Source organism: Pseudomonas sp. Pseusp3, assembly GCF_047304225.1.
GTDB lineage: Bacteria > Pseudomonadota > Gammaproteobacteria > Pseudomonadales > Pseudomonadaceae > Aquipseudomonas > Aquipseudomonas fluorescens_CD.
Genome location: NZ_JBGLYV010000002.1, coordinates 115,344 through 156,913, shown reverse-complemented (window position 1 = coordinate 156,913; position 41,570 = coordinate 115,344). Strand labels below are relative to the sequence as shown.

Sequence of the window (41,570 nt, the reverse complement as noted above, 5' to 3'; positions counted from 1 at the left end):
GGAGTTTTCCGTTTCGACTGCGCCGGAAGTGGGGCGAATTATAGGCCTCCAGAATCTGCCGTCAAGCACTGATTCCGCTTTTCTATCAATAACTTGCAGAAAGCACCAGAACGCCCAAAGGAAGCCTGTATAGAGGAGCCAAAATGCTCCTTCTATATAGAAGGACTTCCTCATAGGCAGCCACTACCCCTGACATAGCCAAAAAAACAAGGCCAACGCGCGCAGACGATTGGCTGGCCGCCAAAAAACAAAAAAGCACCCAAGGTGCTTTTTTGTTGCTGCCATCAGCTATATAAAGCCGCCACCCTGGCCCGCGCCATATGCAGCTTCTTGTAGCTGTCGACCAGCCGAAGGTGCCTGTCGAGCCCTTCCAGTTTCATGCTCGTCGGTGTCAGGCCGTAGAAACGTACGCTGCCATCCACGGACCCTATCGCCGCGTCCATCCGCTCGTTGCCGAACATCCGGCGGAAGTTGGCTTCGTAATCGCTCAGCTCCAGATCATCGTCCAGTTGCATTTCCAGCACGACGTTCACGGCTTGATAAAACAAGCCGCGTTCGACGGTGTTGTCGTTGTATTGCAAAAAGGCTTCCACCAGATCTTTCGCCTGATCAAACTTCTGCAAGGCGAGATAAATCAGCAGCCTCAGCTCCAGGATCGTCAATTTGCCCCAAGGCGTGTTGTCGTCAAACTCGATGCCGATCAGAGTGGTGATGTCGGTGTAATCATCCAGCTCGCTGTTTTCCAGACCCTTGGCCAGCGTTCTCAGACCGACTTTGCTCAGGCTGTGCAGATTGAGGATGTCGGCGCGGAACTGCAGCGCTTTGTTGGTGTTATCCCAGATCAAATCTTCTACCGGGTAAATCTCCGAATAATCCGGCACCAGAATGCGACAGGCCTTGGCACCGATGTGCTCATAGACCGCCATGTACACTTCCTTGCCCATGTCTTCGAGAATGCCGAACAACGTTGCGGCTTCTTCAGCATTGGAGTTTTCGCCTTGACCGGAGAAATCCCACTCAACGAATTCGAAATCCGGCCTGGCGCTGAAGAAACGCCACGAGACCACACCGCTGGAATCGATAAAGTGCTCGACGAAGTTGTTTGGCTCAGTCACCGCCTGACCTTCGAAGGTCGGCTGGGGCAGATCGTTCAAGCCTTCAAAACTGCGGCCTTGCAGCAGTTCCGTCAGGCTGCGCTCAAGAGCCACTTCCAGGCTTGGGTGCGCACCGAACGAGGCGAACACGCCCCCGGTACGCGGGTTCATCAAGGTCACACACATCACCGGAAACTCCCCGCCCAGCGATGCATCCTTGACCAGCACCGGGAAGCCCTGCTCTTCCAGGGCCTGGATACCCGCCAGAATGCCCGGGTACTTGGCCAGCACTTCCTGCGGCACATCCGGCAGGGCCATTTCGCCTTCGAGGATTTCGCGTTTGACCGCACGCTCGAAGATCTCGGACAGGCATTGCACCTGGGCTTCGGCTAGCGTGTTGCCAGCACTCATGCCATTACTCAGGAACAGGTTTTCGATCAGATTGGACGGGAAGTACACCACCTCATTGTCCGACTGGCGCACAAACGGCAGTGAACAAATGCCACGCTGGGTGTTGCCGGAGTTGGTGTCGTACAGATGCGAGCCACGCAACTCGCCGTCCCGGTCGTAAATCTTCAGGCAGTACTCGTCGAGGATTTCGGTCGGCAGTTCGTCCTTCGGGCCAGGCTTGAACCAGCGCTCGTCCGGGTAATGCACAAACGCCGCATTGGCGATGTCCTCGCCCCAGAACTGATCGTTGTAGAAGAAGTTGCAGTTGAGCCGCTCGATAAACTCGCCCAGTGCCGATGCCAGCGCGCCTTCCTTGGTCGCGCCTTTGCCGTTGGTAAAACACATCGGCGAGTGCGCATCGCGGATGTGCAGCGACCACACATTGGGAACGATATTGCGCCACGAAGCGATTTCAATCTTCATGCCCAGGTCGGCCAGGATGCCCGACATGTTGGCGATGGTTTGCTCCAGCGGCAGGTCCTTGCCCGCAATGTAGGTGCCCGCCTCGGAAGTCGAGTGCGGCATCAGCAATGCCTGGGCATCGGCGTCGAGGTTTTCGACCTCTTCAATCACAAACTCGGGCCCGGTTTGCACCACCTTCTTTACCGTGCAACGGTCGATAGAGCGCAAGATCCCCTGCCGATCCTTGGCCGAGATGTCCGCCGGCAACTCGACCTGAATCTTGAAAATCTGGTTGTAGCGGTTTTCCGGATCAACAATGTTGTTCTGCGACAGGCGGATATTTTCGGTGGGGATATTGCGGGTTTCGCAATATAACTTCACGAAATACGCCGCGCACAACGCCGACGAAGCCAGGAAGTAATCGAACGGCCCCGGTGCCGAGCCATCGCCCTTGTAGCGAATGGGTTGATCGGCAATCACCGTGAAGTCGTCGAACTTGGCCTCAAGTCGAAGGTTGTCGAGAAAGTTGACCTTGATTTCCATGCGTGCTTACCAGAATAACGAGCTATACGATTTGGCCGCCATTATCCGGTTTTTCAGCACAGACCGTTAACTTTCCACTATTTTTCGACCAACACCACCCCGCGCTCCTCAAGCAAGCGCACAAACATCGTCAGGCTCTGCGACACCGTCCCCCTGCGCCACACCAGCCAGGTGCGTAAATAGCGGAACGACTCCGACAATGGCCAGACGCTGACCGTCGAGCATCCAGGCATGCTTTCGAGCATGCTGCGGGGCATCAGCGCCAGACCGGCACCGGCGCTGACGCAGGCCAGCATGCCGTGATACGACTCCATTTCGAAAATCTTGCCGGGCACCGCCGCGCCATTGGCGAACCAGCTTTCGAAATGATGGCGATAGGAGCAGTTGGAGCGGAACGCATAGATGTTTTCGCCATTCACATCCTTCGCCCGATGAATCGGGTCATGATTGAGAGGCGCGATCAAGACCATTTCCTCCTCGAATGCCGGCACCCCCTCCAGCGCCGGATGCAACACCGGACCATCGACAAATGCAGCGGCCAGCCGCCCTGACAGCACCCCATCGATCATGGTCCCGGAGGGCCCGGTGGACAGGTCCAGTTCGACCTTGGCGTGTTTCTGGTTATAGGCAGCCAATAGCTCCGGGATACGTACCGCTGCAGTACTTTCCAGCGAACCCAGGGCGAATGCTCCTTGTGGCTCTTCACCCGCCACTGTGGCGCGAGCCTCCTGAACCAGGTCGAGAATCCGTCGAGCGTAATCCAGAAAGCTCCAGCCGGCCGGCGACAGGCGCAGGCGACTCTTCTCGCGGATAAACAGGTCCACCCCCAGGTCCAGCTCAAGCTGCTTGATTCTGGTCGTGAGATTCGATGGCACCCGATGGATATGCTGGGCGGCCACGCTAATGCTGCCGTGCTCGGCAACAGCCTTGAAGATTTCGAGCTGAACCAGATCCAAGTCATTCTCCAAACGTGAACGTTATACTCAGTATTATTCAGTTTCCATAAAACATATAGCCCCATAACCTGTGCACATCCCCACCTTGCAGGACGGTGCCATGACCAACGTTTCCAGCCTTACCCATGCCATTTCGATCAACCCGACTACTGGCGAACAGATCGGCCAGTACCCTTTCGAATCCGATTCAGCATTGCAGGCCACGCTGGCGCGGGGCGCTGCCGGGTTTCGTAGCTGGCGCAGCAAACCGGTTGAACAACGTGCACAGCTTTTGATCAACCTCGGCCAGGCCTTGCGCAACAACGCAGAGGCCATGGCGAACATGATCACCCTGGAAATGGGTAAGCCGATTACTCAGGCCCGCGGTGAAATTGAAAAATGCGCACAGCTCTGCGAGTGGTACGCCGAACACGGCCCCGCCATGCTGAGCCCGGAACCGACCCTGGTTGAAGGCGGCAAGGCACACATTGAATATCGCCCGCTCGGCCCGATTCTCGCCGTCATGCCGTGGAACTTCCCCATCTGGCAAGTCCTGCGCGGTGCGGTCCCCACCCTGCTCGCCGGCAATACCTACGTGCTCAAGCACGCGCCAAACGTCATGGGCAGCGCCTACCTGCTGCTGGAAGCCGTCAAGCAAGCGGACTTTCCCGAAGGTGTTTTCGAGGTCATCAATGTCACGCCGGAGGGGGTATCCAGGGCGATCGCCGATCCACGTATCGCAGCTGTCACCCTCACCGGTAGCGTCCGTGCGGGCATGGCCATCGGTGCTCAGGCTGGAGCAGCACTGAAGAAATGCGTATTGGAACTGGGTGGCTCCGACCCGTTTATCGTGCTCGACGACGCAGACCTCGATGAGGCGGTAAAAGCCGCCGTGATCGGGCGCTATCAGAACACCGGACAAGTCTGCGCCGCCGCCAAACGCCTGATTGTCGAGCAAGGCATTGCCCGGGAATTTACCCGCAAGTTCGTCGAGGCCACCCGACAACTGGTCGTCGGTGATCCACTGGCCGCCAACACCTACATCGGCCCGATGGCTCGTTTCGATCTGCGCGACGAACTGGATCAACAGGTGCGCGACACGCTGGAAGAAGGCGCGACATTGCTGATGGGTGGAAAGAAGGCCGAAGGCCCCGGCAATTACTATGAACCCACTGTACTCGGCGACGTGACCGACCAGATGACATCATTCAAACAGGAGTTGTTTGGTCCTGTGGCTTCAATCATCACCGCCAGAGACGCAGCCCATGCACTGGAACTGGCCAATGACAGCGAATTCGGCCTCACCGCCACCCTCTACACGCGCAATGTCGAACTTGCGCGGCAGATGGCCGGCGAACTTGAAACCGGCGGCGTGTTCATCAATGGCTATAGCGCCAGCGATCCGCGCGTCAGTTTTGGTGGAGTGAAGAAGAGTGGCTTTGGCCGGGAACTCTCGCATTTCGGGGTGCGCGAATTCTGTAACGCACAAACGGTCTGGCTGGATCGGCGTTAAGGGTTCTGCAGGAGCGAGCTTGCTCGCTCCTGCAGTAACAGCGCTAGCTCAATGAGCGGGAGGATCAATCGTCTCTGTCGTCGCGATCGCGATACTGGCGGTGGTAGCGATCATAGTCACGACGATCATGTCGACGATAATAACCTTGATCATCGTCATTCCCCTGGTCGTATCCACGACGATAATCATGATCATAATCCCGACCGTACCTCCCTCCGTCTTCCCAGTGAGGACCGCAGCCTCCCAGCAAGAGCAAACCTGAAATGGCCAAGATCATCATTACTGCGCGCTTCATTTGAACGTCCTAAATGGTCAGGGCTACAGGGACGGTTGTCGCTCTCCGGGAATTTCATCCGGACAGCATCCAGCCGTAATTATGACCACTCAGTAACTCAATGATTCATTTTTGAAATCCAGCAATCCAAAACTGTTGCCTCAGGGCAAGCAGCCCCTACCAAGAGCGGTCGGTGAAACAGGGCCGCTACTGTCTCCATAAATGGGGCAATACACCCACCCAACCGGGCGTTTACCACCTGATTTGAGGAATATTCCCCACTCACCCTTTCTCCAGCTCGAAACGCCCGGAAGCAGTCTATTAATTAAGTTGAACTTTTTTCGCTCTATTGAAATGGCTCATTAGTTGCACCCCCTCCTCGTACCCGTAACAGCTGCCGTCCGGGACATCATGGAGACGGCGGGGCTTGCCAGAGTCGGCATGACGCGAGGGGTGAAATATGCAACGCGCGACACCACCAGTCAGCGGTTCGCCCTGACTGGCGCGCACTGCTCATCCTGCCGGTGATCCTGATGTACACCCTCTGCAGCCATTACGTGTTCCGCGGAAAAGTGAGGATTGGCGATGGCTTCCACTAATAAATCAATTGCTCGAATCACGAATAGACCGATACCCCGTTATAAGCATGTCGCTCAGCTGAGCCTGATGTTTATAGCGTTGTTGATTGCGCTGGCGTTGTCCACTGTACTGGCGATGGAATTGACGCTTGGAACGCTCTGACGAGGCCGGTTAAAAAAGCAAATCATGCTCTTGGTATCGGCGACACACTGTAAATGATAGTTATTTTCATCATCATTCCGATACTATATGAAGATCACAACACCTGCGCAATGGAATGATTGCAAGCCACGTCACCAAGTTCTATTTACAACCAATCGGAACAGCAGTCATCAGGCTGACGGTATCAATAGCGCTGGACTGGCCGCGCTGAAGTCGGGTCCTCACCGAAAACCTGCCAGCTGGGGCCGCGTATTTCCCTTGCAACTCCCGCCATCAGGCGTCCATGACTCGAGACTTGGCAAAAACGGAAAAATATTGTTTTTAAACCACCACTGTTTCTTCAAAAATATCAGCCAGACTTTTTAATACATTAATCAGCATAAAACCATCGAAGTCGACCAACACTCACGCACCATCGCGCCGAAGTTATTTCTCCCGCCCCAACTCCCATCATTACATTACACCTCATTGAACAGTCATTACTGAGTACACTTCAACATTTAAACTTTCCACGAGCAACATAACACCTTAATAACACTCACCCCTACAGCAAAAAACATCGCTGACTTCTTATAACAATCGTTGACACTAAGATTTAGACACTCTAGATTAATGGCACTCTGCCAACATCCAGACAACGCATAAACTTTTCAAGTTAATGATTTCAAGTTAATGGAATGCTGAGTTTCTGAGTTATTCCATTCCCGGTACAACGCATGAAATATGTAGACGATATTGCGAAACTCTTTACACGTTTTGGCGCCAATGCGGAGAGCTACCAGGAAATACAACCGAACTACAAAGATTTCAAAGACGATCCGGCTACACCTGCGCTGGCTGAGCCAGAACCGTCGGCGGCCTTGCCTCCCCCAACACCAGCATCCCCTGTATTTCTACTGGACCAGCCACAGCCTTCTTTATTGATTGGCGCGCCGGTCGAGCCTGTGAAGAATGCTGCACTCTCGCAACCTTCGCCCAAATCCCCTCCCCTGGCCAAGCCACCTGCAAGTTCTGCTACGGGTGACCGTCAGCGATTGAGCGATCTGTTGCGCGAACTCAACCAGGTTCGTCGAGACGGTCTGCCAGAAACGACTCGCAAGCGGACCAGGGCGAAGGTCATCGCTATCGTTTCGGCGAATGGTGGGGTGGGTAAAAGCACCGTCGCTGCCGGCCTCGCAAAAACACTTCGGCGCCCTGGCGGGCGAACCATCGCGATTGATCTGGACCCTCAGAACGCGCTGTCCAGCCACTTGGGTATCACCCGGCAGGTTCCCGGGCTGATCCAGCTCAAAGAGCAGGACGCCGACTGGGGCGCTCATCGCCTGCCGGGCTTCAGCGACAGCGAGTGCCTGCCCTTCGGCACTGGCGAGGTGAACGATCGCCGACTGCTCAAGCAGTTGATGCTTGAAGATTCTGCCTGGTTGAATGAGCACCTTGCGTCAATGAACCTCAGCGAAAACGATACCGTGATCCTGGACACCCCTTCGGGTGCGACCGTCTATTCGCAACAGGCACTCGATGCCGCCGATCTGGTGCTGGTGATGACGGTGGCTGACGCGGCCTCCTACCTGGCACTGGACTCCATGACCCAGTGGCTGGAAACCAGCCGGCGACGCGCGCAGCAGCACCGGTATGTGCTCAACCAACGGGATGAGTCGCGTTCGTTCTGCAGGGACATGGGCGTGCTGTTTCGGCGGCGGCTCGGCGCCAACCTGATCGGCACGATTCGCCTCGATCACCAGTTCAACGAGTCGCTTGCCTATGGTCGGGACCTGCTGCAGTACGCACCCGGGAGCATTGGCAGCCAGGATATTCTCTCGCTGACAGGCGCGGTCCATGCGCTGCTATGCGCGGATGATTCCAGCCAGCAGGGCACGCCATGACCGCCCGGCTTGATCAGGCACCCGCGAAGGCGTGGTGGCTGGAAGAACTATTGGATAGTTTCCAGGCTCGCGTCAGTCGATGGCCCCTGCTTTGGCGCCAGGGCCTGAAGCTCTCGGCCGGGCTGATCGCCGCATTGTTGGTGCTGGGTATCCTCATTGCGCCGCTGAACCTGTATTCCCAGGCTGCGTTTGCCGCCGTCTGTTTCGCCACCAGCCTGATCATCCGCAAGCGAGCCGGGCGTCTGGCGATCCTGACCCTGATCACCCTCTCGCTGATCGCTTCGCTGCGCTACATGTACTGGCGCCTGACCGACACCCTGGGCTTCGACAACTGGCAGGATGCCGTATTTGGCTACGGGCTGGTGCTGGCCGAGCTGTATGCCTTGCTCGTCCTAGTCTTCGGTTACGTACAGACCGCCTGGCCGCTGCACCGCAAACCGCAGTTTCTGCAACAGCCGCCCGCGCAATGGCCAACGGTGGATGTCTTCATTCCCACCTATAACGAAGCGTTGGGCATCGTCAAACTGGTGGTGCTCGCCGCTCAGGCCATCGACTGGCCCGAGGGCAAACTGCGGGTGCACGTGCTCGATGACGGACGCCGGGAGGAGTTCAAGGCTTTCTGTCAGCAGATTGGTGTCAACTACATCACCCGCGACAACAATCAACATGCCAAGGCCGGCAACCTCAACGAGGCACTCAAGGTCACCGATGGCGAGTTCATCGCCATATTCGACGCCGACCACGTGCCCACCCGCTCCTTCCTGCAAATCACCATGGGCTGGTTTTTAAAGGACCCGAACCTGGCGTTGCTGCAAACGCCGCACTTCTTCTATTCACCCGATCCGTTCGAAAAGAACCTCGATACCTTTCGCTCGGTACCCAATGAAGGTGAGCTGTTCTACGGCCTGGTGCAGGACGGCAACGACCTGTGGAACGCGGCATTCTTCTGCGGCTCCTGCGCGGTCATCCGGCGGACTCACTTGCTGGAAGTCGGCGGCATCGCCACCGAAACCGTGACCGAGGACGCGCACACGGCACTCAAGCTCAATCGCCGTGGTTTCAATACCGCTTACCTCGCCATTCCACAGGCGGCGGGCCTGGCCACCGAAAGCCTTTCCCGACACATCAGCCAGCGCATACGCTGGGCGCGGGGCATGGCGCAGATTTTCCGGACCGACAATCCATTGTTTGGCAAAGGACTGAACCTGGGGCAGCGCATCTGCTACCTCAACGCCATGATGCACTTTTTCTACAGCCTGCCCCGCCTGGTGTTCTTGACCGCACCCCTGGCCTACCTGTTTTTCGACGCGCAGATTTTCCATGCCTCGGCGTTGATGGTCGCGGTCTATGTACTGCCGCATATTTTGCATTCCAACCTGACCAACTCCGCCATCCAGGGGCGTTTCCGCCATTCCTTCTGGAACGAAGTGTATGAGTCGGTGTTGGCCTGGTACATCATGCGGCCCGTACTGATGGCCCTGATCAGCCCTTCGCTGGGCAAGTTCAACGTGACTGACAAGGGCGGCACCATCGAAAAGGACTATTTCGACTGGAAGCTCGCACGGCCTTACATCGTGCTGCTGACCCTGAACATGACCGGTCTGGTGATTGGCGTGGTGAAGCTGATCGCGAGTGATTCGGCCGAGGCCACGACCCTGCTGATCAACCTGGCCTGGACCCTGTACAACATCATCATCGTCAGCACCGCCATAGCGGTGGCCACTGAGTCCTCTCAGGTGCGCAACGAACCCAGGGTGCCCGCTGACCTGCCCCTGCGTGTCTACCGCGAAGACGGCACCTGGTTCGATTGCAAAACCCAGGACTTCTCACAAAACGGCGTGGGTCTGGCGCTGCCACCGCAGGTTCAGCTCAGCGTCAATGAGAAGCTGCGGCTGTGCATTCTGCGCACGCCGCCTTCAAGCCTCTTTCCCGCAACAACGATCTTCAGCAACGATGGCGTTGCGGGCGTGCAATTCGAGGGTTTGACCCTGCGCCAGCAAAGTGAATTGGTGCGACTGACCTTTTCACGGGCCGACACCTGGGCCAATACCTGGGGTAACGGCCGCCTCGACGCGCCCATGTCGGCGTTGCGCGAGGTCAGCAGCATTGGCTTGCGCGCCATCCTGCGCCTGTTTGTTGCAACCCTGAAAGACAGCCGGGCGCTGCTGCGCAAACGCCCGGGCGCGCCATCACCTATCGACTCCACCGCGGACACGCAACGATCTTGAAGCCTTCCACTCGCCGGACCTTTCCTCCTCGTCGCTCACTCCTGCTGATTGCCTGCTCGCTAATGGGCTGGAGCGGCTGGGCGTTGAGTGCTGCCACCCAAATCAGCGCCACAGAGCCGGCGGTGTTGCCGGCCGCATCGTTGCCCGTGGCCGATGCCCCGGGCAACAGCTATACCCGCACCCTCAAGGAGCTGGGCAAAAGCTATTCGATGACCCTTAAAGGCGTGGAGGCTACCGACAGTGTGAATTTCGATGTGCGCGCCGATGAAGTCGTCACGGCTGCCCAGGTCACGCTGCAGTACAGCTACTCACCGGCACTGCTGGCCGACCTTTCGCAAATCAACGTGCTGATCAACGATCAAGTGGCCGCCAGCCTGCCCCTCCCGAAGGAAGAGGCCGGTAAACTGCAGACCCGGACCGTGCAGATTCCGCCGCAGACCATCACCGAATTCAACCGGCTCAGCCTGCAGTTCATCGGTCACTACACGATGCAATGTGAAGACCCATTGCACTCCAGCCTCTGGGCCAGGATCGGCAACGAGAGCCAGTTGAGCCTTCAGGTGTCGTCGATTAAACAGCCCAACGATCTGTCCGCTCTGCCGCTGCCCCTGTTCGATCGTCGAGACGCCTCGCCCCTGACACTGCCCTTCGTGTTCGCCGCGCGCCCGGGCGGTCCTGAGCTTGAGGCCGCCGGTATCCTGTCGTCCTGGTTTGGCGCCCTGGCCAGCTACCGTGGCGCAACCTTCCCCGCCAGCCTCACCAGCCTGCCGGCCAAAGGCAACGCGGTGGTGTTTGTCAGCGGCAGCGAATCAACGGCCTTGAGCGGCTTGCCGATCAAAGAGGCCACGGGGCCGACGTTGACCCTGGTGAGCAACCCGAATGATGCCCAGGGCAAACTGTTGATCGTCTCCGGGCGCGATGGCGCCGATCTCAAGGTCGCCGCGACAGCGCTGGCCCTCGGCGGCTCGGCTTTTTCCGGGCAGAGCGTGGTGATCGACCGGATCGACTCGCTCAAGCCACGCCAACCGTACGACGCGCCAAACTGGCTGCCGTCCGATCGCCCGGTTCGCCTGGGTGAACTGGCGAAGCCCGCAGAACTCAATGTGTCGGGATATAACCCGGGACAAATGACGGTTGCGCTACGCCTGCCACCCGACCTGTTCAACTGGCGTGAGCCCGGTGCGCAACTTGACCTGAAATACCGCTACACGCCGCAACCGGTCTCCACCAACTCTTCGTTGCTGATCAGTTTCAACGACACCTTCATCAAGTCGATCGACCTGCCTTCGATCGAGAAACTCGGCAACAGCGATAGCCTGCTGTCGATGCTCAAGACCGACGACAGCCTGGCCCGCACGTCGCGCATGCTGTTGCCGCTCAATTCAGTCGCGCTGCAATCGCGCCTGCAATTTCGCTTCATGTATGACTACATCAAACAGGGCGAATGCCGCGACATCATCATCGACAACATGCGCGGCGTGATCGACCCGGACTCGACCCTGGACCTCAGCCAGTACGAGCATTTCATGGCCATGCCCAACCTCGGGGTGTTCAAGGACAGTGGCTTCCCGTTCACCCGCATGGCCGACCTGTCGGAAACATCGGTGATCCTGCCCAACGAGCCAGCCCCGGCCGAGCTGAGTGCCTATCTGACCCTGCTGGGCCGCTTCGGCGACTCCACCGGTTATCCGGCCACCGGCGTGAAGGTGGTCCACGCCGACCAGGTGGCCGAGCAAAGCGACCGGGATTTGCTGGTGCTCGCCTCGGGCAACAATCAGCCGCTGCTGGAGCAATGGCAAAACCTTCTGCCGGCCAGGGACGTAGATGCTGCGCAGTACTTTGAACTGTCTGACCTGCCCTTGCGCCTGCGCAACTGGATCAGCCCGGATACGAAGACCAATCTGCGTGAAGCGCGCAGCAGCTTCAGGTTCAGTGCCGAAGACGGCAGTGCTTATCTGACCGGATTCGAATCGCCGCTCAAGAGTGGGCGCAGCGTGGTGTTTATCGCCGGCACAAGGCCCGGCGGCCTGGCCGACGTGACCAACGCCCTGCTCAGCAGCGAAGAAAATGCCCAGGATTTGCAAGGCAGCCTGGTGGTGGTCAGGGGCAAGCATGTCGAATCGCTGGTCGCCGAACAGGATTACTACGTCGGGCGCCTGGGTCCGTTGCGCTATCTGCAGTGGTACCTCTCGCAGAACGTAATGGCGCTCATGCTGTTCACCCTCCTCGGGGTCCTGCTGCTGGCTTCGATGGCCTACCTGGCCCTGCGCCTGCGGGCCAAACGTCGTCTTGGCCAATGAGCCGCACAGGCCTGTGTCGTCCATGAGCAGCCGGGGTACTTCACTTCGCCAGGGCCTGCGCGGTAACGCGCGCAGGCTGAGCGCCGTGCTTGCGCTTGCCCTGCTGGCGCCGGCGATAGCGGCCGCACAATCCTGCGAGTCGCCAGCCTGGCCACTTTGGCAAACCTACGCAACGCGCTTTGTCCAGGACGACGGCCGGGTTCTCGAATCGAGCCTGAAGAGCAATCACAGCACCTCTGAAGGGCAGTCCTACGGCATGCTCTTTGCGCTGATCGGCAACGATCAGCCACGCTTCGACACGCTCTGGCGCTGGACCTCGGCCAACCTCGCCGGCGCAGACATCGCCACACGCCTGCCGGGCTGGTTATGGGGGCAAGGCACGGACGGTCAGTGGCGCCTGCAAGACGCCAATTCGGCCGCCGACGCCGACCTGTGGATCGCCTACGCCCTGCTCGAAGCCGCACGCCTGTGGCATCGGCCGGACTATCGCCAGGACGCCCTGCACCTGATGGCGACGATCGAAGCGCAATTGGTCATCAACCTACCCGGGCTGGGCCCGATGGTATTGCCTGGACCACAGGGTTTCGTCCAGCCGGACGCACTCTGGCGCCTGAACCCCAGCTACCTGCCACTGCCGCTGTTACGGCGGCTGGCCAAGGAAGCACCGTCCGGGCCGTGGCAAGCGATTGCCCACAACACCGCGACGATGATTGCCCAATCCAGCCGCCACGGCTTCGTCGCCGACTGGGTCGGTTATCAAGGCACTTCAGCGCAATCGGGTGTCTTCGTCAGCGATCCGGTCAATGGCGACACGGGCAGCTACGACGCCATTCGCGTGTACCTCTGGCTGGGCATGAGTGATACCTCCGAACCGCTGGCAGCGCTGCTGCTCAAGCGGCTGGACGGTATGGCCCGCAGCACTGTCGCGACGGGTTCCCCCCCGGAAACAGTCCAGGTTCTCCACGGCAGTGTTCAGGGTCAGAGCCCGTTCGGATTCCGGGCCGCACTGATTCCCTACCTTCAGGCCAAGGGGCAACCCAAGTTGGCCGATCAACAACGAAGCCGCGTGGAACTCGCCCTGCGCGAAGCGCTGGCCAGGCCTGATGCCGCCGCCGGTGCGCCGCGTTACTACGACTTGATGCTCAGCCTGTTCGCGCTCGGCTGGGCCGATAAACAATATCGATTCCGGGAAGACGGAACGCTGAAACTCTCCTGGGAGACCGCATGCACCCGCACCACCGCACGCTAGCCATCGCCGTCATGAGCGCGTGGACGGCCGCTGCTGCCCACGCTCAAAGTCCGACGCCACAGACATTACTCGTCGAGCAAGGGCAGTACTGGCAGTTGCACAACAACCCTCAACGCGCGGCGGAAGTCTGGCTGAAAGTCCTGTTGCTGGACCCGGTCCAGGTTGACGCACTGTATGGCCTGGGCTTGATCGGCGTGCAACAGGGCAAGCCACAACAGGCGCAGCAATACCTCGCCCGCTTGCAGGCCATCCAGCCAGCGCCTCGGCAGGCATTGCAACTGGCGCAGGACATCGCCCTGGCACAACCGCAGAACCAGCAGCGCCTGGAAGAGGCTCGGCGCCTCGTCGATGCCGGTGAGCGTGACAAGGCGACCGTCTTGTTTCGCTCGCTGTTCGATGGCTGTCCGCCTCAAGGTACGATCGGCCGCGAGTATTACAACAACCTTGCCTTCAATCAGGCTGACTGGGCCGAAGCACGCGGCGGATTTCAGCGCCTGCAACGTGAGATGCCCAATGACTCGATCGTCGCGCTGTTTTACGCCAAGCATCTGGTGCGCCATGAAGACAGTCGTGCCGAGGGCATCCGCGCCCTGGCCGCGCTGACCCAGCGTACCGACATTGCCGGTGATGCCGACGAAAGCTGGCGCCTGGCGCTGACCTGGATCGGCCCGCCCAATCCGGCACAAGTGCCATTGTTCGAGGCGTACCTCAAGACGCATCCGGATGACGCGGAAATCCGCGCGCAGATGAACAAGGGCAAGCAACAGCTGGCAACGACGGCCAGCAAGGCATGGCAACCGCCCGCCGAAGTCGCGCGTGGCCTGAAGGCGCTCAAGGAAGGTGATCAGGCCACCGCTGAACAGGCTTTTCAAGCGCGCCTGAAAGCCCGCCCCGACGATGCCGACGCGCTGGGTGGCCTTGGAGTTGTTCGCCAGCAGCAACACCGCTTGGCCGAAGCGGAAAAGCTCCTGGGTCAGGCCACGCGACAACCTGGCGGCAGCCAGTGGCAAGTCGCGTTGAACGAAGTGCGCTACTGGTCTGCGTTGCAGCAGGCTCGGGACGCCCAGGCCAAAGGCCAGACAGCCCAGGCACAAGCCCTGGTAAACCAGGCGCTGCGCCTGACCCCGAACGGGGTCGACGCTCGCCTCGCCCTGGCGGACATTCAGGCCAGCGCGGGCCAGTTCGATGACGCTCAGGGCAACTATCGCCAGGTGCTGAGCCTGCGCCGCGACGACCCGCAAGCACAGGAAGGGCTGGTCAACGTGCTGCTCAAGAGCGGCAAGAACGATGAAGCCCTGCAACTGATCAACACTCTGCCAGCCACTGGACAGACCAGGATCGGCCAGTCCGCACGCCTGCAAGCCTTGCGCGCGACGCAACAGGCCGCCCTCGCCGAACAGCGCAACGATCTGCCCGCTGCGCGCAACGCCCTGCAAGACGCGCTGCGCTACGAACCGGACAACATCTGGACGCGCTTCGCCCTGGCCCGCCTGAACCTGGCGATGGGCGAACCGCAAAAGGCTCGGGACCTGATCAACGCCATGCTCCAGGCCCACCCCGACAATGCCGATGCGCTTTACGTCAGCGCCTTGCTGTCGGTCCAGATGGGTGAGTGGAAAGCCGCCCAGACCACCTTGGGACGCGTGCGTCCCGACCAGCGCACCCCGGACATGCAAGCGCTGGCCGCAGATGTCAGCCTCAACCTGCAACTCAGCCAGGCGATCGACCTGGGCAAGCGCGGACAGCGCCAGGAAGCCCTGACCCTGCTCGAGCGTATTCAGCCGATGGCCGACAACAGCCCGGATCGCACCGCGAGCCTGGCCTCGGCCTATGTCGCCGTCGGTGAGCCGACCCGTGCACTGGCCCTCATGCGCGGCCAGTTGCAAAACACCACGGCGCCCTCGGCGGACTTCATCCTGCAATACGCCGCTGTCCTGCTTGAATCCGGAGAAGACGCCCAGGTCAACGAGATTCTGCGCGACCTTCAGAACAGGCCCCTGAACGCGCCCGCGCGCAAGCGTTTCGACGACCTGCTGTATCGCTATCGCATCCGCCAGGCTGACCAGCTGCGTGAACGCGGCGATCTGGCCAACGCCTATGACACGCTGGCGCCCGCACTGGCGCAACGTCCCGGTGACAGCGCTGCCGTCGCGGCCCTGGCGCGGATGTACTCGGCCAACGGCGACACGGCAAAAGCCCTCGAACTCTACAAACCGCTGTTGCAGCGCCAGCCCAGCGACCCGCAACTGCTGCTGGGTGCTGCCGACGCGGCGGTGTTGGCACATGACACGGCCTTTGCCGAACAGGCGCTGCAACAGCTGCTCAAGACCGAATCCGGTAACCCTCAAACGCTGACCGAGGCCGCACGTCTCTACCAGAACATGGGCAAGACCGGCATGGCCGCCGATCTGCTGCGCAAGGCAGTGGCCATCGAACAGAGCGAGAAACGCAGAAACCAGGGCGGCCAACTGGCAGGTTCGACAGTGGCGCCCAACCCTTTTGCCGGGGTGTCGGGTCCACGTAGCGAGGTCAGTCGCGACACCTTGTTGGCAGCGATCCCGCCACCGGCTCAGGAGATGCCGGGCAGCGTGAGGTCTCACAGCCCTTTTGGCATCGACGCCCCGCCAAGGCCGCAGCAGGCGAGCAATCCATTCGAGTCGCAGCTGCCGCGCGCAGCACTGGTGAGCGAGGACATCAGCCCCGCGCAACTGGCGCTGAATAAAATCCTTCAGGAGCGCAGTGCCTACGTCACCCAGGGCGTGAGCATTCGCAGCAACAACAGTGAGTCGGGGTTGAGCAAACTGACCGATGTTGAAACACCGCTGGAAATCAGTATTCCGCTGGATGAAAGCCGCGTCGCCCTGCGCGTGACGCCGGTCTGGCTGAACGCCGGCAGTGCCAGCGGCGAGGCGCTGTCGCGTTTCGGTAACGGTGCGCAGAGCGGCAGCGTCGGCTCGCAGAAAGCCGAGGGTGTCGGCCTTTCCGTCGCCATGCAACGGCCCGCGGATGGGCTCAAAGCCGATCTCGGCACCACCCCGCTCGGCTTCAAATACACCACCGCCACCGGCGGCATCAGCGTTGATCGCCCCATCAGCGACGCCTCCAATGTCCGCTACGGGGTGAGCGTTTCCCGGCGTCCGGTGACTGACAGCCTCACCTCGTTTGCCGGCGCCACGGACAAACGCAGCGGGCAGTCCTGGGGCGGTGTGACCGCCAACGGCGGGCGTGGCCAGTTGAGCTATGACGACAACGAAGTCGGCGCCTATGGCTACGCCTCCTGGCACCAGCTATTGGGCAACCATGTCGAATCCAACAGCCGCAGTGAACTGGGCAGCGGTGTGTACTGGTACCTGCAAAATGCAACGGACAGCAAGCTGACCGTCGGCCTGAGCATGACCGGCATCAGCTACGCCAACAATCAGGACTTTTTCACCTACGGCCACGGCGGCTATTTCAGCCCGCAGACGTTCTTCGCCCTGGGTGTGCCGGTGACCTGGGCACAACGCACCGGGCGCTTGACGTATCAAGTCAAGGGCTCGGTCGGCGTGCAGCATTTCGAGCAGGACAGCGTCGACTATTTCCCGACCGACAAAGCCCTGCAGGCGGCCTCGGGCCTGCGCTACGCAGGGCAAAACAAAACCGGGATCGGCTACAGCGTCGCCGCGGCGGCTGAATACAAGGTCGCTTCAAACTTCCTGCTGGGCGCCAATCTGGGCCTGGACAACGCCCGCGACTACCAACAACTCAGCGGTGCCCTGTCCTTGCGCTACCAGTTCGAAGAGATCGGCGGCCCCATGAGCCTGCCGGTCAGCCCGTACACCTCGCCTTATTCCAACTGATCATTCTGGAGCTTTCGATGCCCACTTCTGCCCTTGCCGGTCTGACTCTCCTTGTCCTTGGGGAGAGCCATATGAGCCTCGCGGACCATTTGCTGGAGCCGCTGCACGACAACCTGACTCGCCAAGGCGCCCAGGTCCATTCCATCGGTGCCTGCGGCGCCAGCGCCGGTGACTGGCTGATCAGCAAAAAGGTCGACTGCGGTGCCGAGCGCAAAGGCAACGACAAGATTGTGATCAAAGGGCGCGAGGCAACCACCACACCGATCCAGGACCTGATCGCCGCCGACAAGCCCGACCTGGTGGTACTGGTCATCGGCGACACCATGGCGTCCTATGACAAGCCGGTGTTCCCGAAGGCCTGGGCATGGCAAAGCGTCACCGGCCTGGCCAAGGCCATCGCGGCCACCGGGACCCGTTGCGCCTGGGTGGGCCCGGCCTGGGGCAAAGCCGGTGGCATGTACCAGAAGAATGATGCCCGCACTCAATTGATGTCGCAGTTTTTGGCCGCGAACGTGGCGCCTTGTACCTATATCGATTCGCTGACGCTCTCCAAACCCGGGCAGTGGATCACCACCGACGGGCAGCACTTCACCGTCGCCGGTTATCAATCCTGGGGCAATGCAATCGGTGATGCCCTGGCCAAACTGCCCGCCGAGCGCGTCAGCAGCACGGGAGCCGGCAAATGATCCGATCCGCATTCAGCTGGGCGCTGTTCGCGCCCTTGATGCTCAGCCTGCACGCCGAGGCCGCCGACATTGCCCTGTACCCGACGGGCCCGGATCAGGACTCGGCCTTCCTGCGTTTTATCAACGCCGCCGACCGCCCCCTGCACCTGCTGGCCGAAGGCTCGCGGGCAAGCCTCAAGCTGGAAGGCAGCAATGCCGTGTCCGACTACCTGCCCGTGCCCGCCAACCAGCCGATCAAGGGCACCCTGGAACGCAACGGCAAGAGCCAGCCGCTGGACATCCAGGTGGCGGCAGGCGAGTTCGCCAGCGTGATCGCCTTGCCGGACAGCGCACAAGGTATCCGCCAGGTCGTCATCCGTGAGCAGCCCGACGACTTCAATAGCCTGAGAGCCTCGCTGGCGTTTATCAGCGCCGATCCCGCGTGCACCCAGGCCGGTTTGCGCGCTGCCGGGAAAAACGCCGAGCTGTTCAAGGAGGTGGCCGACGGCAGCGTGCAACGTCGCGCAATCAACCCGGTCAGCCTGTCGGTTCAATTGGTCTGCGCCCAAACCAACGTCGGTGCCCCGCTTGACCTGGGTCAGCTCAAGGCTGGCGAGCGCTACAGCGTTGTGCTGCTGCCTGGCGCAAATGGCCCTTACCTGTTGCTCGCGACTGACGTCCTGGCCCACTGATCGGATCGCGCCACCACCATGGTTTTTGCTTCTCTCGAGTTTCTGACGTTGTTCCTGCCGCTGTTCCTGTGTGCCTATGCACTGTCCCCGGCCGCCTGGCGCAACGTCACGCTACTGATCGGCAGCTGGCTGTTCTATGGCTGGTTGAGCCCACGGTTCCTCGCTGTGCATGTGGCGCTGACGATCACGGCATGGGTCGGCGGCTTGCTGATTGACGCCTTGCGGGAAGAAGGCAAGGGCCGCGTGCGGTTGCTCGCAACGCTGATCGTGCTCAATACGGCGGTGCTGTGCTGGTACAAGTACGCCAACATCGTAGCCGGCACGTTGATCGATGCCGCCACCTGGTATGGCGCCATGCCCCTGGACTGGCAGCGGGTCATCATGCCGGCCGGGCTGTCGTTTATCGTCTTGCAGGCGATTTCCTATCTGGTGGATGTGCATCGCCATACCGTGCCGGTTGAACGCAGCTTCATCAACTACGCCACCTATATTTCGATGTTCGGCCATTCGGTCGCCGGCCCCATCATTCGCTATGACTGGGTTCGGCGTGAGCTGAATCAACGTTACTTCAACCTGCAGAATTTCTCGCTGGGCGCACGCAGGTGTATGGTCGGGATGTGCATGAAGGTCCTGGTGGCCGACACCCTGTCGCCCGTGGTCGATGTGGCGTTCAGTTTGCCGGCCCCCAGTTTCCTCGACGCCTGGGTTGGCTGCCTTGCCTATTCGTTGCAACTGTTCTTCGACTTCGCCGGCTACAGCGCCATGGCCATTGGGCTGGGATTGATGCTGGGCTTTCACTTTCCCGAGAACTTCGACCGTCCGTATCTGGCCAACAGCATCCAGGACTTCTGGCGCCGCTGGCACCTGTCGCTGTCCAGTTGGCTACGTGACTATCTGTATATTCCGCTGGGCGGCAATCGCAACGGCACCTGGAAAACCTACCGCAACCTGTTCCTGATCATGGCCATCGCCGGACTCTGGCACGGTGGCGACAGCTGGAACTATCTGCTGTGGGGCTGCGCCCATGGCCTGGCGTTATGCGTTGATCGTGCCTGGAGCCGTTCCACCCGGCCCTCAGTACCGCCGGTGCTGTCCCATGGACTGACATTGTTGTTCGTCTGCCTGGCCTGGACACTGTTCCGCGCCCCCGACTTTCATGGCGCGCTGAACCTGTACGCCGGACAGTTCGGCCTGCAGGGCATCGCCCTCGGTGACGAACTGTCCGCGACCCTGCGCCCGGTACACGGCCTCGCGGGGTTGCTGGGGGTGTTCGGTATCGTCGCACCGCTGCTGCGCCCTTACTGTGAGAAACGACCGGGCGGCCTTGTGCTCTTCGCCGCCACCCTTTGGCCCATCGCCGGTTTCATGCTGTCGTTCGCCCTGATCGCCAGTCGCGAAACCGTACCCTTCCTGTACTTCCAATTCTGATGACGATCCCAAGGCACACCCCGCCCTCCACTCAGCCAGATGATCTGGCGACACGCAGCAGTCGGTTGGCAGGCGTGGCGCTGCTGATATTCCTGTTCGTCGGACTGCTGTCCTCTGGCAGCCTGATCGTTTCAGGGCAGATCTCGCTGTCGGCCGATAAAGTGCAGGCTCCGCAGTTTTTTGATGGCGATATCACGCATCGGATCGCCAAGGAACTGTCGAACGCTCAACTCCCCACGACCTTCGCCGAACTGGAGCGCGGTGTCAGTTGGCTGCTCCTCGGTGACACCGGGCCGAGGGTTCGCCCGGGTTGTCCTGACTGGTTGTTTTTGGCCGATGAGCTCAAGGTCCATCATCACGCGCAGCGCAATGCCGAGGCCAAAGTCCAGGCAGTGATCGATCTGCAGCAGCAGCTCTCCCAGCGTGGCATCCGCCTGTTGGTGGTCATCGTTCCAGACAAGAGCCGCATCGCTGCTGAGCAGCGTTGCGCACTGCACCGCCCAGCCGCTCTCGAAGGGCGCATCCAGGCCTGGACCTCGAAGCTGGCTGTGGCTGGCGTGTCGAATCTGGACCTCACCGCTGCGCTGACGCCACTGGGGGCCAGTGCCTGGTTGCGCACCGATACGCACTGGAGCGAATCCGGCGCGAAGGCGGCGGCCGAGGCCATCGCGCAGCGCCTGAAGACCCTGGGCATCAGCGCAACGCCACGCAGGTCGTTCAACGAAAGTCATGCCCCGCTCGCGGTGCGACCTGGCGATCTGGTCCATCTGGCGGGCATCGACTGGCTGCCGCTCAAATGGCAACCCGCCCCCGAAATGGTCGCCCAGACCAGCACCCACGAACTTCCCGTAGCATCAGCCACCAGCCCTGACACAGAGGCAGACCTCTTTGGCGATGCCGACCTCCCCGATACCGTGCTCATCGGCACTTCATTCTCACGCAACTCCAACTTCGCCGGGTTTCTGCAGCAGGCGCTGGGCGCCCCCATAGGCAACTTCGCCAAAGACGGCGGAGCGTTCTCTGGCGCTGCCAACAGCTACCTGAACAACCCGGCCTCCAAGGAAACGCCGCCAAGGCAAATCATCTGGGAGATCCCGGAGCGGGACCTGCAGACGCCTTACGTCGACCCCATTACCTATCGCTCGTTGCGGTAGGCCAATCGCAACCAGCCGAACCGACACCCGGTACTGGGCTTTTCGTATCTGCCCTGTCACACCTTCGTCACACCTGCCAGGCACAATGCACTCAGCCAAAGGGATTTGGCCCATCTACAGAAAGCCCGGCCAGTGCCGGGCTTTTCGTTTCTGCCCCATGCCTCCCATGTCGCAAGGGTGATTCACAATGCAGAGTGGTTCAATTCAACCCGGTCTGATGTTGCCCGGCGAATTGTCTGTGGAACCAGTCCGAGAGCATGGCCTTCTCGGAGTAGAGTCTGTCACTTCTGTTGGCGCGCCCCGGACGTTGGAGGTAGAGCTGATCCATGACCCTGGCGTCGGCCTGGCTCACGATCTGGCCGTTTTGTTTGAGCACGTAATGCAGATCGATGCTCGGCCAGGTAATGTCGCGCATGAAGCGCACCTGATAGGCATTTAGCCTCCAGGGTTCGTAACGACCGGCCAGATCGATGTTACGTATTTCAATTTGCAGCTGCTGGCCGGCTGGCAGGTACCGTTCGCCAAGCTTCTGGATGTAGCTGCGCAGCTCTTTCATGACAAAAGCATCGGCACCACGCTCATAACCTGGACTATCCAGGCTGGCATCGCTGAATTTTTCGGGGTTCTTGAATTCGACTTCGACCGAAGACGCTGCGGTGGCAATTGGCACCATAAACAGCGCAACCAGTGCGATCGAGGTGCAAACGGGTATTGAGCGCATGGCTCACCTCCACGTGCAGCGCTTTTCAGTGCATGCTGCACCGTGTTTAGTTTACGCCTGAGGTGCATGTCAGGGCACTGACATGATCCATGGTCCTTCTTCCAGGTGGCGACCTCGACTGATGGATCAGTGCTACATCGCAGACAGGCGGCCACTGAGCAGGTTTTTTCATTCCAGCGACATGCTTTTCACGAAACGCTCACAGAATGGAGCGCAGATTAAACGGACAAAAGGATTTGACCCCACACAAAAAGCCCGCCACCGCGCGGGCTTTTTGCTGCCTGCCAAGCTATGGCTCAAGAGCGCTGCGTTTAGTCAGTAAACACGCGGCATCGTTAACGACCATCGTCGGAACGCCGCCCGGAGCAAGCTCGCTCCTACAGGAGGATCAAGCCATGCCGACCAACGACCTCGTCCCTTCCCTGATCTACAAACTCAACGAAAACCAACTCGCCATAGCTGCGGCCGTGGAAGATCTGTCCGTTTGGATTGAACAGCTGCATGGGCCCGCTGAAGACGGAGCCAGAATCCGCAACTCACTGACCAAGCTGGATGAAAACCTGGAATTCATCACGCGCGGGGTCGCCGAGTTGTTGAATGATCGATAGTTCTGTCGGGGCTTTCCCAACAAGCAGGATGATGGGCATGTGGACGTGAAAGTGGTAGGCAAGCCGGTGGGTGATTGCCAGGCCCGATTAAAAAACCGTAAGGCCCTCTCTAGACGACGTCAAGACGACACGCCGCCTGTACCTGCGTTTTACCACCATCACAAAGGAAGCGGCCTATCCTGAATGACCCGTTTCATAACGAGGGTCGAGGTCAACCGTTGTACGTTGGGCAAGGTCGAAAGGCTCTCATCGTATAGCTGTTGGAAGGCTGGCAAATCCTGAGTGATGACGTGCAGCAGGTAGTCCGGCTCCCCAAATAACCTCTGGGCATCGACCACTTGCGGGATCTCAACGAGCGCCGTCTCGAAAGCCTCGACAGCCTGCCGGTCGCCCTCACGAAGCGTGGCAAACACCATCGCTGAAAAATTCAGGCCGAGTGCGCCTGGGTCCAGCTGTGCCCTGTAGCCAAGCAACACACCTGACTCTTCCAGTGCCCGTACTCGCCGATGGCAAGGGGAAAGGCTCAACCCAACTCGCTCGGCAAGCTCAGTGACCGAAAGACGGCCATCCTTTTGCAGCTCAGCAAGAATCTTCCGGTCAATTCTGTCCATGCAGAACAATCTCCCAATCTACAAACTAAAAACGACCATCTTTGAAAGATAATTCTAACCATATTTCATTAATCTTCCTCCGATCATTAACAACCGTACCCCTCTTCAGAAAACAAGAGGGGCGGCCTTTGATGTGAGAGACGGGATGATGAATTACGCGGTGAATGATGAACCGGCGCAGGTGACGCCATGACCTTCAGTGTTTTTGTTGCCTTCTGGGCGGTGTCGATTTTGTTCGTCATCACACCCGGAGCCGATTGGGCCTACGCGATATCGGCCGGTTTGAAGCATCGAGTCGTCATACCCGCTGTCGGCGGACTGTTGTCCGGCCACTTGATCGCCACAATGGTGGTAGCCGGCGGTGTTGGCACTCTGGTCGCCAACCACCCCGTGGCCATGTCCGTGCTAACGATTACCGGGGCGGGTTACCTGCTTTGGCTGGGTATCAACATGCTCGTGCGCCCCGCCACACCGCACGCGGATGAGGTTCAGGCGTCAGGCTCATGGAAGCGCTGGGCGCTCAAAGGGCTTTGCGTCAGCGGGCTGAATCCAAAAGTGTTTCTGCTGTTCCTGGCGCTCCTGCCTCAATTTGCCGACGCCACTGCACCCTGGCCTGTACCGATGCAGATGATTGCACTCGGGCTCGTCCACACTTTCAGTTGTGGCGTGATCTACCTTCTGGTCGGATTTGGCTCGCAGGTTGTTCTTCGGGCACGCCCGGCCGCCGCACGCCTGGTCAGTCGTTTTTCTGGAGCGGCCATGATCCTCATCGCAGTGGCTCTGTTTGCCGAACAACTGCTGGGTTAATTCACCTTCAACGAGCCTCCCATGAACGATCAGCCTTCACCCTATGGCAACACCCCTCTCGCCCGGCAGACGACACGCATCCGAATACCGCACCTGAAACAGATGAAAGTGGAGGGCCAGAAATGGGCAATGCTCACCGCGTATGACATGTACAGCGCAGCCATTTTCGAAGAAGCCGGAATACCCGTCCTGCTGGTAGGCGACTCGGCCTCCAACAACGTTTATGGCAACGAGTCCACGTTATCCGTCACCGTTGACGAACTGATCCCTCTGGTTCGCGCCGTCACCCGCTCGACTCAACGGGCACTGGTGATTGCCGACCTTCCTTTCGGCTCTTACCAGGGCTCGGTGGAGCAATGCTTCCACACTGCCGTGCGATTCATGAAAGAGGCCGGTGCGCATGCGGTCAAACTTGAGGGGGGGATCGAAGTACTACCTCAAGTCGAGAAACTCGCCAGTTCAGGCATACCCGTCATGGCGCACATCGGCTTCACACCACAGCAGGAGCATCAATTAGGTGGCTATCGCGTTCAGGGCCGGGGTGAGGACGCGCAGCGACTGATAGACAGTGCCAAAGCGTTAGAAGCAGCTGGCGCATTCGCTATCTTGATCGAAATGGTGCCGGGTAATGTAGGTCGAGCGATCACCGAAGCGATTTCAATTCCGACCGTCGGGATTGGCGCTGGCAACCAGTGCGACGCTCAGGTTCTGGTCTGGCAGGACATGACTGGACTACGCACCGGCCGCATGCCGCGATTCGTCAAACAGTACGCCGACCTTCGTTCGGTACTTCACACCGCGGCAAGGGATTTTGCACTTGAGGTGGAGGCAGGAACATTTCCTGGCCCCGAACACACTTTTTAGCCAGGAAGTCGTTATGAAGAGTCCGAGAGAACGCGCTGCCGAAGGCCTCCAGGTCAGAGACCGCTTCACGATAGTCCGCTGCTTTTCAGATGACGATATTCGTCAATTCGCGCAGATTTCACGAGACTACAATCCGGTTCACTGTGATACGCGCTACGCCGTGATATGCAGGTTCAAGGAGCCCATCGCCCACGGACTTCTGACAGCCAGCCTCGTCACCGAAATTGGCGGGCAAATCGGTTGGCTGGCAACCGGGATGACTTTCGCATTCAAACGACCGGTGTATGCGGGAGAACAGATCACCTGCCACTGGCTCATCACTGACATCGATGAACGCGGTCACGCAAAAGCCGAGGTCAGAATACTCAACGCAGAGGGAATCACAGTGCTGGAGGCGACTACGACCGGAGTGCTACCCGGAGCTGAAGAGCGTGAATGCCTCAAGCAGATGATTGCTGAGGGAGATCCCGCCAACGGTGCCGCCCGATCCCCCAGTTGATAGCCTGGAATCGATGGCAAGCAGTTTCCAGTTTTACTTCAATACGTGATGGGGGGTAATGCAAAGCGAGAGCCAGAACTGGCCCTCGCTGTTTTTGCAGTCAAATTCAGCGCTTGAGTTTGCGCTTGTTACGGTATTGGTCGATAACCACCGCGACTACGATGATCAGGCCCTTGATGATGTCCTGGATGTAGGCATCGACCCCGACGAAAGTGAACCCGCTGGCCATCACCCCAAGGATCAGTGCACCGATGACGGTGCCGGTGATGCGCCCCACCCCGCCCGCCAGGCTGGTACCGCCGATAACCGCTGCGGCAATCGCATCCAGTTCATAGGACATGCCCATCCCGGCCTGCCCGGTGGCAGCACGGGCCGAAGCGACCACGCCCGCCAGTCCCGCCAGCAACCCGGCGATGCTGTAGACGATGACCAGATGGCGTTTGACGTTGATACCGGACGTACGCGCCGCCTGCATGTTGCCGCCGATGGCGTAGGTGTATTTGCCGTACTTGGTGTAGCGCAGCGCGATGTGGAAGATCACCGCCACCACCAGGAAAATGATCACCGGCATCGCGCCGTGACCGATGGCCGTGTAGGAATCCGATAGCATGCTCACCGGCTGGCCTTCGGTGTAGTAACGCGCCAGGCCACGGGCCGAGACCATCATGCCCAAGGTGGCAATGAACGGTGGAATCCCGGTGATCGCAATGATACTGCCGTTGATTGCCCCCGCCAGCAGCCCGACACCGAGCCCGACAATCACTGGAATCCACACCGGCAAGTCGGTCAGAGACGGGAATACTGCCCGAGCGAAATCCGAGGTCTGCGCCAGGCTGGCAGCGATCATCGCCGATAAGGCCAGCACCGAGCCCGACGACAGGTCGATGCCGGTGGTGATGATCACCTGGGTCACGCCAATTGCCAGCAGGCCAATGATCGACACTTGCAGGATCATCAAGACCAGCCGCTGGGAGTTCATCAGGAAGCTCTGGTCGCGCACGATCCAGCCGAACATTTCGAACACCAGGCCGATGCCGATCAGCACCAGGAAGATGCTCAGCTCGGTCGGAAAGCGCCGACGACTCTTGACCGGTGCCGTTGCTGGCTTGTTTTCCAGTATCGCGTTCATAACCACTCACCCTTCTATCGCATCGTCGACGCTGGCCGAGCCAGCGCCGGCATCCATTAGTGAACCACGGACATGCCCGAGGCCAGTTGCATCACTCGCTCCTGAGTCGCTTCGCTGCGGTCGAGGGTGCCCATCAGGTCGCCCTCATGCATGACCATGACCCGATCACTCATGCCGAGTACTTCCGGCAGCTCCGAGGAAATCATGATCACCGCCATGCCTTCGCTGGCGAGGTAGGAGATAAGCCGGTAGATCTCGGCCTTGGCGCCGACATCGATGCCGCGGGTCGGCTCGTCGAGAATCAGAATTCGTGGATTGGTCATCAGCCAGCGCGCCAGCAAGGCCTTCTGCTGATTACCGCCGGACAGCGTGTCGATGCATTGCTCGAGCGACGGGGTTTTCACCCGCAACTTCTTGCACATGTCTTCGCACAGGGCGCGCAGGGCTTTTTGCTGGATGAAACCGTGGCCGGCGTAGTGCGGCAGCACCGCCATCTCCATATTCTCCAGCACCGACAGGCACGGGAACAGGCCGCTGAGCTTGCGATCCTCGGTCAACAGGGCGAACCCCTTCTCGATGGCCATGTGCGGATCGGTAATGCGCACCACTTCACCGTCGAGGCGAATCTCGCCACCGTCGCTCGGGGTGATGCCAAAGATCGCCTCGGCGATGTTGGTCCGTCCCGAGCCCATCAACCCGGCAATGCCGAGGATCTCGCCGGCATGCAGATCGAAGGAAACGTCCTTGAAAATGCCATCGAGCCTGAGGTCGCGTACCGACAGCAGCAGATCGCCGATCGGCGTCTCGCGCACCGGGAATAACTGGCTCAGTTCACGCCCGACCATCATCGAAATCAGGCTGTCGCCGTCCATGCTGTCGGCCCGTTGCAGGCCGATGTAGGCGCCGTCGCGGAACACTGCCACTTCGTCGGCGATGCTGAACACCTCATTCATTTTGTGGGTGATATAGATGATGCCTTTGCCCTGGCGCTTGAGGTCGGCAATGATCGAAAACAGGTGGGCGACTTCCTTGTCGGTGATGGCCGAGGTCGGTTCGTCCATGATCAGGATGTCGGAATCGTAGGACACTGCCTTGGCGATCTCGACCATCTGCCGTTCGGCGATGCTCAGGTTGCCGACCTGTTCTTCCGGATCAAGGTTGATGCGCAGGCGCTCAAGCAGCTTCGCCGTGCAACGGTGCATTTCCCGGTGGTCGATCATGTGGAAAGCGTTGAGCTGCTCACGGCCAATCCAGATGTTCTCGGCGATGCTCATGTGCGGCATCAGGTTGAGCTCCTGATGGATCATCGCGATCCCGGCCTGCAGCGCCGCCAGGGGCGTTTCGAACACCACCGGCTTGCCCCGCAGGCGCAGTTCGCCGGCGTCCGGCTGGTAGATGCCGGCGATGATTTTCATCAAGGTGGATTTGCCAGCGCCGTTCTCGCCCATCAGGGCCAGCACGGAACCGGGGCGTACCCGCAGTTGTACGTCGGACAAGGCCACCACCCCGGGGAATCCCTTGCTGACGTTGACGATCTCCAACAGGTACGGCTCATCGACAGGTATTGCGGTTGGCTGCCCCCCCATCAACGGGGTGCTCGAAGCAGTCGCTGAAGCGAACATGATCAGGTACTCCATCAGCAAGGTCGCGGTTGCCACCTTGCGTGTTTATTGTTGTTATTGAACGGACGGACTATTTGAACTGGTCAACGTTTTGCAGCGTGATCAAGCGATACGGTACCCATACGGCCGGCTCGACCGGCTCGTTTTTGGCCATTTTCACTGCTGTCTCGATCGAACCGTCTGCCTGACCCTTGGCGTCCTGAAACACAGAGACGACCAGAGACCCCTTCTTCACGGCGTTCAAACCGTCAGGCGTACCGTCGACACCGGCGATCAGAATACTGCCCTTTTCCACTCCGGCCTGTTGCAGAGCCATCGCGGCACCGATGGCCATCTCGTCGTTGTTGGAGACGACCGCATCGAACTTGCGGCCCTGTGTCAGCCAGTCGTTGACCAGGGTCATGCCCTTGTCCCTCAACCAGATGCCGGTTTGCTCTTGCTCGATCTTGATGTTGGGGTACTTGGCCAACACCTCTTTGACGCCCTTGGTACGGTTGGTGGTGGAGTTGTTCGCCAGGTCGCCCAGCAGAATCACGATGTCGCCCTTGCCGCCCATTTTGTCGGCCAGGTATTGCATCTGCATCTGCCCCGCCTCCAGGTCGTTGGAGGCGACGGTGACCACGCCTTTGGGCAGGTTCAGGTCATCGGGACGGCGGTTGACGTACACCAGCGGAATGCCGGCCTTGACCGCCGATTCAGTGATTTTCTTGGTCGCGGCGGTATCCACCGGGTTGACCACAATGGCGTCGACCTTCTGACTGATGAAGCTTTCCACCTGGCTCAACTGCCGGACCACGTCGCTGCGCGCGTCTTCGAACTGCAGCTTGACGCCATCGGGATAGGATTTGGCTTTTGTGTCCATGGATTCGCGCAGGTAGGTCAGCCAGGTGTCATCGAACTGCGACATGCTGACGCCGATCTTCATGTCAGCGAGTGCGGCACCACTGGCGAACATCAGGGACAAGGCGAGTGAGGCGAAACGGATCTTGGTCTTCATGAAAAGTCTTTCTCCACATTCTTGTTGGTTTTTATGGATAAGGCGTGACGATTTCAGTAAGCGGACAAGCGGGAAAAGAGTCGGAACCGGGAGCGAGGCAGCTCACTGGAAATGACTTTATTGGAAAATATTTTCCATATCAACTCATTTTAGAATTTTATTATGATTTTGTTCATTGACGTTCGAGTGGGCTCAATTGCACCACCTGATGGCGCTCGGCACTCAGCCGCGCAGCGTCTAGCACACGGGTGGTCGCCAGTGCATCACGGGCGTCCACAGGCATTGGGCCACCGCTCTGCAATGCGGTTTGCAGCTGTAAATAGAACTGATTCCAGCAACCGCGCTCGGAGGAAACCCTTTCGCGCACTTCGCCCTGTTCGAACCAGCCCCAGCGGCGATGCTCTTCCACGCCCCAGCGTTCACCTTCGGATTTCGGTGTGAGCCCGGCGAGCACCGACGCCTCCTGCCCGTCCAGGCCATCGACGCTGTAGCAACCCTGAGTTCCGGTCACGCGAAAGCGCGGGCCGGGAGTGCTTTGCAGGCAACTGCCACCCAGGTGCGAGGTCACGCCGTTGACGTGAACCAGGGACATAAAGAAGCCGTTGTCGAAGACCTGGCCTTTTTCGACGTAATCCAGTTCGGCGTACACCCGAGTGACGGGGCCGAAAAGCAGCAGCGCCTGATCCACCAGATGGCTACCCAGATCGCGCAGGAAACCGCCGCCACTGCCGTTGTTCACCGACGATGGCGAATAGCGTTCGATTCGCGATTCGAAGCGGGTGACCTGGCCCAGCGCACCGGACTCGATGAGTTTGCGCACGGTGAGAAAGTCCGAGTCCCAACGCCGGTTCTGGTAGACGCTCAGTTGCACACCCTGGCGCTCGGCCATGGTGATCAAGGTTTGCGCCTGTTGCGCGTCGGCGGCGAACGGCTTGTCGCTGACCACCGCAACATTGTGTTCGATGGCGTCGAGCACCAGCGCCGGGCGACCTTTGAGCGGCGTGGACACCACCAGCACATCAACCTCGGCTTCGACCAGTTGGCCGATGCTGTCGAAGGCCGGCACGCCGGGGTGTTCTGCCGCCAGCAACTGGCGCCGCTCCGTTGAACGGGTAACCACACCGACGAAGGTTGCACCCGGCAAACTGCTGATCAGCGGAGCATGGAAAAACCGGCCACCATGGCCGTAACCGACAAGTCCGATACGCATGAAAGTATTTCCCCTGAAAGAACGCGGACCCTGTGGGAGCGGGCTTGCTCGCGAAGGCGGTGTGTCAGGCAACATCTTTGTCGACTGAAGGACCGCTTTCGCGAGCAAGCCCGCTCCCACAGGTATTGCGGTTAGCCGTAGAAGCGGGGGCGATCAGGGAGTGCAACTTTGACAATCGCTCCGCTGTTCTGCGCCTCGATGCACGCATCCGCCGCCACCGCCGCTGCGAAGCCATCCCACGCCGAAGGCCCGCCAACCTGCCCGGCGCGCACGCCATCGATGAACGCCTGCAACTCAACGTCATACGCCGCGATGAACCGATCCTTCCAGTCCATCAGAATCGCGTTGGACAGCTTCGCCCCGCTACGCAGTTGAACCTGGGACGGCTCCGGCAGCTTGGCGATGCCGGTCTCCCCCACCACTTCGCACTGGATGTCGTAGCCGTACTGGCAATTGACGAAGACTTCCACGTCGATGCGCGTGCCCTTGGCGGTTTCCAGCAGCACGATCTGCGGGTCTTTCAAATGCGCGAGCGCCTTGCTGCTCTTGCGTGGGAACACCACTTGCACTGACACGTAATCGTCGTCGAGCAACCAGCGCAACACGTCCAGCTCATGGATCAGCGTGTCGGTGATCGCCATGTCGGTCTTGTAGTTTTCACCCACGGTCGGGTTGCGGTGCGCGCAGTGCAACATCAATGGCTCGCCAATCTGACCACTGTCGATCACGGCCTTCAGTGCCCGATAACCTTCGTCATACGGGCGCATGAAACCGACCTGGACCAAGCGTTTGCCGTAGGCCACTTCGGCCTCGACGATTTTGCGGCAGCCTTCAGCGGTGAGCGCCAGCGGCTTCTCGCAGAACACCGGCTTACCAGCGGCAATCGCGGCCAATACGAACTCTTCGTGGCTCGGGCCCCAGGAGGTGACGAGGATCGCTTCAACCTCCGGCGCTTTGATCAACGCGTGGCCGTCGGGATAGACCTCGGCGGTCAGTTTCAGGTCGGAAACGACCTTCGCGGCTTGCTGCAAGTTGATGTCGGTTACAGCGACGACCTGACTATTGAGCAAGGTCTGGCTGCAACGACGAATGTGATCCTGGCCGATGGCCCCGGTACCGATGACGCCAAGCTTCAAAGACATTTAATGACTCCTAGATTTGTTGCTGTTCGTTCAGGGCAATCAGTACTGACGGGCTTTGGCCAGTCGTTCATTCAGGGTCTTGGCCACCGCCTCGGTGCGGGCGCTGGTGGAGACTTGCGCCACGCCGACCCGCCACCACGACAGGTAGCCGTGAATCATAGTTTTGGGCAGCACCTTGATGTCGATCAGCGTCGACACCGTCTGCAAGCGCGCATCGGCCAATGCCGCCTTCAGTTCTTCGACCGTGGTCACCTTGTAGGTCTTGCAGCCATAAGCCGCTGCGCTCATGGCGAAATCCACCGGCACGAACCCGCCGTCGAGCTTGCCGGTTTGCGGGTTGCGGAACCGGAACTCGGTGCCGAAGCTGTCCATGCCGTTGCCCATCTGCAGGTTGTTGATGCAACCGAAGGTCATGTTGTCGAGCAACACCACGTTGATCTTGCGTCGTTCCTGAATCGAGGTCGCCAGCTCCGAGTGCAGCATCATGTAAGAGCCGTCGCCGACCAGCGCATAGACCTCACGCTCCGGCTCGGCGAGCTTCACACCCAACGCGGCGTTGACCTCGTAACCCATGCAGGAATAGCCGTACTCGACGTGGTAGGTGTTCACACCCTTGCTGCGCCAACTGCGCTGCAAGTCGCCAGGCAGGCTGCCGGCAGCGGCGACGATCACTGCGTCGTCCGCCAGGGTTTCATTGAGCACGCCGAGCACGCGGCTCTGGGTCAGGCAGGAACCGGTCAGTTCGATGAATTCGCGCAGGACGGCCGGGTCCATGTGGTCGTTGATTTCCGGGACGAAATCCTTTGCCTGATACTCCACCTGATAGATGCGATCGACTTCTTCATCCAGTTGCGCCTTGGCCTGACGCGGCTGATCACCCCAACTGGAGCGATAGTCACCCAGGGCATCAGCCAAGGCGTTCAAGCCGGTTTTGGCGTCGGCCAGCAGTTGCACCCCGTCGAGTTTCAGAACGTCGCAGGGACTGATATTAAGATTGAGGAACTGAACCTCGGGGTGTTTGAACAAGGATTTCGAAGCGGTGGTGAAATCGCTGTAACGGGTGCCGATACCGATGATCAGATCAGCATCCCTGGCCAACAGGTTCGCCGCCAGGCAACCGGTTTCACCAATGCCTCCGACGTTCAGCGGATGGCTGGACACCAGCGCACTCTTGCCCGCCTGGGTTTCGGCGAAGGGAATATCGAAGCGCTCGGCAAACGCTTGCAACGCGCTGTTGGCGCCAGAGTACTTGACCCCGCCACCGCAAATAACCAGCGGTTTGCGCTTGCCTTTGAACAGCGCCAGCGCATCACCCAGCATGGCCTCGGTGACTGGACGACGCTCGATGCGGTGCACGCGTTTTTGCAGGAAGTAATCGGGATAGTCGTACGCCTCGGCCTGCACGTCCTGCGGCAAGGCCAGGGTCACGGCGCCGGTTTCGGCCGGATCGGTGAGCACACGCATGGCGTGGATTGCCGCCGTCATCAGTTGCTCGGGACGGTTGATGCGATCCCAGTATTTGCTCACAGCCTTGAATGCATCGTTGGTGCTGATACTCAGGTCGTGGAACTGCTCGATCTGTTGCAGCACCGGGTCCGGTTGGCGACAGGCGTAGACATCACCGGGCAACAAAAGCAATGGAATGCGGTTGGCTGTCGCGGTGGCGGCAGCGGTCAACATGTTCGCCGCACCTGGCCCCACGGATGAAGTACAGGCGTAGATCCTGCGCCGCAGGTGTTGTTTGGCGAAACCGATCGCCGCGTGAGCCATGCCTTGCTCATTGCGGCCCTGATGGACGATCAGGTCACCGCTGTCTTGCTCCAGGGCCTGCCCCAGGCCCAGCACGTTGCCGTGGCCGAAGATGGTAAAGATCCCGGCGACGAACTTGCTCTGAACCCCATCGACCTCGATGTACTGGTTGTCGAGGAATTTCACCAGGGCCTGGGCCATGGTCAGTCTTGTTGTGGTCATGCTTGCACCTTCCTTTGAGGCCGAATCCGGGGTGTGCGGTGAAAACCAATCACTGTGGGAGCGGGCTTGCCCGCGATAGCGATCTACCTGACACATCAATCTTGAATGTGCTGCCGTCATCGCGGGCAAGCCCGCTCCCACAGGGGATCTCCATCAACCTTGAGATTTCTGCAGGTGATCCATGCTCGCGCCGATCGCCCGTTCGATATCTGTCAGGCCATGGACGCTGTCAGCAAAGGGTTCGAACGACAGGTAGCCGCTGTAGCCGCTGCTGAGCAAGGTGTCGATTTGTGCCGCGTTGCCGAGAATGTCACCCTCGCCCACCAGCACCCGATGGCCGTCACGAATGGTCGCCAGCGGCGCCTCGGCATCCTCGACGCCGGAGATGTGCACCAGCCCGGTCAGCTCGGGAAAGAACTCATGCTCGCTGGCCAGGTGATGGTGAAAGGTGTCATGCACCAGGCGGAACACATCCAGCCCGCCGATGACCTTGATCGCATCGACGGCCGTGCGTTTGCGGCGCAGCGAACATTCTTCGAAACCCAGCGGCTCGATGAAACCGAGGATGCCGTGATCGCGCAGGATCGGCGCCAGCTGACTCAATGCCGTGCGCAGGCCTGAAGCGCGCTCGGCTTCGGTACGCAGGTCGGCACGATCGTTCAACGGGCACATGACCAGCCCTTGGGCGCCACAGTCCCTGGCATAGGCAGCGAGCTTCAAGGTTTGCGCACGGCGCTCGTCACTCCACACATCAAACGGATACAGCGCGTTGATCGACAGCACGGTGATGCCTTTGGCTGCGCACAACTCGCGCACACGCTCGGGCGCGGTGCCGTCCTCGATCTCGACGCCTTTGAGGTCGTTGCGGATCTCGATGGCGTCCGCCTTCAGGGTCACCGCCAACTCGATGAACGCGGGCAGGGACAAACGTGGGGCAACCATACGGTTCAGGGCGAAACGCAGGGGTTTGCTCATTATTGTTGTTCTCCGCACAGGTGAATTATTTGGCCGTTGGCATGCTGAATTCAGGGCCCTTGGCGATACTGTCGGGCCAGCGTTGCATCACGCTTTTGTAGCGGCTGTAGAAGCGGATGCCTTCTTCGCCGTATGCGTGGTGATCACCGAACAGCGAGCGCTTCCAGCCGCCGAACGAGTGCCAGGCCATGGGCACCGGAATCGGTACGTTGATACCGACCATGCCCACCTTGATGCTGCGGGCAAACGAGCGAGCAATGCCGCCATCGCTGGTGAAGCAGGACACGCCGTTGCCGAATTCATGGGCGTTGATCAGGGCCACGGCGCTGGCAAAGTCCGGCACGCGAACGATGCCAAGCACCGGGCCGAAGATTTCCTGCTGATAAATGCTCATCTCGGTCGTGACGTTATCGAACAGTGTCGCGCCGACGAAGAAACCATTCTCGGCCCCCGGCACCTTGAAGTGGCGGCCGTCGACGATCAGCTGTGCACCCTGGGCCACGCCCTGATCGATGAAGCCTTCAACCTTGGCCTTGTGTTCGGCAGTGACCAGCGGCCCCATGTCGGTGTCACCCAGCAGGCCATTGCCGACTTTCAATTGATCGATACGCGGCAGCAGTTTGGCGATCAAGCGGTCGCCGACATCGCCGACCGCGACGGCAATCGAGATCGCCATGCAGCGCTCGCCCGCCGAGCCGTAAGCGGCGCCAATCAAGGCATCCGCCGCTTGATCGAGATCGGCATCGGGCATGACGATCATGTGGTTCTTCGCCCCGCCCAGCGCCTGCACGCGCTTGCCGCGTGAAGTGGCTTGCTGGTGGATGTACTCGGCAATCGGCGTCGAACCGACAAACGAAATCGCCTCGATGTCCGGGTGTTGCAGCAAGGCGTCGACCGCCGTCTTGTCACCCTGGACCACGTTGAACACACCATCCGGCAAGCCGGCTTCGGTCAGCAGACGGGCCATCAGCAAACTGGCGGACGGATCGCGCTCGGAGGGTTTGAGGATGAAGCAGTTACCGGTAACCAGCGCCAACGGAATCATCCACAGCGGCACCATCACGGGGAAGTTGAACGGCGTCACCCCGGCGCAAACACCCAGGGGCTGACGCAGGTTCCAGTTGTCGATGCCGCCACCGATGTTGTCGCTGAACTCGGTCTTCAGCAGGTTCGGCGCACCGCAAGCATATTCGACGATTTCGATGCCGCGGGTGACTTCGCCTTTGGCGTCCGAAAAGACCTTGCCGTGTTCGCGGCTGATGATTTCTGCCAGTTCGTCGTGATGGCGATCGAGCAGCTCCTTGAACTTGAACATCACCCGCGAGCGCCGCAGGGACGATTGCTCGGACCAGGCCGGAAAGGCTTTCAGGGCCGAGGCGACCGCCTCGTCCACGGTCTTGTCGCTGGCCAGCCCGACGCGCGCCTGCACGCTGCCAGTGGCCGGGTTGAAGACGTTGCTGAGCCGCTCGTTACCGCTGTCCTGCACCTGACCGTCGATGTAATGGCCGATTACCGGGGCGTCGCTCATCGTTATTGCTCTCCGTGCAGATAGTGGAATTCAGAGATCCAGCAGCCAGCTGTGCTGCGGATCGTTATGGAACTGCCAGACGCGTTTCGGACCGGCCATCACATTCAGGTAATACGACGCGTAGCCGTACGGCACGCTGACCGGGTGATAGCCTTTGGGCACGACCACCAGGTCGCCGTTTTCCACGGCCATGGCCTGATCGATGCTGCGATCGTCGGTATACACCCGCTGGAACACGAAGCCCTGGGGCGGGTTGATCTGGTGGTAATAGGTTTCTTCGAGAAAGCTCTGGTGCGGCAGATCGTCGGTGTCGTGCTTGTGCGGCGGGTAGCTCGACGAGTGCCCCGAGGGCGTACGCACTTCCACCACCAGCAGCGAATGGGCCGGCTCGGTGTCCGGCAGGATGTCGCAGACGTAACGGGTGTTGGCGCCCTTGCCGCGCACACTGCGTTTCATTGTTTCAGGTTTGATCAGGCGGGGGCCGAGGGTTTCGGTGGTCGAACCAGGCGCAGCGCACACGGCAATTTGCACATCGCTCAGGGCGACCACCTGGGCTTGACTGCCGGGCGGCAAGTACGCGGCGACCGGAGACTTGTCTTCGAACACCGACTGCCGATCGCCAAGGTTGTCCCAGTCGAACGCGCCCTGCCCCGACGCTTCACCCTTGATGCTGACCTGGCCGCTGAGCAGCACCAGGCACAGTTCCTTGTCACCGGCAGCGACCGGCAGGGTTTCGCCGAGGCTCAAGCGGTAAGCGGCGAAACCGACGTATTCAAGCTCACCCTTGCCCAACTCGACCATGGTCCGGCCACGGGCATTGCTTTTGACCAGCAGGCTCATCGTGCAGTCCTCTCGTCGAGCAGCGCGCGCAAGGTGTCGAAGCCTTTTTTGGCATAGGCGTAGCTTGGGGCCACCGCCGGGTCCTGCTCGGCCTCGACCACCAGCCAGCCGTGGTAATCGGCCGCCAGCAGCACGTCGAGCAGCTCAGCGAAGTCGATGTCGCCATCTCCCGGCACGGTGAAGGTGCCGTTGATGATGCAGTCCGGGAAGCTCCACAGATTGTTGCGCGCCAGCTGCACCACCGGTTTGCGCACGTCCTTGAAATGCACATGGCAGATGCGTGAGATGTGTTTGCGCAGCACCTGCAAGGGTTCACCGCCGCCCATGTAGCAATGGCCCGAATCGAACAGCAGGCCGACTTCGCTGCCGGTCAACGCCATCAGTTTGTCGATGTCCGCCGGGGATTCGACGTAGGCGCCCATATGGTGGTGATAGGCCAGACGTACGCCCTGGGACAAGGTGAAACGCGCCAGCTCGGTGAGCTTGTCGGCGTATTCCTGCCAGGCCTGTTCGGTGTGAAAACGCGGGCGTTCGACCAGGGGAATGCGCTGGCCCTGGATGGAGTCCGCGACCTCGCCATAGACCAGCACCTTGGCGCCGTTCTTCGCCAGCAGTTCGACATGGTTGCCGATGGCGTCGATTTCCTCGGCCACCGAGCGGCGGGCCAGACGACTGGAATACCAGCCGGACACCAGCGCCAGGTCATACGGTCGCAGCACATCGCCAACGCCCTTGGCGTCCTTGGGGAATTTTCCGTTGAGTTCAAAACCTTCGTAACCGATTTCCTTGCCTTCGCTCAGGGCGGTGCTCAATGGCGTCTCGCCACCGAGGGACGGCAGGTCGTCGTTGCTCCAGGAGATCGGGTTGATGCCAATTCGGATAGCGGGCATGGCTGCACCTTTTATTGTTTTTACATTAACCATCAAGTCTGGCGCTGCACCCCTGTGGGATCGCGCGGTGTTCCATCAAGCGCGGGCAGTACGCCAGGCATCGATCAATTCGACGAAGGTGCCCTGCACCTGTCGAATCAGCGCCTCATCGTCGATCTCACCGGCCAGCCACGCGCGGCTGGGCTCCTGGAAAATCGTCCGGCCCACGGCGAACCCACGGCATGTCCGGCTCTGGCTGGCCTGTTGAAAGCCTTCGGCCAACGCTGATGCCGGGGCATTCAAGCCCAGCAACACCACACCACGGCAGTACGGATCACGCTCCTGAATCAGTTCGTCGAGTTGCTTCCACTCCTCGGCGCTTTGCGCTTCGATCTTCCACCACGCCGGGTAGATGCCCAGGTTGTAGAGGCGTTTGAGGGCGCGATACAACACGTCCGGGTGCGTCGAGGGGTGATCCTTGGGCGGGATGATTTCCAGCAGCAGTTCATGACCGCTGACCTGGGACGCCTGATACAAACCCTTGATCTGCGCCTCCTGTTCCAGGCGCAGTAACGGTTCGTCATCGGGGTGAAATTGCACCAGGCACTTGATGATCTGCTCTTGTGGCCAGGCGATCAGGTTGCTGCCGATCGAACGCCCGTGTTCGAAGGCCAACGGACGGGAGCCTTGTACCTCGACCGGCCGCGCCACCCACCAGCCGCGACCGGTGGCGGCGTTCAGTGAATCCTGGCCGAAACGTTGATCGGCCAGCAGCCCGACATCGGCATCGATGCCTTGCTTTTGCAAATCGGCGTCGACCCGCTCCACGGCCCGGATAAAAAGCTGCTTGAGCTCGCTAATGGCGTTGAGGTCACGGCCGCCCTTATGGGCCAACTCCACCAGTTGCCAGCGATGGTCGAACGCAAAGATGAACAGTTGCTTCCACTGTTTGCGCGGCACGCTGACCTGATGCAGGCGTTGCAACGTTACGTCCTGATCCGGACGCGTAATCGGTACCGGGCTGTTGAACAGGTAATCCAGTTCGGCGCGGGTCGGCATCGCCGGGGCGCAGGCATGGCGCGACACCACCAGGCCGCCGCAGGCATTGGCCAGCTGGCAGCAGCGCTCATCGCTGGCGTCCTCCAGCCAACCGCTGAGGAAGCCCGACATGAAGGCATCGCCGGCCCCCAGCACGTTAAGCACCTCCACACGCACGCCAGGATAAATCGCACCGTCTTCAAGACGGGCCGGGATCTCTCCATGAATCACCGTGCAGCCTTGCGGGCCGAGCTTGACCACCAGGGTCGCGTCGCTCAATCGACGGACATTGCGCAGCGCGGTGAGCAAATCCCCGGAACCACCGGCAATCAGAAACTCTTCTTCGGTGCCGACAATCAGATCGAAACGCGGGAGGATTTTCTGCACATGCTGACTGACGTTCTGGTCAGCGACGAAACGGGTTTCACCGTCCGCCTTGCCAGCCAAACCCCAGAGCACCGGGCGGTAGTCGATGTCCAGCACCCGTTTGACGTTATGCTTCTGTGCATAGTCCAGTGCCTGGATGCTCGCCTTGTAGACGCCGTCGGTAGAGAAATGCGTGCCGGTGATCAGCAAGGCCTTGCTGGAGGCGATAAAGGCTTCACTGATGTCTTCGGCCCGTAGCGCCATGTCGGCGCAATTTTCGCGGTAGAACACCAGAGGAAAGGTTTCGCGGTCCTTGAGGCCGAGCAACACCATCGCCGTCAGGCGCTCCGGATCAACCTTGATAGCGCTGGTGTCGCAGCCTTCGCGGGCCAGGGACTCGACCAGGAAACGCCCCATGTGGTCGTCCCCTACCCGGCTCAGCATCGCTGACTTCAGCCCCAGGCGAGCGGTGCCGAAAGCGATGTTGGCGGACGATCCACCGAGGTATTTGGCGAAGCTGCTCACATCCTCCAGCCGCGCCCCGACCTGCTGTGCATAAAGGTCGACGCCAAGGCGCCCCAGGCAAATCAGATCCAATTGACGTCCACTGGCAAAACGAGTCTGGCCCATGCTGGCTCCTGTTATTTTTATCAGCCTGTGTTCAGGACGATGACCGCGCCGAACACTCTTGGTGGATGCAGACTAAAACGACAGGGATCGAACAATCAATAATTATTCCAAATATTTTTTACGTGGAATATTTTTTCCAATAAACTTCAGTACAAGCGTTCCAGACGCAGTGCATCGTTTCAGCAAGCTGCTGACTGCTGCAAGCTCAAGATTTTGTTCGGGCCTACCCTGTAGACTGCGCACAGCCAACCTATTGTCCTGGGACGCGGTGAAACATCGTCGCTATAAGAACAAGCCAAGAACAAGCCAGAAGGATTCCCTATGTCCCGCACCGATCAGCCGGATTCGACCGAGAGCACGCCCGAGAGCGATCTTGCCAGCCCCCCGATCAATGCCGAGAGTCTGCTGCAGCTGATCACCCAGGAATACGAAAGCCTGCCGCGCCAACTCAAACGCATCGCCAGTTACATGAGCCAGCAAAGCGACCGGATCATGGTCGACCGCATCAGCGACATCGCCCGCGAGTGCGAAGTACACCCGTCGGCCATCGTGCGGTTTTCCCAACGTTTCGGCTTCAGCGGCTTCAGCGAAATGCAGGCGTTGTTCCGCGAGGCGTATACCCACAAAACCACCCCGGTGCAGAACTACCAGCAACGCATTCGCAGCATGATCGCCAACAAGTCGCAGAAAGCCAGCGGTGGCGATCTGGCGCGCGAGTGCATCAACGCGACCCTGTCGGGCATCGAACGACTGGGGCTGGAACTCGATGACCAGGCCTTCGACAAGGCAGTGGACCTGGTGGTCAATGCCGACAACATCTACGTGGTCGGTGTGCGCCGCTCGTTCGCGGTAGCCGATTACCTGGTCTACAACCTGCAACACACCAACAAGCGCATTCACCTGGTGTCGGGGCTCGGCGGCAGCTACCGCGAGCAAATGCGCAGCGTGCGCACCAACGACCTGGTGATCGCCATCAGCTTCACGCCGTACGGCAAGGAAACCCAGCACTGCCTGCGCATCGCCCAGCATAATCAGGCGAAAACCCTGATCATCACCGACAGCAATCTCTCGCCCCTGGCCAAGCGCGCCAACACCCTGCTGCTGGTTAACGAAGGCAGCTCGTTTGCGTTTCGTTCATTGAGCGCGACCCTGTGCCTGTGCCAGGCGCTGTTTATCGCCGTGGCCTATCGACTGGAGTTGAAGGTCGACGAGATTCACGAGCAGGTCGGGTTCGAAGACTGACCGAGACACTGGCGTTACGGCTCCCCGCACAACTCACCGGCAGCGATTCAGCGATCTGCTGTAAATTTTTATTCTAAAAATTGATGTTAGGGAATATTTATTCTATAAGTTGGATCTCTGAAAACAAGAATTCAAAGGATCCTGTCATGCGCGAACTCGGAATCGGACTTATCGGCACGGGTTTCATGGGGCGTGCCCATGCCCTGGCCTTTCGCAACGTCAGTGCGGCATTCGAACTGCCCTTCACGCTTCGCCTCGCTGCCCTGGCTGACGCCGATCCCGTTCGTGCGCAAGCATGCGCCACTGCCTGGGGTTTTGAGCAGGCCTATGGCGACTGGCAGCAATTAATCGACGATCCCAAGGTCACCCTGATCGCCATTACCACGCCCAACCACCTGCACTACCCGATGGCCATGGCCGCAATTGCCGCTGGCAAGCCGGTGTACTGCGAAAAACCGCTGGCGGTGAACCTTGAACAGGCCAATGCCATGTACCTGGCGGCCAAGGATGC

The 41,570-nt window shown here is 59.9% G+C and carries 32 protein-coding genes and 1 pseudogene (1 of these 33 only partly in view); 17 read left to right on the top strand and 16 right to left on the bottom strand.

What is annotated here, in order from left to right; all coding sequences use genetic code 11:
* Window positions 1-284 precede the first annotated feature (284 nt).
* Window positions 285-2,489, bottom strand: coding sequence for an OsmC domain/YcaO domain-containing protein (locus ACCD00_RS01630; RefSeq protein ID WP_413421354.1), 2,205 nt, complete (start codon window positions 2,487-2,489; stop codon window positions 285-287).
* A 77-nt stretch (window positions 2,490-2,566) separates the two neighbouring features.
* The gene (gene ptrR / locus ACCD00_RS01625; protein ID WP_413421352.1) at window positions 2,567-3,445 is read right to left on the bottom strand and encodes a putrescine utilization regulator PtrR; all 879 of its coding nucleotides are present in this window, start codon (window positions 3,443-3,445) and stop codon (window positions 2,567-2,569) included.
* 100 nt (window positions 3,446-3,545) lie between these two features.
* Here ptrR and ACCD00_RS01620 point away from each other — a divergent pair, with 100 nt between their 5' ends.
* Window positions 3,546-4,937, top strand: a complete 1,392-nt coding sequence (locus ACCD00_RS01620) for an aldehyde dehydrogenase family protein (RefSeq protein WP_413421350.1) — start codon at window positions 3,546-3,548, stop codon at window positions 4,935-4,937.
* Window positions 4,938-5,001: 64 nt separating this feature from the next.
* Here the strand turns inward: ACCD00_RS01620 and ACCD00_RS01615 are convergent, their stop codons facing one another.
* Window positions 5,002-5,232, bottom strand: a complete 231-nt coding sequence (locus tag ACCD00_RS01615) for a hypothetical protein (protein ID WP_413421348.1) — start codon at window positions 5,230-5,232, stop codon at window positions 5,002-5,004.
* A gap of 485 nt (window positions 5,233-5,717) precedes the next feature.
* On the opposite strand from ACCD00_RS01615, the pseudogene ACCD00_RS01610 reads away from it, so the two are divergent.
* The 10 genes and pseudogenes from ACCD00_RS01610 to ACCD00_RS01565 form a co-directional block, all read left to right on the top strand.
* Window positions 5,718-5,810: pseudogene (locus ACCD00_RS01610) on the top strand (hypothetical protein); the annotation flags it as partial.
* 858 nt (window positions 5,811-6,668) lie between these two features.
* A complete protein-coding gene (gene bcsQ, locus ACCD00_RS01605) occupies window positions 6,669-7,835 on the top strand; it encodes a cellulose biosynthesis protein BcsQ (RefSeq protein WP_413421346.1) in 1,167 nt (388 codons plus the stop codon).
* On the top strand, window positions 7,832-10,063 hold the full coding sequence (gene bcsA / locus ACCD00_RS01600; RefSeq protein WP_413421344.1) for a UDP-forming cellulose synthase catalytic subunit: 2,232 nt from the start codon (window positions 7,832-7,834) through the stop codon (window positions 10,061-10,063). Before bcsQ ends, bcsA begins: the two co-directional genes overlap by 4 nt.
* A 41-nt stretch (window positions 10,064-10,104) precedes the next feature.
* On the top strand, window positions 10,105-12,363 hold the full coding sequence (gene bcsB, locus ACCD00_RS01595; protein WP_413421364.1) for a cellulose biosynthesis cyclic di-GMP-binding regulatory protein BcsB: 2,259 nt from the start codon (window positions 10,105-10,107) through the stop codon (window positions 12,361-12,363).
* A 22-nt stretch (window positions 12,364-12,385) separates the two neighbouring features.
* Window positions 12,386-13,612 carry a cellulose synthase complex periplasmic endoglucanase BcsZ gene (gene bcsZ, locus ACCD00_RS01590; RefSeq protein ID WP_413421342.1) on the top strand — a complete coding sequence of 409 codons (1,227 nt, stop codon included), beginning with the start codon at window positions 12,386-12,388 and terminating at the stop codon, window positions 13,610-13,612.
* Entirely contained in the window at window positions 13,588-17,451 is a 3,864-nt protein-coding gene (locus tag ACCD00_RS01585) for a cellulose synthase subunit BcsC-related outer membrane protein (RefSeq protein WP_413421340.1), read from the top strand. The genes bcsZ and ACCD00_RS01585 overlap by 25 nt, the downstream gene beginning before the upstream one ends.
* A gap of 17 nt (window positions 17,452-17,468) precedes the next feature.
* Entirely contained in the window at window positions 17,469-18,137 is a 669-nt protein-coding gene (locus tag ACCD00_RS01580; protein WP_111282033.1) for an SGNH/GDSL hydrolase family protein, read from the top strand.
* Window positions 18,134-18,808, top strand: coding sequence for an alginate O-acetyltransferase AlgF (locus tag ACCD00_RS01575; protein ID WP_413421338.1), 675 nt, complete (start codon window positions 18,134-18,136; stop codon window positions 18,806-18,808). Before ACCD00_RS01580 ends, ACCD00_RS01575 begins: the two co-directional genes overlap by 4 nt.
* 18 nt (window positions 18,809-18,826) lie before the next feature.
* Complete coding sequence (locus tag ACCD00_RS01570) at window positions 18,827-20,236, top strand: MBOAT family O-acyltransferase (protein ID WP_413421336.1); 1,410 nt, start codon at window positions 18,827-18,829, stop codon at window positions 20,234-20,236.
* Window positions 20,236-21,390 carry an alginate O-acetyltransferase AlgX-related protein gene (locus tag ACCD00_RS01565; protein ID WP_413421334.1) on the top strand — a complete coding sequence of 385 codons (1,155 nt, stop codon included), beginning with the start codon at window positions 20,236-20,238 and terminating at the stop codon, window positions 21,388-21,390. The genes ACCD00_RS01570 and ACCD00_RS01565 overlap by 1 nt, the downstream gene beginning before the upstream one ends.
* 199 nt (window positions 21,391-21,589) lie before the next feature.
* On the opposite strand, the gene ACCD00_RS01560 is transcribed toward ACCD00_RS01565, so the two are convergent.
* Window positions 21,590-22,111, bottom strand: a complete 522-nt coding sequence (locus tag ACCD00_RS01560) for a DUF3016 domain-containing protein (RefSeq protein ID WP_413421332.1) — start codon at window positions 22,109-22,111, stop codon at window positions 21,590-21,592.
* Window positions 22,112-22,506: 395 nt separating this feature from the next.
* Here ACCD00_RS01560 and ACCD00_RS01555 point away from each other — a divergent pair, with 395 nt between their 5' ends.
* Complete coding sequence (locus ACCD00_RS01555) at window positions 22,507-22,719, top strand: hypothetical protein (RefSeq protein ID WP_008021224.1); 213 nt, start codon at window positions 22,507-22,509, stop codon at window positions 22,717-22,719.
* A gap of 158 nt (window positions 22,720-22,877) precedes the next feature.
* On the opposite strand, the gene ACCD00_RS01550 is transcribed toward ACCD00_RS01555, so the two are convergent.
* Window positions 22,878-23,330, bottom strand: a complete 453-nt coding sequence (locus tag ACCD00_RS01550; RefSeq protein WP_413421330.1) for an Lrp/AsnC family transcriptional regulator — start codon at window positions 23,328-23,330, stop codon at window positions 22,878-22,880.
* A gap of 189 nt (window positions 23,331-23,519) precedes the next feature.
* On the opposite strand from ACCD00_RS01550, the gene ACCD00_RS01545 reads away from it, so the two are divergent.
* From ACCD00_RS01545 to ACCD00_RS01535, 3 genes are read left to right on the top strand one after another with little or no spacing between them, the layout of a single operon-like run.
* Window positions 23,520-24,137, top strand: coding sequence for a LysE family translocator (locus ACCD00_RS01545; RefSeq protein WP_413421328.1), 618 nt, complete (start codon window positions 23,520-23,522; stop codon window positions 24,135-24,137).
* A gap of 21 nt (window positions 24,138-24,158) precedes the next feature.
* The gene (panB, locus tag ACCD00_RS01540; RefSeq protein WP_413421326.1) at window positions 24,159-25,001 is read left to right on the top strand and encodes a 3-methyl-2-oxobutanoate hydroxymethyltransferase; all 843 of its coding nucleotides are present in this window, start codon (window positions 24,159-24,161) and stop codon (window positions 24,999-25,001) included.
* Window positions 25,002-25,014: 13 nt separating this feature from the next.
* Window positions 25,015-25,500, top strand: coding sequence for a MaoC family dehydratase (locus ACCD00_RS01535; RefSeq protein WP_413421324.1), 486 nt, complete (start codon window positions 25,015-25,017; stop codon window positions 25,498-25,500).
* Window positions 25,501-25,606: 106 nt separating this feature from the next.
* Here ACCD00_RS01535 and ACCD00_RS01530 read toward each other — a convergent pair whose 3' ends face one another.
* From ACCD00_RS01530 to ACCD00_RS01480, 11 genes are all read right to left on the bottom strand, one after another.
* Complete coding sequence (locus ACCD00_RS01530; protein WP_057396421.1) at window positions 25,607-26,629, bottom strand: ABC transporter permease; 1,023 nt, start codon at window positions 26,627-26,629, stop codon at window positions 25,607-25,609.
* 56 nt (window positions 26,630-26,685) lie between these two features.
* A complete protein-coding gene (locus ACCD00_RS01525) occupies window positions 26,686-28,251 on the bottom strand; it encodes a sugar ABC transporter ATP-binding protein (protein ID WP_413421322.1) in 1,566 nt (521 codons plus the stop codon).
* A 70-nt stretch (window positions 28,252-28,321) separates the two neighbouring features.
* Window positions 28,322-29,248, bottom strand: coding sequence for a sugar ABC transporter substrate-binding protein (locus ACCD00_RS01520; protein WP_007994285.1), 927 nt, complete (start codon window positions 29,246-29,248; stop codon window positions 28,322-28,324).
* 172 nt (window positions 29,249-29,420) lie between these two features.
* Entirely contained in the window at window positions 29,421-30,458 is a 1,038-nt protein-coding gene (locus ACCD00_RS01515) for a Gfo/Idh/MocA family protein (protein ID WP_413421319.1), read from the bottom strand.
* Between the two features lie 131 nt (window positions 30,459-30,589).
* Window positions 30,590-31,600 (bottom strand): Gfo/Idh/MocA family protein, encoded by a 1,011-nt coding sequence (locus ACCD00_RS01510; RefSeq protein ID WP_413421317.1) that lies wholly within the window; start codon window positions 31,598-31,600, stop codon window positions 30,590-30,592.
* Between the two features lie 39 nt (window positions 31,601-31,639).
* Window positions 31,640-33,571 (bottom strand): 3D-(3,5/4)-trihydroxycyclohexane-1,2-dione acylhydrolase (decyclizing), encoded by a 1,932-nt coding sequence (gene iolD, locus ACCD00_RS01505; protein ID WP_413421315.1) that lies wholly within the window; start codon window positions 33,569-33,571, stop codon window positions 31,640-31,642.
* A gap of 153 nt (window positions 33,572-33,724) precedes the next feature.
* Entirely contained in the window at window positions 33,725-34,546 is an 822-nt protein-coding gene (locus tag ACCD00_RS01500; RefSeq protein ID WP_413421313.1) for a TIM barrel protein, read from the bottom strand.
* Window positions 34,547-34,571: 25 nt separating this feature from the next.
* On the bottom strand, window positions 34,572-36,074 hold the full coding sequence (locus tag ACCD00_RS01495; RefSeq protein WP_413421311.1) for a CoA-acylating methylmalonate-semialdehyde dehydrogenase: 1,503 nt from the start codon (window positions 36,072-36,074) through the stop codon (window positions 34,572-34,574).
* Window positions 36,075-36,104: 30 nt separating this feature from the next.
* Window positions 36,105-36,914, bottom strand: coding sequence for a 5-deoxy-glucuronate isomerase (gene iolB / locus ACCD00_RS01490; RefSeq protein WP_413421309.1), 810 nt, complete (start codon window positions 36,912-36,914; stop codon window positions 36,105-36,107).
* A complete protein-coding gene (iolE, locus tag ACCD00_RS01485) occupies window positions 36,911-37,804 on the bottom strand; it encodes a myo-inosose-2 dehydratase (protein WP_413421307.1) in 894 nt (297 codons plus the stop codon). Before iolE ends, iolB begins: the two co-directional genes overlap by 4 nt.
* A 75-nt stretch (window positions 37,805-37,879) precedes the next feature.
* Window positions 37,880-39,817 carry a bifunctional 5-dehydro-2-deoxygluconokinase/5-dehydro-2-deoxyphosphogluconate aldolase gene (locus ACCD00_RS01480; RefSeq protein ID WP_413421305.1) on the bottom strand — a complete coding sequence of 646 codons (1,938 nt, stop codon included), beginning with the start codon at window positions 39,815-39,817 and terminating at the stop codon, window positions 37,880-37,882.
* Between the two features lie 321 nt (window positions 39,818-40,138).
* Between ACCD00_RS01480 and ACCD00_RS01475 the strand changes: the two genes are divergently transcribed.
* Complete coding sequence (locus ACCD00_RS01475; RefSeq protein ID WP_413421303.1) at window positions 40,139-41,059, top strand: MurR/RpiR family transcriptional regulator; 921 nt, start codon at window positions 40,139-40,141, stop codon at window positions 41,057-41,059.
* A 146-nt stretch (window positions 41,060-41,205) separates the two neighbouring features.
* Window positions 41,206-41,570, top strand: the 5' end (the start) of a protein-coding gene (locus tag ACCD00_RS01470; protein ID WP_413421301.1) for a Gfo/Idh/MocA family protein. The gene runs 751 nt beyond the window's last position; 365 of the gene's 1,116 nt are visible here — the first part of the coding sequence; it begins with the start codon at window positions 41,206-41,208; its stop codon lies beyond the right edge, outside the window.

Coding starts and splice junctions, on each gene's coding strand:
- ACCD00_RS01630 (WP_413421354.1), bottom strand. CDS start 2,489: ATGGAAATCAAGGTCAACTTTCTCGACAACCTTCGACTTGAGGCCAAG.
- ACCD00_RS01620 (WP_413421350.1), top strand. CDS start 3,546: ATGACCAACGTTTCCAGCCTTACCCATGCCATTTCGATCAACCCGACT.
- ACCD00_RS01615 (WP_413421348.1), bottom strand. CDS start 5,232: ATGAAGCGCGCAGTAATGATGATCTTGGCCATTTCAGGTTTGCTCTTG.
- bcsQ (WP_413421346.1), top strand. CDS start 6,669: ATGAAATATGTAGACGATATTGCGAAACTCTTTACACGTTTTGGCGCC.
- bcsA (WP_413421344.1), top strand. CDS start 7,832: ATGACCGCCCGGCTTGATCAGGCACCCGCGAAGGCGTGGTGGCTGGAA.
- bcsZ (WP_413421342.1), top strand. CDS start 12,386: ATGAGCAGCCGGGGTACTTCACTTCGCCAGGGCCTGCGCGGTAACGCG.
- ACCD00_RS01585 (WP_413421340.1), top strand. CDS start 13,588: ATGCACCCGCACCACCGCACGCTAGCCATCGCCGTCATGAGCGCGTGG.
- ACCD00_RS01580 (WP_111282033.1), top strand. CDS start 17,469: ATGCCCACTTCTGCCCTTGCCGGTCTGACTCTCCTTGTCCTTGGGGAG.
- ACCD00_RS01575 (WP_413421338.1), top strand. CDS start 18,134: ATGATCCGATCCGCATTCAGCTGGGCGCTGTTCGCGCCCTTGATGCTC.
- ACCD00_RS01570 (WP_413421336.1), top strand. CDS start 18,827: ATGGTTTTTGCTTCTCTCGAGTTTCTGACGTTGTTCCTGCCGCTGTTC.
- ACCD00_RS01565 (WP_413421334.1), top strand. CDS start 20,236: ATGACGATCCCAAGGCACACCCCGCCCTCCACTCAGCCAGATGATCTG.
- ACCD00_RS01560 (WP_413421332.1), bottom strand. CDS start 22,111: ATGCGCTCAATACCCGTTTGCACCTCGATCGCACTGGTTGCGCTGTTT.
- ACCD00_RS01555 (WP_008021224.1), top strand. CDS start 22,507: ATGCCGACCAACGACCTCGTCCCTTCCCTGATCTACAAACTCAACGAA.
- ACCD00_RS01550 (WP_413421330.1), bottom strand. CDS start 23,330: ATGGACAGAATTGACCGGAAGATTCTTGCTGAGCTGCAAAAGGATGGC.
- ACCD00_RS01545 (WP_413421328.1), top strand. CDS start 23,520: ATGACCTTCAGTGTTTTTGTTGCCTTCTGGGCGGTGTCGATTTTGTTC.
- panB (WP_413421326.1), top strand. CDS start 24,159: ATGAACGATCAGCCTTCACCCTATGGCAACACCCCTCTCGCCCGGCAG.
- ACCD00_RS01535 (WP_413421324.1), top strand. CDS start 25,015: ATGAAGAGTCCGAGAGAACGCGCTGCCGAAGGCCTCCAGGTCAGAGAC.
- ACCD00_RS01530 (WP_057396421.1), bottom strand. CDS start 26,629: ATGAACGCGATACTGGAAAACAAGCCAGCAACGGCACCGGTCAAGAGT.
- ACCD00_RS01525 (WP_413421322.1), bottom strand. CDS start 28,251: ATGTTCGCTTCAGCGACTGCTTCGAGCACCCCGTTGATGGGGGGGCAG.
- ACCD00_RS01520 (WP_007994285.1), bottom strand. CDS start 29,248: ATGAAGACCAAGATCCGTTTCGCCTCACTCGCCTTGTCCCTGATGTTC.
- ACCD00_RS01515 (WP_413421319.1), bottom strand. CDS start 30,458: ATGCGTATCGGACTTGTCGGTTACGGCCATGGTGGCCGGTTTTTCCAT.
- ACCD00_RS01510 (WP_413421317.1), bottom strand. CDS start 31,600: ATGTCTTTGAAGCTTGGCGTCATCGGTACCGGGGCCATCGGCCAGGAT.
- iolD (WP_413421315.1), bottom strand. CDS start 33,571: ATGACCACAACAAGACTGACCATGGCCCAGGCCCTGGTGAAATTCCTC.
- ACCD00_RS01500 (WP_413421313.1), bottom strand. CDS start 34,546: ATGAGCAAACCCCTGCGTTTCGCCCTGAACCGTATGGTTGCCCCACGT.
- ACCD00_RS01495 (WP_413421311.1), bottom strand. CDS start 36,074: ATGAGCGACGCCCCGGTAATCGGCCATTACATCGACGGTCAGGTGCAG.
- iolB (WP_413421309.1), bottom strand. CDS start 36,914: ATGAGCCTGCTGGTCAAAAGCAATGCCCGTGGCCGGACCATGGTCGAG.
- iolE (WP_413421307.1), bottom strand. CDS start 37,804: ATGCCCGCTATCCGAATTGGCATCAACCCGATCTCCTGGAGCAACGAC.
- ACCD00_RS01480 (WP_413421305.1), bottom strand. CDS start 39,817: ATGGGCCAGACTCGTTTTGCCAGTGGACGTCAATTGGATCTGATTTGC.
- ACCD00_RS01475 (WP_413421303.1), top strand. CDS start 40,139: ATGTCCCGCACCGATCAGCCGGATTCGACCGAGAGCACGCCCGAGAGC.